Here is a 57671-nt window from a genome sequence, read left to right as displayed (position 1 = left end):
CTCCGAGTCCCTGCTCTACACCGGCTTCTCCGTGCCCCTGCTGGACTGGCTGTGCAAGTCCGTGGTCCTGGACAAGGGCTTCGGCGTGACCACGGCCACCAACCCGCTGCTGCTCTACTCCATCATGGCCCTGACCAACGGGGTGTACATCTCGAGCCACAACGTGGTCCGGGGGCTGCCCAGGGAGGCGGCCGCAGCCAACTTCTTCCGCAGCGTCCTGTCCATCCCCATCGCCATGCTCTTCAACTGGGGCGTGGAGGGCATGCTCATCCTGGCGGGCTCGACCGATCCCCTGGCCGTGCTGCAGCTCTGGGCGGCGGTCATCTCCAAGCTCGCCTCGGACTGCGTGGCCGGAGTCATTGAGGGGTTCGCCGACCGCAGGCGGAACATCGCCATGCGCCGCTGGGACTACTCCGAGAAGCTGCGCCAGGTCTTCGAGATCTACTCGCGGCTGGAGATCGCCTTCCCCACCAGGGACATGCTCGGCATGCTCAACCGGCCCGCCGAGTTCATCGCCTTCTCACGGGAGTCGAACTTCAACCACGTGCCCGAGGTCATCGCCAACGCCCTGGACCTGCTCTACATCATGGCCTACAAGCCGCGCGCCCGCGAGGCCCTGCGCCGGGCCCTGGAGGCCATGTCCGAGGACGAGCTTGCCGTGTTCCTGGCCTCGCAGCAGATTTTGCGCGAGGAACAGTCCGTGTCCATGCTCTTCGTGGACGGGCTGGTGGGCCGCAACTTCGCCAAGGGGCTGTCCTTCTACCTGACCCGCTACGGGGCCTACCTGGACGAGATCGGCAAGATGACCGCCGAGGCTCTGGGAAAAATGGCGGGGGACGGGTCCGAAGCCCCGTCCCCCGATGGGGTCCCGTCCCGGGAGGAGGACGGTCTTACGCACTCTTGCCGGGGATACGAACGGTGAAGGTCGTGCCTTCGCCCTTGGTGCTGGCCACGGTCAGCTCCCCGCCCAGGGAGTCGATGATGGAATGGCACACGGACAGGCCCAACCCCGTGCCCTGGCCGGGCGCCTTGGTGGTGAAGAAGGGCATGAATATCTTCGACAGACTCTCCTGATTGATGCCGCTGCCGTTGTCGGTCACGGTGATCTCCGCCTGATTGCGGTCGTCGCGGCGGGCAACCACCTCGATGCGGCCGCCCTTGGCCCCGTGCCGGTCCACCACCGCGTGGATGGCGTTGTTCAGCAGGTTGATCATGACCTGCTGCAGCTGGCCGGGGTCGGCCAGGACCGTGGGGATGTCCGGGGCCACCTCGCAGGTCACGTTGATGCCGTTGACCTGGGCCTTGTTGCGGACCATGTCGCCGACCTTGGGCAGGAACTCGGCCAGGTCCATGTCCTGGACCTGGGGGGCGTCCTGCCGCCCGAAACGAAGTATCTCGCGGGTGATGGCCGCGCACCGGCCGATCTGGATCTGGAACTGCTCGGCGATTTCCTTGAGCTCGGCGCACGCCTCGCGGTTGGAGCACTCGTCGGTCACGTCCTTGAGGGTCAGTTCCAGCAGGGCCAGGTCGGTCTTCATGATCTGGAGCGGGTTGTTGATTTCGTGGGCGAAGCCCGCGGCCATCTCGCCCAGTTCGGCCAGGCGGGCGGCCTGAAGCAGCTGGCCTTCCAGCTTGCTGACCGCCTCGGCCTGGCCGTGCAGGGTCTCGGACAACCGACGACTGACGAAGAGTGCGAGGACCACGATGACCGCCCCGCCGCAGAGCAGCACGAAGATGACCGTGTAGCCCGCCATGACGACGGCATGAAAGGCCTCCTCCTCCTTCTGGCGGACAATGAGCCGCCAATTGCCGTCGTTGAGACGGGCCGAGGCGAACAGGTAGTCCTCGCCGCCATCCGAGCCTGTGAAGGAAACAAGATTCTCGTCCTGGGCCGGGTAGGCGTAGTCGTCGTGTTCGAGCAGGTCGCCGCCGGACCGGCGTCCGGTCTGGAACAGCCCCTCGCGGTTGAGGATATACGCCTCGCCGGTGTCCCCGATGCCCGGCGCGTTGACCATGTTGCCGAAGACCGTGGGATTGACCGTGGCCCGGAGTATCCAGACCTGGCCGTTTATGCGTCTGGCCACGGCCACGATGAAGTGGGGCACCTTGCGGTAGCCGAGAAACACGTCGCTGATGAAATAGCCGCTCTCCCGCGTCTCCTTGTACCAGTCCGTGTCGCTGTAGTCCTTGTCGGCCAGGCCGAAGGGCCCGGCATAGGCCGCGTGCCGCCCCTGCGGATCGATCAGGCCCATGTCCTGGAAGACCTGCCCGCCGGTGCGCAGCCAGGCGGCCACCTCCGCCTGCGCCTTGGGCCCGCTCAGGGCGTCCTCGGTCAGCAGGGCGAGGTACGACTCCAGGTCGCTGCGCCGCTCGTGGAGGAACTCGTCGATGAGCTGGGTCCGGTCCACGGCGGCCTGACGGATGGAGGAGACGGCGAAGCGTTTGGACTCCCCGGCAAAGGAATAAAATCCTATGGCGACCGAGAGGAGTAGGGGGATCGCCGGAATGACGATCATGGAAATGAGCAGCAATCTGTGTATCCCGCAAGAGGAGCTTTGCTTGGCCATGGTGTGTCTGCCTGATGTTTTTTGCAAGATGTTTGTTAAAATAATATTTATTCCAACTAGTTAAAAAATTGCGCAAATTTTACGCCTTGCATGATGACGCCGGGGAGTATTTAGCAACCATCGTGCCGAAAAGAGTTTGACAAAGGGGGCGCGGGCGGCATAACGGCAAAAATGTATGAGGCGGGGGACAGTTTTTTCGGGCCGCCGCAACCGCGCGAAGGAGGAGTTTCATGGCGTCTACACCCACTTCAGGTTCCCGCATGTCGGACTGGATGCGCCGGCATCTGCCCGGCCTGGTACGCAGGCTCGGGTTGCGGGGCAAACTGCTCCTGGCCCTGATGCCGTCCATCGTGGGCATCCTCCTGTTCACGGGCTGGGCCTCCTACCGGGTCTCGGACGAGTTCATCGACATCGCCCTGGGCCGCACCGTGCGCCAGAACACCATGGCCGTGGCCCACGAGATGGAGCAGTACCTGGACGGCTGTCGGACGGACCTGCTTTTCTTCGCCGGTGGGCCCACCGGCGGGGCTTCCCTGCGCGACGAGTTCGCCCGGCTCATCAAGGCGGGCGGCAAGCCGTACCTCGAACTCTGCTATCTCCCTGCCTCGGGCGGGGAGCCCGTGGTCCTGGTCCGGCAGGGCGACGACGTCCGGGCCGTCGCCCCGGACGCCCTGGACCGGGTCCGGCCCAATCCCTTTGCCGAACTGGACCGCCTTGGCTCCCTCACTCCGGGCCGGGTGATCGTCTCGGACGTCCTCGACGTGTCCTATCCCATGCCCAGCGAGGGCAGCGCCAACCGTTTCAAGACCGCCAACGTGGTCCGCTTCTATACCGCCTGTCCGGGCAACGGCGAGGAGCCTCCGGGCCTGCTCTTCCTGTCCGTGGAGGCGACCACCCTGCGCAATATCCTCTCCTGGTACAACTCGCGCAAGTCCCCCCTGTGGGCCTATCCCCGGAGCGACGAACTGCGCTTCAGCTATTTCCTGAATCATGACGGGTGGATACTCTTTCAGTCCGAGGACTACGACAAGCAGGACGGCGAGCTGACCACCTTCCTGGCCCGGGAGGGCTTCGACGGCTCCCTGGGCAAACCCGGCAACGCGGCCGCCTTCCGGCCCAACGAGCGGCACACCCTGTACTGGGAGGCCGTGGCCGCCATGGACAAGGGCGAGAACGGTCTGGCCCGCGTGTCCGAGCCCCATCCCCAGGAGTCCGGCGTGGACTTCCACTATTTCAGCTACGCCCCGGTCTACTTCAAGGCCGATCCGGCCGGGCCGCCCACCATTTACGGCGGCGTGGTCTTCGTGGACCGCAGCCAGCTGCCGATCATCGCGGGCTACAAGAACATGGACGTCATGTTCTTCGTGACCATCGGCGGCATCGTGGTCATCTCAGTCCTCATCTTCCTCTTCGGGCGCATCCTGACCAAGCCCATACGTGAGTTGGCGGCGCGAATGAACACCTTGAATTCGTTGGAGGAAATGGAGGAGATTCACCTTCCCTACAGCGGCTACGACATCACCGTGTTCCAGGATTCCATCAACAACATCATCCGTCGGGTCAAACAGCAGGTGCTCGAGATCCAGGCCAAGGACGAGGCCATCCTCAACGTGAACAAGCGCGAGCGAGCCACCCTGGACCGCGAGCGCGAGCTGCTGGTGGAGAACGAACTGAGCCGCATCCCCGAGATCGTCGGCGTGGGTTCGGCCACGGCCAACCTCAAGGTCAACATCCTCAAGGCCGCCCAGGTGGATGTGGACGTGCTCATCGCGGGCGAGACCGGCACCGGCAAGCAGCTGGTGGCCGAGGCCGTCCATGCCCATTCCAGCCGGGCGGAAAAACCGTTCATCTCCATCAACTGCGGCGCCCTGGACGAGAACCTGCTCCTCGACGCCCTGTTCGGCCACGTCAAGGGGGCCTTCTCCGAGGCCAAGGAAGACCGCAACGGCGCGTTCGTCGAGGCCGACGGCGGCATTCTCTTCCTGGACGAGATCCAGTCCGCCTCGCCCAAGGTCCAGCAGTCACTGCTCCGGGCGCTCGCCTCGCGCAAGATCAAGCCGCTCGGCAGCGACCGCGAGGTCACCGTGGACGTGCGCATCCTGGCCGCCACCAACGTGGACATCCAGTCCCTCATCGAGGACCGGACCTTCCGCGAGGACCTCTACTACCGGCTCAAGGTCATCTCCATCAACACGCCCGCCCTGCGCGAGAACCGTGAGAACATCCCGCTGCTGGCCGTCTACTACCTCAAGCAGGCCGAGGCCCTGGCCGGGCGCGAGCACCTGGACCTGAGCAAGGGAGCCCTGGCCAAGCTCGTGTCCCACGACTGGCCCGGCAACGTCCGCGAACTGGTCAACTGCATCACCCGCGCCGCGGTCATGGCCGAAACCGACGTCATCCAGCCCGAGGAAATCCGCCTGGAAAGCGACTTTTCCGCCTGGCCGACCCAATCCCAGCCCGCCGAGGCCATAACGAACGGCAACCACCACCCGTCCCCGGACGCGCCGTCCGCCGCCCCGGCCCCATCCGCCCCGGCCGAGACCGATACCGGCCTCAACTCGCGCCAGAAAGAGGCCTGGGACGTCATCCGCAGACAGGGCACCATCACCCGCAAACAGTACCAGGACCTGGTCGGCGGCAACCTGCCCACACGCACCGCCATCTACGACCTCCAGGACTTCGTCAAACGCGGCCTCCTGATCAAGAAAGGCAAAGGCCCCTCCACCCGCTACGAACTGACCGGAGACTAGCAACGCCTCCGGCGGCCGGGGGAAGGGGGAGAGGGAACCCTTTGAAAAAAGGGCTTTCCTCTCCCCCTTCCCCCGGACCCCCATCCCCTTCACCTTCCTAAACTTTTTATTGCCGCTTCGCGGTGCGGTTCATAATAAAAAAGTTCTTCGACTCAACATTGAGTCGAAGACTTTTTTCTTCATCTTTTTGGAGGAATTCGGGTGCGGAGCACCCGACAGCGGTTCTTTTAGCGCGCAGGCACAAGGCGTTCGAGAGTGGGTCAGCTGTGCATTTTCCCCGGCCGCGGCAACCGCAGCGTAGCTGTCTACGTGATGATTGGCGCGGCCGGGGAAAATGTGCAGATGGTCCGCTCTCGGAAGCCGCCCCCCTGCGCAAAAAAAGGCGGCCCCCCAGGGGGGCCGCCGCATCTTTACGCCGGACAATGCAGAGCTATTTGGCGGCTTCTCGGGCGGCTTGCAGCCAGCCGTCCCAGGTCGCCTTGTTGTTGGCGATCCACTCCTCCGCATGCTTCTCAATGTCCTTGTCGGACTTCTCGCCTTGATTCATGCGCGTGTTCTGGGCGCTGATGTCGGCTAACGGCAGGGTGAAGAGTTCGAGGAACCTGGCGGCGGCCGGGTTCTTTTCGAGGAACTGCTTGTTGGCCACGGCGCGGATGTCCGAGACCACGAAGCCGGCCTTGAGCGGGTCGGAGACCGCGCCCTCCACGCCGGACACGGTCATGCGGTCGGCGTTGGCGGCCTGGGCCTCGGTGGGCTTGATCTCGGGCACGTTGATCCAGACCACGTCCTTGCCGGGCTTGAACTTGAACACGGTCCAGTTGGGCGTCCAGGTGTAGAAGAAGACCGGCTTGCCGGACTTGTACTCGCCAAGCGCAGCGGCCATGCCCGCCTCGTAGGAGGCCTTGACCGGGTTGATGTAGTCATCGAGGCCGTAGACCTTCATGTGGTGGGCGATGACCTTTTCGCAGCCCCAGCCCGGCGGGCAGGCGGTCAGGTCGGCCTTGCCGTCGCCGTTGGAGTCGAAGGCCTTCATGACCTCGGGCCGCTTGAAGTCGTCCAGGGACTTGATGCCGTACTTGTCGGCGTCGCGCTTGGACACCAGGTAGCCCTGCATGCCTCCCGCCTTGGCCACGAAGCCGATCTTCCGCGCCTTCTGGTCGAAGTTCTTGGGAAGCTGCGCGTCGTGCATGGGGAACCAGCCGTTGGTCCAGTAGTCCACGTCGCCGAGCGTCACGGACTTGTAGAAGATGGGGTTGGACAGGTCGCGCGGTTTCTTGACGGTGTAGCCGAGCGTCTCCAGCCCCTTGCGGACCAGGGCTTCCTGGAAGAAGCCGGTGTTCCAGGTGGCGCGCGCGGGTTGGACGGTGACGCCCTTGCCGGGCTGCATGTCCATGGCGAACGCGCCGGTCGCGATCAGGACCGCGAACAGGGCGGTCAGGGTGAGTTTCATCAGTTTCATGGAACCTCCTCGGATTCGATTGCGGTTATTTCTTTCGGGCCATTGACTGGGTGATGCGGTCCAGGACGATGGCCATGAGCACGATGCCCAGGCCGCCGACCACGGCGCGGCCGATGTCCAGGGTGTTCAGCCCCAGGATGACCGGCGAGCCGAGCCCGCCCGCGCCGATGAGCGCGGCGATGACGACCATGGACAGGGCCATCATGATGGTCTGGTTGAGTCCGGCCAGGATGGTCGGCATGGCCAGGGGAATCTGGACCTTGACGAGGACCTGCCAGCGGGTGGCCCCGAAGGCCTGGGCCGCCTCGACCAGCTCCGGGTGGACCTGGCGGATGCCCAGTCCTGTCAGCCGGATAATGGGGGGCAGGGCGAAGATGATGGTCGCCAGCACGCCGGCCACGTTGCCCACGGAAAAGAGCATGACGATGGGCACGAGGTAGACGAAGGCGGGCGTGGTCTGCATGGCGTCGAGCACCGGCCGCAGCCCGGCCTCGAAGCGTTCGCTGCGCCCGGACATGATCCCGAGCGGGATGCCGATCACGGCGCAGATGACCACGGAGGACAGGACCATGGCCAGGGTGATCATGGTCTCCTCCCACAGGCCGAGGAAGCCGACCAGGAGCATGGAGGCCAGGGAGAAGAGGGCCAGCCGCTTGCCCGAGAACTTCCAGGCCAGGAGGCAGACCACGCCGATGACGACGAGCGGGTGCACGCTGGTCAGGCCGTGCTCGAAGCCGGTCAGCAGCCGGTCCACGGGCCATTTGAGCATCTGGAAAAATTCACGGTAGTTGTCCACCAGCCATTCCACGGCGTCCGAGACCCAGTGGTCCAGGGGGATGATCGCGTTGTCGAACATTATTGGTCACCTCCTTCGGACAGGGCGACTTCGGTTTTGTGCAGGGTCTTGAGAAAACGGTTTTTGGAGACCACGCCGAGGTAGCGGCCCGCGTCGTCCACCACCGGGATGGGCCAGACCGCGTCGGCCACCAGCGGCAGGATGTCCTGCATGGAGTCGTCGCGGTGCACGGCGTGGGCCTCGGTCAGGAAGACCTGGCTGAGGGGCTTTTCCGGCAACCCCGCCTCAAGCGCGTTGCGGATGCCCTCGGTGGAGATCACGCCCAGGAAGCGGTGCTTGGAGTCGAGCACGTATCCGTACTCCAGCTCGCTGCCGCTCAGGATTTCGTGGGCCGCGCGCAGGCCGCCGCCGGTCTTGGTCACGGTGATGGTCGGATGGGTGTCGCGCACGATGTCACCCGCGCTGATGACCCCGGTGGGGTCCACGCCCCGAAAAAAGGCGCGCACGTAGTCGTTGGCCGGGTTTTGCAGGATCTCGTCCGGTGCGCCCACCTGGACCACGTTGCCGCCCTCCATGATGGCGATGCGGTCACCGATGCGCAGGGCTTCGTCCAGGTCGTGGGAGATGAACACGATGGTCCGCTGGTGCTCCTCCTGGAGCTTGAGCAACTCGTCCTGCATCTCGGTGCGGATGAGCGGATCGAGCGCCGAGAAGGCCTCGTCCATGAGCAGGATTTCCGGGTCCACGGCCAGGCCGCGCGCCAGCCCCACGCGTTGCTGCATGCCGCCGGACAACTGCTTGGGGTACTGGTCCTCCCATCCGGTCAGGCCGACCTGGGCCAGCGCCTCGCGGGCGCGTTCGTGCCGCTTGGCCTTGTCCACCCCGGCCAGCTCCAGGCCGAAGGCGGCGTTGTCCAACACGGTCTGGTGCGGCATGAGCGCGAACGACTGGAAGACCATGCTCATGTTGTGCAGCCGGAACTTGACCAGCTCGTCGTCATTCATGGCGGTGACGTCCTCGCCGTTGACCAGGACCCGCCCGGCCGTGGGCTCGATGAGCCGGTTGAGCATGCGCACCATGGTGGACTTGCCCGAGCCGGACAGCCCCATGATGACGAATATCTCGCCGTCTTCGATGGTGAAGGAGGCGTTGTTCACGCCCACGGTCATGCCGGTCTTTTCCAGGACCGACGCCTTGTCGTGCCCCTGCTTGAGCAGCTCAAGCCCCTTCTGGGGTTTGCTTCCAAAAATTTTGTACAGGTTTTCTACGGTGATTTGTCCCATGGTTGCTCCGTTGAAAGTAACGACGCGCTCCCTCGCCGGGGGCGGGGAGTGTCGGAAAAAAAGGCTGTCGAAATGGATCAGGAGAGGGGAACCCGGTCGCGAAGTCCGCACGGGGTGGACGAGCGCAGTCCGGGGCTGGACAGGGTTTTCTGTCCGCTATGGCATTTCGAGGTCTGTGGCATGTACAATTGGCGATTTAGCCGAAGATGATGTTGTTTTGTCGATGATACAGTCACAATCTGCTGTAAGAATTTTTTGTATCAGATTGTGGCAACTGCAACAGTTGATTTATTACTGTATTATCTCTCTATCTTTTTGTTACAGATCAAAAACAACGTTCATTTATCTGCATCGTCTGTAATCATTGACAGAGTCTATCTGAATAAATTCACCGTGTCAAAAAATGATTTATTTTGTATTGTATGACATTGTTTTTGGCATGAGAATTGCCAATAACATCACCGTATAGGCACTTCTCGGAGACGCTATTTTGCCACGTTTTGGAGCGGCATCGGACAAGGGGGTGCGCTGGGGCGGGAGCCCTTGCAGGGCATCCCTTCCGGGCGAGGGTGAGAGCGAGAAAGGGGGACGGCGAAGCATGTCCCAGGGGGGCGGCAGCGACAGGACCAGGGAAGGAACGCCTGACGGATTTGGTGGACGCGCAGCGTCGTCCGGACGAATTGAACCAGGCCCTGTCCGACCGCGCAAAGGGGGGGCGCCGGGGCGGAGCGAACCCCGTCATCCCGAATCGCCGCGTAGCGGCTTCAACTTCTGATTTTTCCCAAACAAGAGGCCCGGCGGGAATCCCGCCGGGCCTTGTTGCGTGTCGGTTGCGATGGGTTGTCAGGCGAACAGGGAGAAGCGGAGTTCACCGGTTTCTCCGGAACGGATGCAGCTGGTCCAGGTCGCCAGCGGCGACCAGGGCCGGGTCCGTTTGCGTAGGCGCTTTTTCATGGCGCACTCCTTAGCGGCCGTCCGTCTCCAGGGAGTCGGGCAGCCCCTGGACAAAGGCCTTGATCTCGTCGCGAACCCGTCGGTACACGTCCAGGATTTCGGCCTCGTCGGTCAGTGTCTTGGCCAGGCTCGGCGGGTCGTCGAAGCCGACGTGGACCACCTTGGTCCTGGCCGGGAAATAGGGGCAGTTCTCGTTGGCGTGGCCGCAGACCGTGACCACGTAGTCGAAGTCCACGTCCGCGGGCAGGTCGGTGGTCAGCTTGGAGGTGTGGCCGGAGATGTCCACGCCCGCCTCGGCCATGACCCGCACGGCCAGGGGGTTCAGGCCGTGGGTCTCCACTCCGGCGGACCAGGCCGTGAAGGTTTCGGGCTTGAGCGCCCTGGCCCAGCCCTCGGCCATCTGGCTGCGGCAGGAATTGCCGGTGCACAGGAAAAGAATGTTCATGGCGTCGCTCCTAGTCTGCGTTGGAGGTTTCGCAGCGGACGTGGCAGACGCCGCCGATGGTTTCCTTGGCGAAGGGGAAGTAGCGGCGCTTGAAGCGCACGGCCACGTTGACCAGAGCGATGAGCACCGGGACCTCCACCAGGGGGCCGATGACCGCGGCGAAGGCCTCGCCCGAGTCGATGCCGAACACGGCGATGGCCACGGCGATGGCCAGTTCGAAGTTGTTGGAGGCTGCGGTGAAGCTCAAGGTGGCCGCCTGCTCGTAAGTGGCGTCGGCCTTCCAGGACAGGTAGAACGAAACCAGGAACATGACCAGGAAGTAGATGGTCAGGGGAATGGCGATGCGGACCACGTCGAGCGGCAGGGCCACCACGCGGTCGCCCTTGAGGGAGAACATGACCAGGATGGTGAAGAGCAGGAAGACCAGGGTCAGGGGGCTGATCTTGGGGATGAACACGGTCTCGTACCACTCCCGACCTTTGACCTTGAGCCCGATGAAGCGCGAGGCCATGCCCGCCAGGAACGGGATGCCCAGGTAGATGAACACGCTTTTGGCGATCTGGCCCATGGACACGTCCACGGCCGCGCCCTCGAGCCCGAACCAGCCGGGCAGGACCGTGATGAAGACAAAGGCGTAGACCGAGAAGAAGAGCACCTGGAACACGGAGTTGAAGGCCACGAGTCCGGCGCAGTACTCGGCGTCGCCCCCGGCCAGGTCGTTCCAGACGATGACCATGGCGATGCACCGGGCCAGGCCGATGAGGATCAGGCCGACCATGTACTCGTGCTGCCCGGACAGGAAGGTCACGGCCAGGCCGAACATGAGCGCCGGGCCTATGACCCAGTTCTGGATCAGGGACAGGGCCAGCACCCGGCCGTTGCGGAAGACCCTGCCGAGTTCCTCGTACTTCACCTTGGCCAGGGGCGGGTACATCATCAATATCAGGCCGATGGCGATGGGGATGTTGGTGGTCCCCACCTGAAAGGCGTCGATGACCCGCTTCATGCCGGGGAGGAAGTATCCGCAGGCCACGCCCGCGAACATGGCCAGGAATATCCACAGGGTCAGATAACGGTCTAGGAAGGAAAGCTTTTTCAATGCGGTTTCGGGCATGGCCGGTTCCTCTGCCTAGTTTGAGCAGGTTTCTTCGGTTTTGTTCGCCAGATGGGTCATGAGCCGTTCGTGATCCCGTCTCGCCTGTTCCAGGTCGGGCAGCCGGTTCCTGAGAATCTCGAGAACCTCGGACTGGATCGCGTCCTGCGGTTCCGCCAGGGTGTAGTAGACCCACTTGCCCTTGCGGCGGCTGCTCACCCAGCCGCCGTTGCGCAGGAAGGACATGTGCCGGGAAACCGTGGACTGCGGCAGGTCGAGCGCCGCCATCAGGTCGCAGACGCACCGTTCGCCGTGGTCGAGCAGCCGGAGTACCCTCAGCCGGGTGGGGTCGCAGAGCCCCTTGAAGCGAAGCGCCAGTTGTTCCATGAGGGAATTAATATCCGCTTATGCGGATATGTCAATGACGGTTGGGTGACGATTTTGCGCGGGTTGCATGAAACCGTCGGTGGAATTTCCGTAAAAATGTCTGTATATGTTGTCAGGTACGGAGGGCGCGCCGGGCGATGCACGTTCGGCGGCGACCCCGGAGCATGTTGCATTGCAGCCCGGCCGTGAGCCGGGATCAACCGACGAGACCGACGGCCCGGCGCACGGGCAGGGAGGAATACGGATGAAGCCTATTTCGCGGGAAGTGTTCAGGACCTATGACATTCGCGGCGTGGTGGACAGGGATTTCGACGAGGAATGGGTCGAGCGGCTGGGCCGTGCCTGCGGGCAGTATTTCCTGGAAAACGGCTCCAAGACCGCCGTGGTCGGCCACGATTGCCGCCACTCCTCGCCCGGCTACGCCGCGGCCCTGACCCGTGGCCTGAACTCCACGGGCGTCAACGTCATCACCATCGGCCAGGTCTCGACCCCGGCCTTCTACTGGGCTGTGACCAAACTCGAGACCCACGCGGGCGTGATGATCACCGCCAGCCACAACCCATCGGAATATAACGGGTTCAAGGTCTGGCAGGGGATCAGCACCATCCACTCCGAGGAGATTCAGGACGTCTACGAACTCATGGAGAAGGGCGCCTTCCCCTCGGGTTCGGGCACGGTCCGGCACGAGGACGTGCTCGACAAGTACGTGGCCGAACTGGCCGGGGACGTGACCCTGGCGCGGCCCGTGAAGGTGGTCGTGGACGGCGGCAACGGCACGGGCGGGCTGCTCACGGCCGACGCCCTGCGCAAGGCCGGGGCCGAGGTGGTCTGCCTGTTCTGCGAGCCCGACGGCGATTTCCCCAACCACCATCCCGACCCGGTGGTGGAGAAGAACATGGCCGCCCTGCAACAGGCCGTGCTCAAGGAAAAGGCGGACATCGGCATCGGCCTGGACGGCGACTGCGACCGCGTCGGCGTGGTCACGGAAAAGGGCGAACTGCTCTTCGGCGACCAACTGGTGGCCATCTACGCCCGCGACATCCTCAAGACCTTTCCCGGCGCGTCCATCATCGGCGAGGTCAAGTGCTCGCACCTCATGTACGACGACATCAAGGCCCACGGCGGCAACGCGGTCATGTGGAAGACCGGCCATTCGCTCATCAAGGCGCGCATGCGCGAGATCGGTGCCAAGTTCGCGGGCGAGATGTCCGGCCACATGTTCTTCGCCGACCGCTACTACGGCTTCGACGACGCCACCTACGCGGCCCTGCGCATGGTCGAGATCCTCTCCCGGTCCGACAAGCCCATGTCCGAACAGCTCAACTGGCCAAAGACCTGGTCCACCCCGGAAATCCGCGTGGACTGCCCCGAGGCCCTCAAGGAGCGCGTGGTCGACAAGGCCGTCAAATACTTCAGCTCCAAGTTCGAGGCCATCGACATCGACGGCGTGCGCGCCGTCTTCCCCGACGGCTGGGGCCTCATCCGCGCCTCCAACACCCAGCCCGTCCTGGTCCTCCGCTTCGAAGCCGAAACCCCGGAGCGCCTCGACGAGATCAAGACCATGTTCGAAACCAAGCTCAAAGGCTGGATCGCCGAAGGCTAGGTACGACGACGTACATCAATAAAAAGGCGCGGACCGTTCGGTCCGCGCCTTTTTTCGTCTTTCACGCTACGGGCGCGGACTGCAGTGTTCGCCCCGAGTTTTGTGAGGAATAAGATCGGCGTGTTTTGGCGTGGATTGACCGCGGCTGGTCAATGCCGAAATGCCCACTTTTCAATCTAGAAGCGGTAGTAGATTTCCAGCCCGCCGATATTGGTGTTGGTGGGCCACCACGCGCGCTCCTTGTAGTTTTCGTGTTCGTACCTGTAGTAGGGGCGAAATCCCATGGAAGTGCCTTTGGGTTCGAAGAAAAGGCCGATTTCAAGATTGCCGTTGCCGCCAAAGGACTGCGTCGTGCACGTTTGGTTTGCGTCCGTTGTGTGCCGTTCGCGATAAACCACATATTCATATTGGATGTCGCTGCCGATCAGGCCATAGTCCGTTTCCTTTTCAAAGGAAACGCCTACCGGCAGGATGTAGTCCGTGAAAAATTCGTCATTGCTGTCTCGGATGTCTCGATCCGTGTAGTTGACCCCAACCCCGACAAACGGTTTGATGTCGACCCCGTAGTGAAAGGACGTCCCGATCTTGGCCGTTGTGCGGACATCGGTGTTGCGCCAAGGGCTTATGCCGGTGGTCGTAGTGCGTGGGCCGTGGACGATCTTCCCGTCGATTTTAAACCAGAGATCGTCTGAAATCGTATTCTCGTAGCCCAGCAGAAGTCCGAAATCGGTCCCATAGGCATTGCGGTGGGTCCCGCCTTTTCCATAGTGCGTGTTTGCATATTCGCCGACAAGGCCTACACGGAAGTGGTTTTCTTCCGCGGACGCGGTCAGGGGGAGCAGGGTGAGGGTCAGAAAACAACCAATGAGGAAGAGGAATAGGCGGCGCATGAAATCTCCAGTTGGAATACTCGATGGCGGTCATGGGAGGCATGCCTGAATGAGCAATGCCTCATGTCAGTTGGGAGTGACGAAAAGCTAGTCCTTCACGGGCCGAGATACAAGTGAAAATTTGTAATTTTTTTACATGATTATCTGTAGAGCTAGACGCGAGCGATTACCATTTGGATGGCCTGAAGAAGAGTGCGGACGGCCCGCTCTCGGAAGCCGCCCGCCGTCAAACGCCTCTCCAAACCGATAAAAAAAGGAGGGCCGACAGCATCCGCTGTCGGCCCTTGTCTTATTCGGTTTGGAGAGGCGTTACGCCTTACTTACAGAGACAAAGTGTTCCTGCATGGCTACGGCTCCGCCCCCATGATCCCACTTCTTGATGCCCTTGGGCATGAGCAGGTTGTCGGCGACGCCCCGGCCCTTGGCCCGGGACTCGCACGGCAGGTCGTGGCCGAAGCCGTGGATCATGAAGACCGCCTCGGGGTGGATGAAGTCCGTGACGAACGCCTTGATCCGGCCGTTGTAGCCGTTGCTGGACACGGTCACGTACTCGCCCTGGGCGATGCCGAGTTCCTCGGCCCGCTTGGTGTTGATCCACAGGACGTTCTCGGGCATCTGCTCGAAGAGCAGGGAGTTGTTCACGGTGTGGCCCTGGGTGTGCAGGGCGCAGCGGCCGAAGGTGATGCGGAACTTGCCCGCCGGGGGCCGTTCGGGCGCTTCATAGGGTTTGAGGGACGGCATGCCGTCGCCTTCCAGCTTGGCGTCGATGATCTGGATCTTGCCGGACGGGGTCTTGAAGGAGCCCTCCTTGACCGGCTTGTACAGGGGATCGGAGGCCAGGGAGACGATGCCGGTCTTCTCGAAGTCCTCGATGGTCACGCCGGTGCCCTCGAGCTGGAACTTCCAGATGTCCTCGATGTTGGTGTAGTCGAGTTCCTTGAGACCCATGCGCTTGGCCAGGCCCGCGTAGATTTCCCACACGGCCTTGGTGTCGTAGACCGGCTGAATGGCCCGTTTGCGCACCTGGAAGGCGGGCTTGGGGCCGTTCTTGGTCATCAGAATCTCGTCCCGCTCGAGGTACGGGGAGATGGGCAGGACCACGTCCGCGTTCCAGGCGGTGTCGGACCAGGAGAAGGTCACGGAGACCAGCAGCTCGATGTCGTCCCACATGGCCTTGACGTCGTTCTTGTCCGGGAAGGCCATGAGCGGGTCGTGGCGCTGCACGATGTACGCCTTGATGGGGTAGGGCTTCTTCTCCACCGCGGCGTCGTAGGCCAGGTGGACCAGGCCGGGGCCCTGGTCGAAGTGCTTGCGGCCATCCATCCAGCCCACGCCGTCGGCGCGCTTGCCCTCGGGCTTGGGATAGAGCTCCATGAAGCTCTTCAGCCCCTTGGCACCCACGTCGCCCGGCTTGTTCATGAACGGCAGGCCGCCCTTGGCGCCGATGGCCCCGAGCAGCGAGTTGATGATGTAGATGGTCCGGGTCATGTAGAAGGAGTCGGTGTAGCGCGCGGTCATCCAGCCGGGATGCCACAGGACGCTCGGGGCGGCCTCGGCCAGCTGGTTGCAGAAGTCGATCAGCCGGGCGGCGGGCACGCCGGTCTCGGCCTCGGCCCACTCCGGGGTGTAGGGCTTGACGAACTCCACAAGCTTGTCGAAGTCCTCGACCCAGTCGGCCACGAACTGCTTGTCGTACAGCTCGTTATTTATAAGGACATGAATGACGGCCAGGTTGAAGGCGTAGTCCGTGCCGGGCCGGACCATGAAGAAATTGTCCGCCTTGGTGGCCGGGACGTTGGCGCGGATGTCGATGACCGACAGCTTGGCGCCGTTCTCCATGCCGGTGAACAGGTTGTTCACCTCGGCCACGTTGATGGCCTCCATGATGTTGCGCTGCTGGAGCACCACGTGCTTGGCGTTCTTCAGGTCGTAGGACACGCCCTTGCGGCCGAAGCCGAACACGGACAGGGCCGCGTTCTGGACGTTGCGCGCGCAGGCCGAGTCGTGGTTGTTGTAGTTGGCCGTGCCGATGCCGCGCAGGAAGGCGCGGTAAAAATCGCGGAACGGGCCGCCGCGGTCCGAAAACAGGACCGAGTTCTTGCCGTAGGTCTCCTGGATACGGGTCAGCTCGTCGGCCACGTAGTCCAGGGCTTCGTCCCAGGACACCCGTTTCCACTTGCCTTCGCCGCGCTTGCCCGTGCGCACCATGGGGTACTGCGGGCGGTCCTCGTCGTAGGTCAGGGCCGTACCGGCAGCGCCGCGCGGACACAGGGAGCCCATGATGCCCGCGGCATCGGGATTGCCCTGAATATACTCCGCCTTGCCATCGACCACTTCGACCTCAATGGGACATCGTACCGAGCACATGCCGCAAATGCTCTTTACATATTCCTTACCCATACACTCCTCCTGTACAGACAGTGATGATTCTGCGCGCTATTTGAATTAGGTTGGACCATAGGCATGGCGGTCAACCCCGGGCAATATATACCCGGCATGTGAAATCTATAACATGATTTTTCTTTCCACCGGAAAAAAAATCGGGTTATGATCGCTTTTGGTTGAGAAATATCTCACAAGCGGGGTGGCTGTTGACCAACACAGGATTTTTCTTCAATTCGTGGACTACAAACAAGACTGCGCGCCCAAATCCAAGTCTTCAGAGGTGGAACAATGGCTGGTTACAGGATTAAATTCGACAAGAAGCGGTGCATTGCGTGCAATGCGTGCCTGGTTCACTGCAAGGTGAAGAACAAGGTGCCCGCCGGGCTTTCCCTCAACCGCCTCGATGCGGAGGGGCCCATCGCCGACAAGGACGGCAAGCCTTCGGCAACGCTGAAGTACACCAACTGTCGGCACTGCAAGAAGCCCGAGTGCGTGGCCGCATGTCCCACCGGGGCCATGTACAAGCGCGAGGACGGACTGGTTCTGGTGGACATGGCCAAGTGCGACGGCTGCAAGGCCTGCATCGAGGCCTGTCCGTGGACCGTGCCGGTGTTCAACGACGCCACCGGCAAGATCATGAAGTGTGATTTCTGCGTGGACAGGGTCGATGCCGGCGGCACCCCTGCCTGCGTTGTCGGCTGCACGGCGAACGCCCTGACCTTCGTGCGGCCGGAATAGTCTCTGGTATCAACTCCGCGGCCTTGGGGGACGCGGGGCGACATTTTGGGGTCCTTTTAACTTCGGGATTTTAAAACATTCTGTTGTTTTTCAGCGATTAGGTGTCGTAGCCAATGATTTTCACGACGATCTTGCTGATACCGCTGGTCAGCCAAGCCCCGCCCTTGTACCAGCTCTTCGAACGCAAGTTTCCGCTGACACTGGATGTCTCACGCATTCCGCTTGCATCCCACTGTCTTTCCTTGGTTCTGCCGTCGGCATAATGTTCTTGGATGACGGCACCCTGCTTGAGAAGAAGGCGCTTGAATTCCTTGGTGTCGCCCGGCACATATTCGATGGGTAGGGTCTGCCCGGTTTTGCGTGGGGCAGATTGCGCTGGAGCGGCAGTGGCCTTTGCGGGACGCGGAACACGGTCTTCAAACAGCCCCACGAGCTGGGCCGCTCGCAGATATAGTTCGCTTGTGTCGGCCACCTGCTTTTGGAGCGGGGTCACATCGTCGAGTACGATGTTTTTGAAGCCTTGGTTGATAATGGTCTGGAACCGGAAGCCGTCCCGGCGTCCACGGAAGAAGGATTCCATCATCCGGGCAGCTTCCTTCACGCCCTGGATAGTAGCGTTGTTGACCTTTGGGGACAGGAAAAGGATCTCGGCGGGCACGCCGGGGAAATGGATGTCGATGGTCAGAGCCGTCCGAAACAGCTTCTTGACGATCCGGGCGGCGGTCTCGGCTTTAGGGCCGTATTGCAGCCCGTTCGTGTGAAAGGCAATGTCGGCGGCGATGACTTTCCTTGCCATCCCTTGCACGAACTGCACGCCGAGTACGTCGATTTCGGCCTGGCCGAGGAACTGGGAAAGGCTGGATGTCTTTTTCAAGACTTTTCCCGAGAACTCGGCGGCGCCTTCCCTGTACCACTGTTCGTGTTCGGCAGTGATCTCCCCAGGCCATATGGGGGACGGCTTCCAGTTCAGTTCGGCCAGTTGGCACCCCCTGCAATGGCGTACCCACGTCCTTACCAGCGATTCGCCTATTTCGACCTTCATATCCGCTCCTGATGAGTTTTCACCTCATACGACAATGGCGCATGGCGGTCCACCCCGGAGCGAAACATTTTGGCCGGTTACGGCTCCTGGCCGACCTTGAATGCCCGGAAGTCCCTGACGGGCGCATAGGCGGTCTTGCGGCAAGCCTGACGGTAGAATTCCTCCAGCCTGCTCTTGGATTCCAGCTTGGTCACGATCCGCAACAGGTTGAACCACGCCATGTAGTGGTCGAGGAACTTCGAGGCCACGCCGCAGAACCGGCGCATCCATTCCTTGAGACCCGCGTGGTAGTTGTTGACGTGCTGGATGTGGTGGACACCCTGGGTGTACACGCCCTGACGGCTGTTCAAGCGGACATGCCGGATGCCCTCGCGCTTGGCGTAGGTGGCGAAGCCGGACATGGAGTCCGTGACAAGCGTGCTGTCCGGCATGATGTTGCCGCCGATGGCCCGCGCGACCTGATCGGCCGACAAGCGCCCCCGGCCAGCGGCATGGCTTAACACGTCACCATCGCGGCTGAGCCCCACCAACACGGCCACTTGTTCGTTCGAGATACCGCGTTTCCGTGCGACGCCCCGGTGCTTCCTCGGAGGACGGTGCTTCAGGTTGCGGCTTCCCTTGTTGGATTCGACGAAAAAGGTTTCGTCCATCTCGACGATGCCGGACAGGATATCCCGGGCATGCAACGCCTTCAGGCCACACAGGATCTTGTGCCGCCAATAGAAGGCCGTGGGGATGGAAATCTCGAGCCGCTTGGCGGTCCGGGGAAGGCTCAACCCCTCGATCATGCATCGGATGTAGCGGGACCACAGCTCGGGCTTGTGGGTCCCCGCCATCGGCGTCCCCGTCAGTTCGGTAAAGGTGCGTCCGCAATCCTTGCACATGTACCGCTGGCGGGCCATGTAGGCGTTCTTGTCGCTGTACGCGCCCCAACGCTTCACATCGACGCTTCCGCACCTGGGGCAGTGCCTGCCATCAGCGAAACGCGCCTCGACGATGGTATCCCTGAACCCCTTCAACCCCTCGATGTGCTCGTGGAGATAGGCTTCGATGCGGCGGGCGCAGGCTTCCTGCTGGTCTTTATTCAACGATCTGAACTGGTTGATAACGGCCTGAATAGACATTGCGCTTTGCCTCCTTTTAGTCCATACTAAATAGTTAGACTTTTTTCGGCAAAAGCAACATTATTTTTTAAAATGCCGTTTAACTTTATTCCCGAGGAGGAGGTAACTGTGTTACGTTCCAAGAAAACTCTCCTGATGCTGGCCCTGGTTGCGGCTGTCTGCCTCATGGCCGAGCCCGCTCTGGCCAGCCGTCTGGCCGACGCCATCGCCGAAGCCAAACCCACCGGCGAGCCCGGCTATCTGGGCATTCCCGGCGGTCCGCAGCTGAACATCATCATCGGTCTCCTGTGGGCGATCTGGGTAGGCTGGATCTTCTCCACCGTCGGCGCGTTCGGCGGCATCATGGCCGGTGTCGGTCACATCACCATCTACGGTCTGGGCGACTACGCCAGCTCCTTCGGCAAGGGCGCCAAGCTGAACAAGGTCGTCACCGACTCCATCCGCGTGTCCAACCAGTGGCTGGTCGGCTGCTCCGCGGCCCTGTCCTCCTTCAACTACTGGAAGGCCGGCCGTCTGGTGCTGCCGCTGGGCATCGCCCTGGCCATCGGCTCCGTGTCCGGCTCCTGGCTGGTGCCCTGGCTGACCGCCGGCAAAATCAGCCTGAAGGCCTACATCGGCTACTTCGGTCTGTTCGTCCTCTTCCTGGGCTGCTACCTCTTCTATGAAACCACCCCGGCCGGCCAGGCGAAGAAAAAGTCCGCCAAGAAGGCCGCCGAGGCCTTCCAGAAGTCCGTCAAGGAACAGCAGGCCGGCGGTACCGTCGACATGGCCGAGATGGGCGTGAAGGTCCAGAAGTTCACCCCGACCTCCTGCGAATTCACCTTCTTCGGCGTCGAGTTCTCCTTCAACCCCCTGATCCCGGTCATCGGCGGCTTCTTCATCTCCGCCCTGGCCTCCTTCCTGGGCGTCGGCGGCGGCTTCCTGCTGGTGCCGTTCCTGACCTCCGTGGCGGGCCTGCCCATGTACCTGGTGGCCGGAACCTCGGCCATGGCCGTCTTCGTCGGCATGGTCAACTCCATCGCCTCCTACATGATCCTGCGCTCCACTCCGGTCGAGTGGTCCCTGATCGGCGCCGAGCTCGTCGGCATCGTCATCGGCTCCATCATCGGCCCCAAGACCTCCAAGTACATCCCGGATATCTGGCTGAAGCGCATCTTCATCGTGCTGGCCGTGTACGTTGGTCTGAAGTACACCCTGAAGGGCTTCTTCGGGATCGCCCTGCCCATCTAACGGCGCACAAAGACGAAACAACGGCGGCCGCCCCCGAGGGCGGCCGCCACAACCAACGGATTTTCCATGACCGGTACCACCGTCTATCAGTTCCTCGATCCCTGGCTCATCTGGGCCTTCCGCACCAGCGACAACCCCTACGTGGGGTTTGCGGTGGGGCTGTTCTGGGTCTGCCTGGCGGCCACGGTCATCGGCGAGTTGTGCATGGCCGGGGTCTATTTCCTGAACAAGCGTCATTTCGCGACCATGAACCGCGAGATGATCGACCAGCACAACATGTCGGTCCACGCCCTGGGCGCCAAGGACAAGACCTCCTGGAAGGCCTGCAACTCGCTGGCCAACGACGCCTTCGGCAAGAATTTCTTCGCCCGCATGGCCCTGTTCGCCTCGTCCCTGTGGGTGGTTCCCTTCGCCATCGGCTGGCTCTTCTACCGCTTCGCAGAGGTGGACTTCACCGTGCCCTTCATGGGGTCGGTGGGCCCGGCCTTCATCTTCATTCCGGCCTACATCCTGGTCCGCTACCTCTTCAGCCTTTCCAAGCCCTGGCTGCCGGTCTTCAGGACCATCAAGCAGCGGGTCAAGGAGAACGAGGCCGGGGACGAGATGCTGACCTTCACGGATCTGCTCAGCGAGGAGGACAAGCTGCGCTACGCCCAGTCCCGGAAGAGGCACGGCAAGGACAAGCCGGCGCTCGTCGAGAGCAAGCCGGTCCCCGAAGGGTCCTAGCGATTTCGAAAATGGAAAAGCCGCCCCTCGGGGCGGCTTTGTTCTTTGATATGACAGGCCGGGCGGTCTAGGGGGCGACCTTTTCCACGGCCGCCGTGAAGCCGGACAGGTCGGCCGGTCCGATGAGGTAGAACCGCTCCCCGGTCCGGATGCAGAGCACGTCGTTGCGGTTGGCCACGATGACCGCCTCGCGGCCGTCCTTGACCTCGACCACGCCGGACTTGTAGCCGCCGAAGGACATGTACTTGCGGGTCTTGGTGATCTGGAAGGATTCGTCGCGCTTGAGATCGGCGGGGAAGACCTTCTCCACCGAGGCCCAGGGGATGACCGCCGAGGCGAACGGCGGCGCGGCCAGGAGGATGCCCTCGTCGGACACGGTCACCGAGGCCCGCCTGGGCGTGATGTAGAGCATGTACCAGTAGAACAGGCCCAGCGGCCCGGCCACGGCGATCAGGCAGATGGCCGTCCAGGTCAGGCCGGAATTGAAGCTCCAGGCCACCACGGCCGCCACGCTGGCCATGACCGCGAGAAAGGCGGCCAGCACGGCCCGGCTCATGGGGATGGTGTATATGGATGCCATGGGGTGTCTCCTTGGTTTGAGGCGTCAGGGTGGTTCGGCACTGTACATACTGTCTTGAAGAGATGTTGCCAAGGGATAAGAACTGTTGGAATGCGGCCGGAATTTTTGTACTGTTTCAGGGAACGTCCGTAACGCGGCGCCCCGGGCGCCCAGACAACCGACCCGACGACGATGACCATGAAAAAAACCCGAATGACCACCTGGGCCGTCCTGCTCGCGCTCCTTCTTCCGCTGGTCCTGGCCTCCGGCTGCTCGGACGAGAAGCCGGTCAAGGTGGACCTGTCCAAGCGCGAGGACCTGGTGGCCCCGCGCATGGTGGACGCCATCACCTACGCCTACCTGCCGCAGTATTCCCACACCATCTCCTACCAGCGCCACCGGCAGCTGCTCGAATACCTGCGCAAGACCACCGGCCTGCCCCTGAGGCAGATATTCCCCGACACCTTCGAGGAGCACGTCAAGATGGTCGAGCGCGGGGAGATCGACATCTCCTATTCCAACCCGTTCGTCTACGTGCGTCTGGCCAAGGCCGGGGCCCAGGCCTTTGCCCGGGTCATCGAGCCCTCGGGCGAGCCGAACTTCCGGGGGCAGATCATCGCCCGCACGGACAACGCGGCCATCAACTCCATCGCCGACTGCCGGGGCAAGCGCTGGATCGCCGTGGACCCGAACTCCGCGGGCGGCTATCTCTTCCCCCTGGGGTTGTTCATCGACCACCATATCCATCTGCACGACTTCGAGACCGTGGACTTCGCGCCCGGCCCGGGCGGCAAGCAGGAGAAGGTCGTCCTGGCCGTGCACGCGGGCGTGTACGACATCGGGACCATCCGCAAGGGCACCCTGGACGTGGTCAGGAACAAGATCGACCTCGGCTCCATCCGCATCCTGGCCGAGACCCGCTCCTATCCCGGCTGGGTCTACGCGGCCCGCAAGGGCCTCGATCCGGCCATCGTGGACGCCGTGGCCAAGGCCATGTTCGCCCTGGACACGAAGACCCCGGAACACCAGGCCATCCTGAGCGTCGCGGGCATGCAGGGGATCATCCCGGCGGAGGACGCCGACTACGATCCGGTCAGGGAACTGGCCGAGAAACTCGAGTTGGACCGGTAGGCGGGCATGCGCTTCTTTCCCCGCCTCAGATTCCGCACCAAGCTCAACCTGGGCATGTCCGCCATCCTGGTGGGCATGGCCGTGCTGCTCCTGCCGCTCGTCGGCAGCATGAGCGCCAGTTCCCTGGTGGAGGAGAGCAAGAAGCGCGGCTCGGCCCTGGCCGAGGGGCTGTCCGTGCGCGCCGTGGACCCCATGCTCGCCCGCGACTTCCTGCGGCTCAAGAACATGGTCGACGAGCAGTCCACGGTGGAGGACGTCATCTACGCCTTTGTCCAGGACAAGAGCGGCTACGTCATGGTCCACACCTTCCAGAAGGGGTTCCCGGTGGACCTCATCGACGCCAACAAGGTGGCCACGGGCAAGTCCCTGAACATCCAGCTCCTGGCCGACGGCTCGCGGCGCATCTACGACTTCGCGGCCCCGGTCCTGGTCTCGGACGGGCGGCTCGGGACCGTGCGCATCGGCCTGTCCCAGTCGCGCATCCAGATGGCCGTGCAGCGCCAGCTGACCCTCATGGCCGGACTGTTCGCCGGGGCCCTGTTCCTGGCCACGTCGCTCGGCACGGTCTTCGCCCGGCGCGTGACCGCCCGGCTGGCCCTGCTGCGCTCCCACGCCGAGGACATGCTGACCGGCAACCTGGACACCATTTCCGGCCCCACCTGGGGCGTCCACTGCTGGGAGAAGCAGCAGTGCAACACCCCCCAGTGCCCGGCCTACGGCGAGACCCGGCGGCGCTGCTGGTACATTGCCGGGACCATGTGCCCGGACTGCAACAACGAGGGCAACTTCCAGTGCCGCCTGCAGTCCTGCCGCCATTGCCCGGTCTACCGCGAGAACGCGGGCGACGAGATTCAGGACCTGGCCGAGACCTTCGACGTCATGGCCATGACCCTCAAGAGCCACATCGGGGAGCTGCGCGACGCCGAGCGCAATCTGCGCGACCAGCAGCGGCTGACCCGGACCATCCTGGACGTCTCCCCGGACCGCGTCTCCCTGGTGGACGCGACCATGCGCTACCGGGGGTGCAACAAGAGCTTCGCCGAGTCCGTGGGCATGTCCCTGGCCGAGATCGAGGGCAAGACCGACTTCGACCTCTTTCCCGAGGCCGAGGCCGAAAAGCGCCACATGGCGGCCCGCGACATCCTCCAGTCCGGGCGGCGGCTGGACACCCAGCTCATGGTCGAGACCGGCGGCGGCGAGCACTGGTTCCACGTGGTCTGCGTGCCGGTCTTCAACGACGAGGGGCGCATCGACGGCCTGTTGCGGACCGACCGCGACATCTCGGACATCAAGCGCTACGAGAACCAGCTCATCCAGGCCCAGAAGATGGAGTCACTGGGGCTGCTCGCGGGCGGCGTGGCCCACGAGATCAACACCCCGCTCGGCATCATCCTGGGATACGCCCAGCTGTTGCAGGAGGACGTGGAGGCGGGCAGCCAGATCCACCAGGACCTGGCCATCATCGAGAAGCAGACCCAGGTCTGCAAGAAGATCGTGGCCGACCTGCTCGGCTTCTCCCGCCAGACCCAGTCCGCCAAGCGCGAGATGTGCTTCAACAACTCGGTCATGGAGGCGGTCTCCCTGGTGCGCCACACCCTGGAGCTCGACAAGGTGGAGATCGTCACCCAGCTCGACGACCGCTACCCGATCATCTACGGCGACCCCGAGAAGCTCAAGCAGGTCTGGATCAACCTGCTGACCAACTCGCGCGACGCCATGGGCGGCCAGGGCGGGACCATCCTCATCCGCACCCGGCTGGACACGCCGGGCGGCATCGTCTCCCTGTGGGTGGCCGACAACGGCTCGGGCATCGCCGAGGAGGCGCTCAAGAAGATTTTCGACCCGTTCTTCAGCACCAAGGCGGTGGACAAGGGTACCGGTCTGGGGCTGTCCGTCTCCTTCGGGATCATCGAGGACCACGGCGGCGATATCCACGCCGCCAGCCCTGTCCCCGAGGACTTCGGCTTCCCCCCCCAGGCGCGGGGCGGGGCCGAGGGCGGCGGAACGGTTTTTGAAGTGAACCTCCCGCTGGACCACGAGGGTCCGGACAGCGGGGAGACCGAAAAGGAGTAGGTCATGGCGAATATATTGGTACTGGACGATATCTCCGACGCCGGGATGCTGGTCAAGCGCATCCTGGAGCGCAAGGGCCACAAGGTCTGGAACTTCACCGAGGAGGAGGACGCCCTGAAGCACGCGGCGTCCACGGCCATCGACTTGGCCATCCTCGACATCAAGCTCAAGAAGATGACCGGGGTGGAGGCCCTGGAGGAACTCAAGAAGGTCAACCCGGACATGAAGGCCATCATGCTGACCGGCTATCCCACCCTGGAGACCGCCCGCGAGTCCCTGCGGCTCGGGGCCCAGGAATACTGCGTCAAGCCCATCAACAAGGAGGAGCTGGAGGCCAAGGTGGCCGAGGTCCTCGGAGACGGGGAATAGCGGCGCGAATCACACCGTACAGCCAAGGACGATCCATGTATCTCAAACAGCTCTTCAGGCACTGGACCTACCAGGTATTCGCTCCGGGCACCCTGCTCCGGCGCAAGTACGAGGCCTTCAAGTCCCTGCTTGCCCACGACGCCGTGGCCCTGGAACTGATCGCCGACCTGGAGGAGATGTTCTACGGCAAGCGGCTGGCCGATCGCCAGCGCGCGGTCTGGATGACCAACCGCTTGTCCGCGGCCGTGGCCACCATGGCCGGACAGCTGGTGGAGATGAACCCGACCCGGTACATGGACCTGCCCGAGTACTTCCGCAAGATCGACTTCTACGTGCGCATGGCGCTCGAGCTGGAGCAGCCCGAGGTGGGCCCGCCGTACATCCTCTCCCTGGAGGAGGCCGGCGCCCTGCCCAGGCTTGCGGGCGGCAAGGCCTCCAACCTGGGGCGGGCCAAGAGCCTGGAGGGCATCCCGGTGCCGCCCGGCTTCGTGGTCACGGCCAACGCCTTCAACTACTTCATCGACTTCAACGGCCTGGGCGAGGAGATCGAAAAGCGGCTGCGGCAGATGGTCGTGGGCGACCGCGACCTGCTGGCCCGGCTGACCGCCGAGATGCAGGAGCTCATCCTGGCCGCCGAGGTCCCGGAGGAGATCGCCCGGGGCATCCGCTTCGGGGTCTCGGAGATCATCGACGGCGACGACCTCATCGCGGTCCGTTCCAGCGCCCTGGCCGAGGACGGCGAGATATCCTTCGCCGGGCAGTACGCCTCGGAGCTGAACGTCCAGCCCAACGACGTGCTCGAAGCCTACAAACGCGTCCTGGCGGGCAAGTACTGCCCCCGCGCCGTGGCCTACCGCATCTCCAACGGGCTGACCGACAGCGAGACGGCCATGGCCGTGCTGGTCATCCCCATGGTCGATGCGGACACCGCGGGAGTGCTCTACTCCCGCGACCCGGACTGCCGGGGGGGCGAGGCCATGGGCGTTTACGGCGTGCACGGCCTGGGCCACGGCCTGGTGGACGGGTCCACCTCGCCGGACAAGGCCGTGCTGACCCGCCACGAGACCCCGCGCCTGGACACGAGCTGCACCCCGGACGCGGGCGGCCTGCCCTCGGAGGCGTCCCTGGTCCGCCTGGGCCGGCTGGCCATGCGGTTGGAGGAGGCCTTCGGGCGGCCCCAGGACATCGAGTGGGCCGAGGACGTCACCGGCGAGCTGTACATCCTCCAGACCCGCCCGCTCCAGGAGGAGCGCGAGGAGGCCCAGGCCGGGCACGCCCCCCTGCCCGTGTCCACGCGTCCCATCGCCGAGGGGTTGGAGCGCGCCTCCACGGGCGCGGGCTGCGGCACCGTGTATTTCGCCTCCACGGGCGAGCGCATCGCCCAGATTCCCGAGGGGGCCGTGGTCGTCACCCCGAGCCTCAAGCCGTCGCTGCTGACCTTCATCGGCCGGATGAACGGGGTCATCTCGGCCACGGGCAGCCGGGCCAGCCATTTCGCCTCGGTGGCCCGCGAATCGGGCGTGCCCGTGGTGGTCGGCGACATCAAGGCCCGGCTCGAGCCCGGCCAGCTGGTCACCGTGGACGGCACGGGCGGGGCCGTCTACGACGGCTGCGTGGAAGCGATCATGACCCGCGCGCGGGAGGGCCGCCAGGTCTCGGAGCGGGTTATCGCCCAGTACGCCAAGGTCGCGCCCCTGACCGTGCGTCTGAACCTGACAGATCCTCAGGACGAGGACTTCACCCCCATGGGCTGCAAGTCCCTGCACGACGTGGTCCGCTTCTGCCACGAGAAGTCGGTCAACGAGATGTTCGCCGTCATGGACAAGAAGGGGCGGGGCATGCACTCGGCCAAGCGGCTGGAGACCAGCCTGCCCCTGGTCATGTACGTCCTGGACCTGGGCGGCGGCTTCTTCGCCAACGCGGGCGAGGGCAAGACCGTCTCGCCCCAGGACATCAAGTGCGGTCCCATGTGGGCCCTTTGGTACGGGCTGTCCGACGAGCGCGTCCAGTGGCCCTCGCGGCTGACGGCCATGGACTGGGAGGAGTTCGACAAGGTCTCGGGCGGCATCTTCAGCTTCGATTCCAAGCTGCTGGCCAGCTACGGGCTGATCTCCACGGACTACCTGCATCTGATGGTCCGCTTCGGCTACCATTTCTCGGTGGTGGATGCCATCTGCGGGCCGGAACAGGGGGCCAACTACATCAATTTCCGCTTCAAGGGGGGCGGCGCGGGCTTCGACCAGCGCCTCCTGCGGCTGGAGTTCATCCGCCGGGTCCTGGACCGCTACGGGTTCGAGACGGCCACGCGGGGCGACATGATCGACGCCAAGTGCGCCCGGCTGCCCGAGAACGACATCCGGCGACTGCTCATGCGGCTGGGCTACCTCATGGCCGTGACCCGGCTCATGGACATGCGCCTGGACAGCGAGGAACAGGTGGACGCCGAGGTCGAGCGGTTCATCGGGGACGCGGAGTCGCGCGATGGCTGATACCGATCTCGCCTACAAGGTCACTTGGGTCACGGACCAGCTCGGCGTGGGCAGCGCGCCCATGAGCTATCCCCAACTGGAGGCCATCCGCGCCCAGGGCGTGGACGCCATCCTCAACCTGTGCGGCGAGTTCTGCGACCTGCACGACATCGAGAAGGGCGCGGGCTTCGAGGTCCGCTACCTGCCGCTGGAGGACGAGGAGGCGCCGGGCCTGATCGAGCTGGAAAAGACCCTGGAGTGGCTCGACGAGGCCATCTACCTGGGCAAGAAGGTGCTCATCCACTGCCGCCACGGCATCGGCCGGACCGGCACGGTGCTTAACGCCTATCTCCTGCGGCGCGGCCTGGGCCACAAGCTCGCGGGGAAGGCCCTCAAGAAGCTCAAGAGCAAGCCCGCCAACTTCGTCCAGTGGCGGACCATCCGCAAGTACGGCAAGCAGTCCGGCCAGCTGACCGTGCGCGAGCCGTCCCTGGAATTCAAGCGGCTGGTGGACCTGTCGCCCTTCTTCAACGATTACATGGAGCTGGTCCAGCGGGTGGATGAGAGCGGCCAGGCGGTCAACGGCCTGGCCTGCGGCCTGGATCACAGCCAGTGCTGCACCACCCCGGTCTCCCTGACCCTGGCCGAGGCCGTGTACATCTCCCACCGCATCAACCAGAAGCTGTCCGGCGAGGAGCGCCTCAAGGTCATTGAGCGGGCCGTGGCCGCAGCCCAGGCCGAGCGCAGGGCGGTCCGCGACCTGGGCGACGGGGAGGACGGGGAGTACTGCCTGTCCGAGTCCGGCTCGGTCTGCCCCCTGCTCGACGACGGCAAGTGCCGGCTTTTCGAGCACCGGCCCATCCAGTGCCGCGCCTTCGGCCTGGACCAGAGCGACGCGGGAGGGCTGTGGGGCACGCTGATCACCCCCGCCCTGGGCAAGATCTCGGCGGAAATCTGGTTCGCCTACACCGGGGCCATGGTGACCGGCGACATGCCGCACTTCGCCCTGGCGGACGTGGTCTCCGGCAAGTTCGTGGAGACCGTGTTCCGGTTCATGATGCAGCAGGGCCTGGAATAGCCGCCTAGATGGAGCAGTGCAGCTCCACGAAGGGATTGGCCAGCTGCGGCAGGTAGGGCTCGGCGAAGAAGACGTGTCCCTCCACGGGCAGGACCAGGGGCGCATTGTCCGGGTTGGTCCGGATGCGCACCGTCTCGCTGTCGAACTCCACGCACATGGGCACCACCTCCTGTTCGGCCTCGCTGCACAGGCTCTCCCGGTGTTCCGGGACGTGGCACACGGTGTGCCCGTCCGGGTGGACCACGGTCAACTTGGTCAGGGTGGTGATCACCCGGCAGACCTTCCCCTCATCGTCGAAGACCAGGGAATTGACGTCTCCGTTCACGCCCACGGCGTCGGGATCGAAGGCGGTCATCTCGCCCGCCCGGGTGGGCACGACGGTGGGTTTGGCCGGTTCCAGGGATCGTACCCGGCCGTCCCGGGTGAAGCTCACACCGACGCGCGCCTCCATGGGTCCGGCCGGGGTGGGCACGGACAGGGTCTCGCCCGGCCACAGGGTCAGGCTGCGCAGGCTGCGGTCGTCGTAGAACCCCACGCTCATGATCCGGGTGCGGATCGGGCCGAAGGGCGTGGCCAGGGTCACGGGCCTGGACAGCCCGGCCTCGTCGTCCTGGCTCCAGTAGCCCGAGAGCTTGCCGTTCAGCGGAAAGACGCGGTTCAGGGTGCCGTTCTCGTGGAAGGAGACCAGCTCGGCGGGGATGTCGCCGATCGGGGTGACGATGACGGTCTGCTCCTCCAGGGGCACGGACTTGACCACTCCCGAGGCGTGGTACTCCACAGGCAGGATGTCCCGTTTGCGTAAGTCGTCGGAGGTGTGTTGGGGGATCAGTTCACCGTACTGCGTGGATATGGTCTGCATGGAAACCTCTCTGGGTATCTTGAAAGGCGCGGCGGCGGGACCGGACGTCCGCCGGGGTCCTTGCGGGTGCGGGGCGTCCGGCCAGGCCGTGGCGTCCGATGAAAAGCAGGGTCGCGTAGCTCACGACCAGCAGGGCCAGGGAGAGCATGCCCGCCTGGCCGTATTCCAGGGACTCGGTGTGTTCGAAGATGGCGATGGAGGCCACCTTGGTCCGGCCGGGGATGGACCCGCCGAGCATCAGGGCCACGCCGAACTCGCCCACGGTGTGCGCGAAGATGAGCGCGGCCGAGGCTGTGACCCCGCCCATGGCGTTGGGCAGGATGACGTGGCGGAAGGCCTGGACGTGGGTCATGCCCGAGCAGCGGGCCGCCTCCACGATGCCGGGATCGATCTTCTCGAAGGCGGCGCGCATGGGCAGAACCCCGAAGGGCAGGCTGTAGGCCAGGGAACCGAGAACCAGCCCGGAAAAGGAAAAGGGCAGGGGAGAGCCGAACAGGGCTTCCCAGGCCGCGCCGAAGGGGGACGCCGGGCTCATGACCATGAGCAGACCGAAGCCGAGCACCGTGGGCGGCAGGACCATGGGCAGGTTGCAGGCCGCCTCGACGAAGCGTTTGCCCGGCGCGCGCGACATGGCCAGCCAGTAGGCCAGGGGCATGCACAGGGCGAGCAGCAGGGGCGTGACCGCCAGGGCCAGCTTGCCGGTGATCAGGAGCGCGGTGAAGTCCATGCCGGGTCTACGGGGTGAGGGTGGCCCGGACGGGCGCCGTCGCGAAGGAGGCCGGGGCCTGACTCACGGCCGGCGAAGAGGCCGTGGACGCGGTGCCGGACAGGATGCAGAGCCACAGACAGACGTAGATGAGCTTCTTGAACATGCAACCTCCTAGTTCTTGACCAGCTTGGTCAGTTCCTTGTCGGTCAGGGGGCGTTCCAGCTCCCAGGCCAGCTTCCTTACTTCGTCCACAAGGGCCGGGAGTCCCTGCTCGGGGAGCTCGAGCCCACGGTCCGCAAGGGCGTGGGCGACCGCCGCTCGCCCACTCTTGCCGCCAACCGCGACCATCCGGTCCGCGCCGATGCGGCCGGGATCGAAGGGCTCGAAAAGCTCAGGCGACTTGCTGAGGGCGTGCGCGTGAAGGCCGGACTCGCAAGCGAAAATGTCCTTGCCCGCGATCGCCTTGGTTCGGGGAATCGGCACCCCGGCAGCTTGAGAAACGAAATGGCAGAGGCCGCGAAGGTCTTCAACCTTGTATGCATGACTTTCCTCCTTGAGCGTCAGGTAGGTGGCCAGCTCCTCGGTGGCCGCGATGCCGGACCGTTCGCCGATGCCGAGCACGCTGCCGTCGGCGTAGTCCGCGCCGCTGGACAGGGCGGTGACCGCGTTGGCCGTGGCCATGCCGAAGTCGTCGTGGCAGTGCACGGCCAGGTCGATGTCCAGTTTCCGCTGGAAGGCGGCGACCAGTTCAGCGGTCTTCATCGGGGTGAGCAGCCCCAGGGAGTCGGACAGGCGCACGCGGGCCGCGCCCACGTCCTGGGCCAGTCCGGCCGCCTTCAGGGCGAAGTCCGTGTCGGCCCTGGAGAGGTCCTCCAGGCCGACGGACACGTAATCCATCCCCAAGAGCCGGGCCGCGAGCACGGTGCGGGCCAGGCGTTCCAGAAGCCCCTCGCGGTCGGTCCGGAGTCGGTTTTCGATGTGCAGGTCGGAAACGGGCACGCCGATGTTGATGCGGTCCACCTTCAGGCCCGAGGCCTTGCGGATGTCCGCCTCGCGGCAGGGCGACCAGACGGACAGGGCGGTCCGGCCGCGCCGTTTCCCTATTCTATGGATGAGTTCGTCCAGGCCCTCCTGGCCGACCCAGCCCAGCTCGATCTCGTCCACGCCGATGGACAGCAAGCCGGACACGATCCGTTCCCGGGCCTCCATGGAGAAGTAGGCCCCGAAGAGCTGCGCTCCTTCCCTGAGTGTGGTGTCGATCAACATGTGCTTTGTCCTCTTGTATGGTTGTCGATGATCCTGCCTTCCCTTGAGCATGAAGGATGCCAACGCGGACTTTTCATCTATCATATTGAAATAAAATAAGTAATTTCTTGACTGAAATGAGAGGATTTTACCTACGTTTTTGTAGGCTACAACACTTGTGTCTGGAGCCGAGGTCTCAACCTACACTTTTCGTAGGAAACAACAGTGCTGTAGACAATCTGATTTCTCCTTTAAAAACAGCATGATGACATGTTATTTTGCGTTTGGCACGTCCTTTGCCATAGGGGACCCATCGACGCAAACAAACCCATGGAGGAGAAATCATGAGGAAAGTAGCGATTTACGGAAAGGGCGGCATCGGCAAGTCCACCACCACTCAGAACACGGTTGCCGGCCTGGCTGAAATGGGCCGCAAGGTCATGGTCGTCGGTTGCGACCCCAAGGCCGACTCCACCCGCCTGCTGCTCGGCGGCCTGGCCCAGAAGTCCGTGCTCGACACCCTTCGCGAAGAAGGCGAGGACGTGGAACTCGAAGACATCCGCAAGCCCGGTTACGGCGGGACCTGGTGTGTTGAGTCCGGCGGCCCGGAGCCCGGTGTCGGCTGTGCCGGTCGCGGCATCATCACTTCCATCAACATGCTCGAGTCCCTGGGCGCCTACGAGGAGTCCGAGGGTCTGGACTACGCCTTCTACGACGTCCTCGGCGACGTTGTCTGCGGCGGCTTCGCCATGCCCATCCGCGACGGCAAGGCCCAGGAAATCTACATCGTCTGCTCCGGCGAGATGATGGCCATGTACGCGGCCAACAACATCTGCAAGGGCATCATGAAGTACGCGGAATCCGGCGGCGTCCGTCTGGGCGGCCTGATCTGCAACTCCCGCAACACCGACCGCGAGGCCGAATTGATCACCGAGCTGGCCTCCAAGCTGGGCACCCAGATGATCTACTTCGTGCCCCGCGACAACGACGTCCAGCGCGCCGAAATCAACCGCAAGACGGTCATCGAGTGGGACGGCACCGTGCCCCAGGCCAACGAGTATCGCGGCCTGGCCAAGGCCATCGACGAGAACCAGATGTTCACCATCCCCAAGCCGCTGCAGATCGAAGACCTCGAGCAGCTGCTCATGGACTACGGCATCATGGAAGCCTAGTTCCCGTCACTAACGCTGAAATTAATCAAAAGCCAAAGATAGCAAGAAAATAGGAGATCCCACAAATGATGATCATGATTCGAGCAATTGTTCGGCCCGAGAAAGCGGACGACGTGTTGGCCGCCCTTATGGACAACGGCTTTCCCGCCGTCACCAAGTACTCCGTGGCCGGTCGCGGCAAGCAGCGCGGCATCAAGATCGGCGAGGTCACCTATGACGAGATCCCCAAAACCATGCTCATGAGCGTCGTCAACGCCGAGGACAAGGAATTCGTCATCAACACCATCATGGACGCCGCCCGCTCCGGCACCAAGGGCGCCTTCGGCGACGGCAAGATCTTCGTCACCGAAGTGGAAGGTGTCTACACCATCAGCTCCGGCGTCAACGAGACCGCCGCAGCCAGCGAGGGGGCCGCGTAATGAAGGAAGTCATCGCAGTGGTGCGCATGAACATGATGAACAAGACCAAGTCCGCCCTCACCGAAGCCGGTGTGGATGCCTTCTTCGCCCACGAGGCGCAGGGCCGCGGCAAGGGGTTCGTCAATGCGGCCATCGTCTCCGGAGTGGAGCAGGGCTACGAGGAAGCGGCCGAAGTGCTGGGCGAGAAGGGCAAGCTCTACGCCAAGCGCATGGTGACCGTGGTCGTGCCCGACGACATGGTGGAGGACGTGGTTCAGGCCATCATGGCCGCCAACCGGACCGGCAAGCCCGGCGACGGCAAGATCTTCGTCCTGCCCGTCGGTGACGCCGTGCGCGTCAGAACCCATGAAACCGGTGAAAAGGCGATCGCTTAGCGCCTATTGAAGGAGAAAGTATACATGGCCAAGACGAAAAAGCTCGTGCAGCTCACGCCCACCGACGTGAAGGAAGATATCCTTTCCAAGTATCCTCCGAAGGTGGCCCGCAAGCGCGCCAAGCAGATCATGATCAACGAAGCCACGGGGAGCGACTCGCCGCCGGAGATTCTGGCCAACGTCCGCACCATCCCTGGCATCATCACCATGCGGGGCTGCACCTACGCAGGCTGCAAGGGCGTCATCATGGGCCCGACCCGCGACATCGTGAACATCACCCACGGCCCCATCGGCTGCGGATTCTACTCCTGGCTGACCCGCCGCAACCAGACCGACCCCGGTCCGGACGGCGCCAACTACATGCCCTACTGCTTCTCCACGGACATGCAGGACCAGGACATCATCTTCGGCGGCGAGAAGAAGCTCGCGGCCGCCATCCAGGAGGCCTACGACCTGCTCCATCCCAAGGGCATCTGCGTCTTCGCCACCTGCCCGGTGGGCCTGATCGGCGACGACATCCATGCCGTGTCCAGGAAGATGAAGGAGAAGTTCGGGGACTGCAACGTGTTCGCCTTCTCCTGCGAGGGCTACAAGGGCGTTTCCCAGTCCGCCGGCCACCACATCGCCAACAACCAGGTCTTCACCCACCTGGTGGGCGAGGAGCAGAAGGAACAGGACGGCGAGTTCAAGATCAACCTGCTCGGCGAGTACAACATCGGCGGCGACGGCTTCGAGATCGACCGCATCTTCAAGAAGTGCGGCATCACCTGCCTGTCCACCTTCTCCGGCAACTCGTCCTACGACCAGTTCGCCCGGGCCCACCACGCCGATCTGAACCTGGTCATGTGCCACCGGTCCATCAACTACGTGGCCGACATGATGGAGACCAAGTACGGCATCCCGTGGTTCAAGGTGAACTTCATCAGCGCCAAGTCCGCGGCCAAGTCCCTGCGCAAGATCGGCGAGTACTTCGGCAACCAGAAGCTCATCGACCGCATCGAAGAGGTCATCGCCGAGGAGATGAAGGACGTCGAGGCCGCCCTGGCCGCGCACAAGCCGCACACCCAGGGCAAGACCGCCATGCTGTTCGTCGGCGGTTCCCGCGCCCATCACTACCAGGACCTGTTCACCGAGCTGGGCATGAAGACCCTGTCCGCAGGGTATGAGTTCGCCCACCGCGACGACTATGAAGGCCGCCGGGTCATCCCGGAACTGGTCCCGGACGCCGACTCCCGCAACATCGAGGAGATCGAGGTCTCGGCCGATCCGGAACTCTACAACCCGCGCAAGTCCCCCGAGCAGATCAAGGCCATGGAGGATTCCGGCTTCGAGTTCAAGGACTACGACGGCATGAACGAGCAGATGGGCAACGGCACCATCGTCATCGACGACCTCAACCAGTACGAGGCCGAAAAGCTGGTGGAGCTCTACAAGCCGGACATCTTCTGCGCCGGCATCAAGGAGAAGTACTCCATCCAGAAGAACGGTGTGCCCATGCTCCAGCTGCACAGCTACGACTACGGCGGACCCTTCGCGGGCTTCAAGGGCGCGATCAACTTCTACAAGACGGTCGATCGCCTCGTGAGCAGCAAGGTCTGGTCCTACACGGAGGCCCCCTGGCAGAAGTCTCCCGAACTCACCGGCACCTTTGTGTGGGAATAAGGAAGGAAGAGAACCATGGCATTACTCAGACATACCCCCGTTGAAGTGATGGAGCGCAAGTCGCTGACCATCAATCCGGCCAAGACGTGCCAGCCCATCGGCGCCATGTACGCCGCGCTCGGCATCCACGGCTGCCTGCCGCACTCCCACGGCTCCCAGGGCTGCTGCGCCTACCACCGCTCGGCCCTGACCCGGCACTATAAGGAGCCCGTGTCCGCGTCCACCAGCTCGTTCACGGAAGGCGCGTCCGTCTTCGGCGGCCACGCCAACCTGCTCCAGGCGATCAACAACATCTTCACGGTCTACGACCCGGAAGTGATCGCCGTGCACACCACCTGCCTGTCCGAGACCATCGGCGACGATCTGAACCAGATCTTCGACAAGGCTCAGAAGGAAGGCAAGGTCCCGGCCGGCAAGACCCTGGTCGGCGCCTCCACCCCGAGCTACGTGGGCTCCCACGTGACCGGCTTCTCCAACATGGTCAAGTCCATGGCCATGCTGGCCGAGCCCTCGGGCCACAAGAGCCACAAGGTCAACGTCATCCCCGGCTGGGTCGAACCCTCCGACATGGGCGAGATCAAGCGGCTGTGCGCCATGGTCGGCGTGGACATCACCCTGTTCCCGGACACCGACGGCGTGCTCAACGCCCCCCTGACCGGCGAATACAAGATGTTCCCCGACGGCGGCGTGACCATCGAGGAACTCAAGAAGACCGGCGACGCGCTCGGCACCCTGGCCCTCGGCGAATGGTGTTCGGCAGACGCCGCCCGCTGGCTCGACGCCAAGTGCAAGGTCCCGTGCACCGTGCTGGACATGCCCTTCGGCCTGGCCGCCACCGACCGCTTCATCGACGTCCTGCGCACCGTGGCCGGCGTGTCCGTGCCCGAGTCCGTGAACCTCGAGCGCGGCCAGCTGGTGGACATGATCTCCGACATGCACCAGTACTTCTACGGCAAGCGCGTGGCCATCTGGGGCGATCCGGACCAGCTCATCTCCATGTGCGAGTTCCTGGTCTCCCTGGACATGCAGCCCGTCTACGTGGTCACCGGCACCCCGGGCAAGGCCTTCGAGCGCCGCATCAAGGAGATCTGCGAAGGCCAGCCCTTCGAGGTCAAGGTCAAGGCCAAGGGCGACATGTTCCTGATGCACCAGTGGATCAAGAACGAGCCGGTCGACCTGCTCATCGGCAACACCTACGGCAAGTACATCGCCCGGGACGAAGACATCCCGCTGCTGCGCTGGGGCTTCCCCATCCTGGACCGCCAGGGCCACCAGTACTTCCCGACAGTCGGCTACAAGGGCGGACTCAGGCTTCTCGAGAAGATCCTGGATCTGCTGCTGGATCGTAAGGACCGCGACGATCCGGAGACGAAATTCGAACTCGTCCTGTAGCGTTCATACCCGGTCCGGGGCGGAGTCCTTCCCCCTCCGCCCCGGACCAAACAACCCTGTTTCCCCCTAACCAAGAAGGCCGTCATGTCCAAGACCACCGCTGAAGGCTACGCATCCCATCCCTGCTTCGGCATGACCTCACGCAAGACCGTGGGCCGCCTGCACCTGCCCGTGGCCCCGCGCGCCAACGCCCGCATCCGTTTTTCCGGGAGCAACGGCTCCAAGCCCGCCATGATGCCCGAAGAGGCCCTGAACTGGCTCGACCACGTGGTGGAGCAGGGCAAGCCCATCGGCATCGTCGGCATCACCGGTCCCGGCGATCCCCTGACCGCCCCCGACCTGACCCTGCGCACCCTGCGCCTGGTTCGGGACAAGTACCCCGATCTTTCCCTCTGCCTGACCACGCTCGGCATGAACGGCGCCGAGTACGCCGAGGAACTGGCCGACCTCGGCGTGGCTCACGTGACCGTGCTCGTGGACGCCGTGGACCCCGAGGTGGCGGAGAAGCTCTACGCCTGGGTCAGGCCCGCGCGGCACACCCTGCCCCTCAAGGAGGCCGTGGAGCTGCTCATCACGGACCAGGCCCGGGCCGTGACCGCCTTCAAGCGCGCCGGTCTGACCGTCAAGATCAACACCACCGTGTACCCCGGCTACAACGCCGGGCACGTGGAGAAGATCGCCTCAACCATGGCCGGGCTCGGCGCGGACATCATGGCCGTGGTCCCCTACCACCCCGAGGAGGGCGTGGAGGACGCGCCCGCGGCCACGGACATGGAGCTGCTGGCCGAGATCCGCGACCGCGCGGCCCGGCACATCGACATCATGCCCGGCTTCGACGAGTGCGGCCAGGACCTGGTCGGCCTGGAAACGCCGGGCAAGACCGACGCCAAGGTCTCGATCCTGCCCAAGCCCACCAGGGAACGGCCCAACGTGGCCGTGGTCAGCTCCAACGGCATGGAGGTGGACCTGCACCTGGGCCACGCCATCAAGGCCATGATCTACGGCCCGCGCGGCGACGGCCTGGCCTGCCTGCTGGGCATGCGCGACCTGCCTGAGCCCGGTACCGGGGCCCAGCGCTGGGAGGACCTGTCCGAGACCCTGCACGACTGTTTCGTCCTGCTGGCCGCCTCGGCCGGGGAGAGCCCGCGACAAATTTTGAGCCGCAAGGGTCTGTCCGTCCTGATCACGGACGGCGAGATCGAGGGAACCGTGGATGTGCTCTACGGGGGCGGTAAGAAAGGCAAGAAGAACAAGAAGTAACCAGAAGGAGAATTGAGGAAATGGCTATCCCCCAGAGAATGATCATCTGTTGTCAGTCCTTCCGTGCGGCCGGTGAGCCCAAGGGCATCTGCCACAAGCAGACCGACGGTTTCCTGCAGTATATCGAGGAAGAAATTTTGGATCGCGGTTTGGACGCCCTGGTTGTCGGTTCCACCTGCCTGAAGCAGTGCGAATCAGGGCCCATGATGGTCATCCAGCCCGAGAACTGGTGGTTCAAGGGCGTGGATTCCGAAGCAGCGATCGACGCAATTCTGGACGGTCTGGAAGACGGCGAGCCCGCCGCCGACTACCTGGCGTCCTAAGGAATCGAGAGTCCCATGCCTGAAGCCGTCGTCATCCGCCCCGCAACCCGCGCGGACCTTTCCGGTCTCGTGACCCTGGCCGGTTCGGCCTCCTCGCCCGTCGAGGACCGCGCCTCCGGGGACGGGCGGCGGAGCGATCTGGAACTGATGCTGAAAAACGGTCGGGGACGCATCCTGATCGCGAACGTCGCCGACGGGACTGTGGTCGGCATGTGTTCGGGACGGCTGACGATCCTTGAGGCTGAAGGCGGCCCCGCCGTCCTCATCGAAGATGTGGTTGTCCGTGAGGATTGGCGGGGCCAGGGCCTCGGCGAACTGCTGATCAACCGGCTCACCGAGTGGGCCAGGGCCGACAGCGCGGGTAGACTGATGCTCCTCGCGGACCCGGACGCGGCCCCGGTCCCCGGTCTCGGCCGCAACATCCATCGTCCGGGCAACGACTTGTAATTATTTGATATAGGGGAAGTAAAATGCGTACGACCAGTTCGACCATCCTCGAGGAAAGACGGGACCAGATCCACCGCACCGGCGAAGGCGCCATCGACATCGCCTGCAACCGCGAATCCCTGGCGGGCGCCGTCAGCCAGCGCGCCTGCGTGTTCTGCGGTTCCCGCGTGGTCCTCTATCCCATCGCCGACGCCCTGCACCTGGTGCACGGGCCCATCGGCTGCGCGGTCTACACCTGGGACATCCGCGGCTCGCTGTCCAGCGGCCCGGAACTCCACCGGCTGTCCTTTTCCACGGATCTCCAGGAGACGGACGTCATCTTCGGCGGCGAGAAAAAGCTCGAAGCCGCCCTGGACGAACTCATCGACAGGCACTCCCCCAAGGCCGCCTTTGTCTACTCCACCTGCATCGTGGGGCTCATCGGCGACGACCTGGAGGCGGTCTGCCGCAAGATGAGCGAGAAGAAGGGCATCCCGGTGCTGCCGGTCATGTCCGAGGGGTTCAAGGGCAACAAGCGCGCCGGGTACCTGGCCGCGTGCAAGGCCATGTTCCGGCTCATCGGCAAGGGCGACACCTCCGACATTTCTCCGGTTTCCATCAATATTCTCGGCGACTTCAACCTGGCCGGCGAGATCTGGATCATTCGCGAGTACTTCGAGCGCATGGGCGTGCAGGTGGTGGCCAACATCACCGGCGACGGCCGCGTGGCCGACATCGCCCGCTGCCACGGCGCGGCCCTGAACCTAGTCCAGTGCTCCGGAGCCACCCTGGACCTGGCCAAGATGATGCAGGAGGAGTTCGGCACCCCGTTCAAGCGCGTCTCCTACCTCGGCATCGAGGATATGGCCGACTCCCTGTACCAAGTGGCCGACTTCTTCAAGGACAAGGACCCCGGCATCGTGGAGCGGACCCAGGCCCTGGTCCGCGAGGAGCTGCAGAAGCTCATGCCCGAGCTGGCCCGCTACCGCAAGGATCTGGAGGGCAAGAAGGTCGCCATGTACGTGGGCGGCTCCTTCAAGGCCTTCTCCCTGGTCAAGGCCTTCCGCCACCTGGGCATGAAGGTCGTGGTCGTCGGCTCCCAGACCGGCACCAAGGAGGACTACGCCGAACTGGCCGAGATCACCGATCCCGGCACGGTCATCATCGACGACGCCAACCCCCTGGAACTCTCCCACTTCATCAAGGAGAAGGACGTGGACGTGTTTGTGGGCGGGGTCAAGGAACGGCCCATCGCCTACAAGCTGGGCGTGGGCTTCTGCGACCACAACCACGAGCGCAAGGAAGCCCTGGAAGGGTTCCGCGGCATGCTCAACTTCGCCCGCGAGATCCACTCCTCGGTCATGTCCCCCGTCTGGCAGTTCGCCCCGAGGCGCGCCAACCGCGTCAAGGCAGCCCGCAAGGAGGCCGTCAATGAGTAAGGTCAAGACCGTGAAGCCGAACTTCGTCTCCACCACCAATGCCTGCAAGCTGTGCACGCCGCTCGGGGCCTCCCTGGCCTTCCGGGGCGTGGAGGGGGCCATTCCCTTCCTGCACGGCTCCCAGGGCTGCGCCACCTACATGCGCCGGTACATCATCTCCCACTTTCGCGAGCCCGTGGACATCGCCTCCTCGGCGCTGGGCGAGAAGAACGCCATCTATGGCGGCGGCCCGAACCTGAAGAAGGGCATCCTCAACGTCATGAAGAAGTACGAGCCGCAGCTCATCGGCGTGGCGACCACCTGCCTGACCGAGACCATCGGCGACGACGTGCCCATGTACTTCGGCGAGTTTTACAAGGAATTCGGTGATCTCGACCTGCCAGAGCTGGTCCGGGTCTCGACCCCCAGCTACAACGGCACGCACATGGACGGCTGGCACGGCGCGGTCCGCTCCATGGTCGAGCAGCTCTGCCTGGAGGAGACCCCGCCCACCGGCCGGGTGAACATCCTGCCCAGCCTGGTCTCCTGCGAGGACGTCCGCCACCTGCGCGACATCTGCGACCATTTCGGCATCGAGGCGACCATCCTCCCGGACATCTCCGAGACCCTGGATGGCCCGGCGCTGGAGGACTACGTCAAGATTCCCGAGGGCGGCACGCCCATCCGGGACATCAAGACCATGAGCGGCTCCAGCGCGACCATCGAGTTCGGCCGCTGCCTGCCCGCCAAGACCGGCGGCACCAGCCTGGAGGAGCGCTTCGGCGTGCCCAACCACCGCCTCGGCCTGCCCATGGGGTTGCGCGAGTCCGACCGTTTCTTCGAGGCCCTGGAGGACATCTCCGGCAAGCCCATGCCGCGCCGCTACGAGCTGGAGCGCGGCCGTCTGGTGGACGCCTACGTGGACGGCCACAAGTACATCTTCGGCAAGCGCGCCGTGGTCTACGGCGAGGAGGACCTGGTCGTCGGCCTGTGCGCCTTCCTGGCCGAGATCGGCGTGGACGTGGTCCTGGCCGGCACCGGCGCGCGCAACAAGGGGCTGGAGGAGGCCATCGCCAAGGTCACCGACGGCGTGGCCCGCATCGCCCCGCAGGTGCGCGAGGCCGTGGACTTCCACGACATCGCGGCCGAGGCCGAGGAACTGGCCCCGGACCTGCTGGTGGGCCACTCCAAGGGCTATCGCTACGCCAAGGCGTGGAACGTGCCCCTGGTCCGCGTGGGCTTCCCCATCCACGACCGCTTCGGCGGCCAGCGCACCCTGACCCTCGGCTACAAGGGCACCCAGGCCCTGTTCGACCGGGTGGTCAACGCGATCATCGAGAAGAAGCAGGCCGATTCGCCCATCGGCTACGGATATATCTAAACGGAACGCAGCACTGTCGCGGCGGGCGGGCGCCCAGAGCCCGGCCGCCGGAGCGACCACAGGAGAACGACATGTCCAAGGATACCACCAAGCACCCCTGTTTCAACAAGAAGAGCGCCGGAAGCTGCGGCCGCGTGCACCTGCCCGTGGCGCCCAAGTGCAACATCCAGTGCAACTACTGCAACCGCAAGTACGACTGCGTGAACGAGTCCCGCCCCGGCGTGACCTCCGGCGTGCTCAAGCCGTTCCAGGCCGCCGAATACATGGAAAAGGTCCTGGAAAAGGAACCGCGCATCACCGTGGCGGGCATCGCCGGACCCGGCGATCCCTTCGCCAACCCGGCCGAGACCCTGGAGACCATGCGCCTGCTGAACGCGAAGCACCCCGAGCTGATCTTCTGCCTGTCCACCAACGGCATGGGCATCCTGCCGTACCTGGACGACATCGCCGAGCTCGGCGTGTCCCACGTGACCATCACCATCTCGGCCGTGGACCCGGCCATCGGGGCCCAGATCTACGCCTGGGTCAAGGACGGCAACGTGGTCTACCACGGCGAGAAGGGCGCGGAGATTCTCCTGGACCGCCAGCTCAAGGCCATCAAGGGCCTCAAGGAGCGCGGTATCACGGTCAAGATCAACTCCATCGTCATCCCCGGCATCAACGACCACCATCTCGTCGAGGTGGCCAAGGTCTGCGCCTCGCTCGGGGCCGACATCCAGAACATGATTCCGCTCAAGCCCACGGCCGACACCCCGTTCGCCGGGATTCCCGAGCCGGGCCGCGAGACCGTCCTGCCCCTGCGCAAGGAGGCCGGACCCTTCATCGAGCAGATGACCCACTGCAAGCGCTGCCGCGCCGACGCGGTCGGTCTGCTCGACAACGACCAGTCCTCGGCCCTGTGCGGCACGCTCCAGGCCTGCTCCAAGCTCAAGCCCCTGGAAGTGACCATGGCCCGCCCGTTCGTGGCCGTGGCCTCCCGCGAGGGGCTGCTCGTCAACCAGCACCTGGGCGAGGCCAAGTCCTTCCAGATCTGGGGCGAGTCCGAGTCCGGCGGCTACCGGCTCATCGAGGAGCGTCCCGCCCCGCAGGCGGGCTGCGGCCCCCAGCGCTGGGCCGACCTGGCCGCCCTGCTCAAGGATTGCCGGGCGGTGCTCTGCGCCGCCGTGGGCGAGACCCCGCGCCTGGTTCTCGAGGAACACGACATCAAGGCCCACACCGTGGACGGCTTCATCGAGGACGCCCTGCGCTTCGTCTTCGAGGGCGGCGACATCAACGCCCTGAAGGTCCGCCGCTCGGGCATCGGCTCGGGTTGCGCGGGCGGCGGGGCCGGGTGTGGCTAGATCGGGGCCGCTACGGTCCGGTCTCCCGTTCCGGCGGGGCATCGGACCGCATTGACCTTGGGTGCGGCACGGCCGCACCGGCCCGGCGCGACCTTTGACAGTCTTTCCCGGGCCGGGCTTTCCGGCCCGCGGCAACCTGGAACCCGAATGGAGGAAAACTCATGAACAAGGCGACATTGGAAAAGGTTTTCGAATACGCGTCCAAACCCGTGCAGGGGACCATGTCCCGCAAGCTGCGCAAGGACGTCAAGATCCAGGTCAACGAGGGCGAGGTCTACGAGGGAGCGACCCTGTTCCTGGGCGAGGAATTCGTCCGCGTGACCTGCGTCAAGGACGGCCTGAACATCAACACCTACTACGACTGGGAAAAGATCGCCTCGGTGCGCACCCTCGGCGTTCTCGAATAGCCGATTCGTTCCGACCTCAACGACAAGGCCCCGCCGGTGACGGCGGGGCCTCAGGTTGCCGAGAAAGGCCCGATTGCGTCGTTGCTTCAAAAAAGTCAAACCCTCGCGTACAGGAAGTACGCGTCGGCCTTGCCTTTTTTTGCGCCTGGCACTCGAACCTTTCTCGACAACCTGCCGGAATGAACTTTGATAACACGACAAGGCCCCGCCGGTGACGGCGGGGCCTTTTTCATGGCGTTCGGGCGGGCGTCTAGTAGAAACGCCAGCTTCCGGGCGCTTCGCGGTAGTACTCGTCCATGTCCTCGCTGATGCCGATGCGGACCTCGTCGCCCACTTCGGCGCGGATGACGTTCCTGGACGGGTCCAGGCCGACGTCCAGCGCGATCTCCTCGAGATGGCGCTGCACGCCCTCCGCCTTTTCGCGGAGCGCTTCATCGTTTTTCAGGCGGTTCCTGTCGAACCGTGCGGCGGTAACATAGGTCTTGGCAACCTCCTTTCCGGCCATGGGGCCGGATCGTTCCGTCTCCCCAAAAGATAAGTCCTCCGGGCCCGCAGGCAAGCGCGCAGCCCCGAAAACCCGATGCCCCCCGCCGGACCGTCCGGCGAGGGGCATCTTGAATGGGGTGGAGGTAGGTATGCCGAAAATTTACGCCTGGCCGTCCTTCAGCCGCCGGATTCGGGCCCGGCCCTCGGCGATCATGGACTCCAGGCCGTACTTCTTGACCCGGTAGCCCATCTGGCGGGCGGACAGCCCCAGGGCCTCGGCGGCCTTGTACTGGACCCAGCCGTTGCGCTCCAGGGCGGCCATGACCTCGTTGCGCTCGAACTCCTTGAGGGAGGTGTGGCGCGGGGCGTCCTCGGAGATGGGCAGGGCCTCCTGGACCGCGGCCGACTGGCCGGGCGCCAGGTAGGACTTGACGAATTCCAGGCTGATGCGGTCCTCCTCGGACATGATCACCAGCCGCTCGATGAGGTTCTGCATCTCGCGGACGTTGCCGGGCCAGTCGTAGCGGATGAGCGCGTCCAGGGCCGTGGAGGTCAGGTGGATGTTGCGCCCGTAGTCCTCGGCCATCTTGCGCAGGAAATGGTTGAGCAGGCCGGTGATGTCCTCCTTGCGCTCGCGCAGGGGGGGCACGCGGATGGGAAAGACGTTCAGCCGGTAGTAGAGGTCCAGGCGGAACCGGCCGCGCTCCACCAGGTGGCCCAGGTCGCGGTTGGTGGCGGCCAGGATGCGCACGTCGATGGTCCGGGTCCGGTTGGAGCCGAGCCGCTCCAGTTCCTTGTCCTGGAGCACGCGCAGGAGCTTGGCCTGCAACCCCATGGGCAGTTCGCCGATCTCGTCCAGGAAGATGGTCCCGGTGTCCGCCTCCTCGAAGCGGCCGGGCCGGGTGCCCGTGGCCCCGGTGAAGGCTCCCTTCTCGTGGCCGAACAGCTCGGATTCCAGCAGGTTGCCGGGGATGGACGCGCAGTTGACCTTGATGAACGGGTTGCCCTTGCGCTCGGACAGCTCGTGGATGATCTTGGCGATGAGCGTCTTGCCCACGCCGGATTCGCCGAGCAGCAGGACCGTGGCCCGGGTGGGCGAGACCTTCTCCATCTGGCGCTGCACCTCGACCATGGCCGAGCTCTGGCCCACGATGTACGGGCCCTTGGAATTTTTGGAAATCTGGTACTTGAGGGAGGTGTTCTCGCGCTTCAGGGCGGCCTCCCTGGCCATGATCTTCTCGTTCAGGCTGAGGAACTGGCCGATGAGCGTGGCCACCACCTTGAGGAAGTCGATGTCCTCCTCGAAGCTGATCTCGTCCTCGAACAGGCGGTCCACGTTGAGCACGCCGATGGGGTCGCCGTGGAGGATGATGGGCACGCCGATGAACGAGATCATGCCGCGCTTGACCCGGCGCGACCCGGTCTTGTCCAGGAAGAGCGGTTCCTTGTCGATGTCCGGCACGTAGTAGGGTTCACCGGTCTGGAAGATGCGCCCGGTGACGCCCTCGTCCAGCCGGTACACGCCGCGCCGCTTCTCCTCCACGGTCAGGCCGTAGGAGGCGTTGATGGACAGCTGGCCCGTCTCGGGGTCGAAGAGGGTCACCGTGGCCCGCTGCATGGCCAGCTGTTCCGAAAGTATCTTCAGAACGCCGTCCAGTGCCGATTGCAGGTCCATGGCCTGGTCGATGACCTGGCAGATGGACTGCAGGGCCGACAGTTTCAATCCGGGGACATTCGCATGCATGGCTGATGAATAGCAAACACGATGCCATGCGCGAAATATGGCGCGGGGCTTGGCTTTCCGGGCGGTCCCGCATACGAAAAGGGAAGAAAAATATTACAAATATGTTATTCAGGCGTCGGGGATATACATATCTGCAATATTGCGGACCCCGCCGGTGTCGTTTCGGTGTCCGTGCCGGGTCATTTCCGGGGGTGCTTCCGGCTCCGGCCCCGTCCCCGGTCCCGGTGCGGCGCGTTGCCCGGCGGCCGTCCGGTATCGGGCATGAGGATGGCGTGCTGGCGCAGCCGTTCCGCGTCGGTCTTGGCCACGTGGATGGGGTTGCCCTGCATGTCGCACTCGGCGTGGAACATGGCCGCGGCGGCCGTGCCGGGCAGGGGGATGAAGCACTGGACCTGCTCGGGCTTCCAGCCGCGCGCATCGAGCCAGTGGCGCAGGCTGCGCATGTCCTCCTCGGTGCAGCCGGGGAAGGCGGACATGAGGTAGGGGATGACGTACTGCTTCTTGCCCGCCTTTTTCGATTCCTTGTCGAACAGGTCCAGGAAGGTCTCGAAGGTCTCGAAGCCGGGCTTGCGCATGAGCTTGAGGACGTGGTCCACCTGGTGCTCGGGCGCGACCTTGGCCTGGCCGCCCACAAATTCGCGGATCATGGTCGTCAGGGCCTGCATGTCGGTCACGGCCAGGTCGATGCGCCAGCCCGAGGCCACGCGCACGTGCTCCACGGAGTTCACGTCGGCCACGGACCGGAGCAGGGAGACGAAGTCCCGCTGGGCCACGCGGTAGTGCTTGCAGATGCGCGGGGTCAGGCAACTGGCCCGCTCGCAGGCGGACTGGTCCGAGGCGCAGTGTGCACCCCACATGTTCGCGCTGGGGCCGCCCACGTCCGAGATGGACCCGGTCCATCCTTTGACCTCGGTGATGGCCCGGACCTCCTTCAGGATGGACGCCTTGCTCCGCGAGCGGATGGTCCGCCCCTGGTGCAGGGCCAGGGTGCAGAAGGAGCAGCCGCCCGAGCAGCCCCGGTGGGTGGTCACGCTCGTCCGGATCATTTCCGCCGCCGGGATGCGCTGGCGGTAGGACGGGTGGGGCAGCCGGGTGAAGGGCAGCCCGGCCAGTTCGTCCAGGCCTGCCGTGTCGAGCAGGGGGCCGGGCGGGGAGACCAGGACCAGCCGTCCGTCGGTCTCCTGCACGGCCATGGCCTTGTTCTGGTGGACCTGCTTCTCCATGAGCCGGGTGGCCTCGATGAGCGCCTTGGGGTCTGCCAGGATCGCCTCGTGAGAGGGCAGCTCCAGGACCTCGGCGTCCTCCGGGATGTCGTCGCGGGTCCCGGCCACGGCCAGGCCCGGCAGCCCGACCAGCTGGGGCCTGAGGGCGCGCAGGTCCACCTCGCCGACCTCGTCCAGGATGGTCGCGATGGTCTTCGCCACAATGGCGATGGAGTCTTCGGCCATGCCGTAGGCGATAGCCGTGGCCTTGGAATCGAGCAGCACGGACTTGCGCACCGAGTCGGACCAGAAATCGTAGTGGGACACGCGCCGGAGCGAGGCCTCGATGCCGCCCAGGATCACGGGCAGGCCGGGGAAGGCCCGCTGCACCGCGTTGGTGTAGGCGATGCACGCCCGGTTGGGCCGCGCGCCCGCCTGGCCGCCGGGGGTGTAGGCGTCGTCGGACCGCTTCTTGCGGAAGGCCGTGTAGTGGGCCAGCATGGAGTCCAGGGACCCGGCGGTGACGCCCGCGAAGAGCCTCGGGCGGCCCATGCGCAGGAGGTCGTCGGGCCGGTCCCAGGCGGGCTGGGCGCAGATGCCCGTGCGGAAGCCGTGGCGGACCAGCCAGCGCCCGAGCAGGGGGGCGCCGAAGGAGGGGTGGTCCACGTAGGCGTCGCCCGAGACCAGGAGAATGTCCAGTTCCTCCCAGCCCAGGGCGTCCATCTCCTCGCGGGACATGGGCAGGACCGGGGGCTGGCGGAGGGTTTGTGCGTGTTGTGTGCGTGCCATCCGGAGATGATGACCCAGGCGCGCGCGTTGGTCCACTCCTTTTCGCGCGGGTTGCCGCCTCGCCTCCCCTGTACAGCCCGCCGCGATGCGGGTAGGATGGAAAAAGTGGAGGAAGCATCCATGAAAGCCATGCTGATTGAAGAATACGGCAGGGAATACGCCTTTGCCGAGTCCGACATAGCCGTGCCCGAACCCGGTCCGGGCCAGGTCCTGGTCCGGGTGGCCGGGTCGAGCCTCAACCCCATCGACAACAAGATCGCCACCATGGGCTCGGCCCTGGCCTTCTCGCCCGACCTGCCCGCCGTGCTGGGCATGGACGTGTCCGGCACCGTGGAGGGTGTGGGGCCCGGCGTGACCCGTCTGGCCCTGGGCGACCGCGTGTTCGGCTGCCCCGGCGGTGTCCGGGGATTGCCCGGCGCTCTGGCCGAGTTCATGGTCGGGGACGAGCGCCTGCTGGCCCGCGCACCCCGGTGCATGGACCTGACCGACGCCGGGGCCATGCCCCTGGTGGCCGTGACCGCCTGGCTGGCCCTGTTCGACAAGGCCGGGCTCAAGACGGGCGAACGGCTCCTGGTCCAGGGCGGGGCCGGGGGCGTGGGGCACCTGGCCGTGCAGCTCGGGGTCCACGCCGGGGCCGAGGTCTTCGCCACGGTCTCCTCACCGGACAAGGCCTCCGTGGTCGAGGCCCTGGGCGGCACGCCCATCGACTACACGACCGCGAGCGTGGACGACTACGTGGACGAACACACGGCGGGCCGGGGGTTCGACGCGGTCTTCGACACCGTGGGCGGCCCCGTCCTGGACGCCTCCTTCAAGGCGGCCCGCATGGGCGGCCGGGTGGTCTCCACCAACACCCGCTCCTCCCACGATCTCGGCCCGCTGCACGCCAAGAGCCTGTCCCTGCACGTGGTCTTCATGCTCCTGCCGCTGATCACCGGCAGGGGGCGCGAACGGATCGGCGAGATCCTCGACCAGGTGGCCGCGCTCACCGACGCGGACGAGCTGGCCGTGCTTCTGGACGAGCGCCGCTTCGACTTCCGCGACATCGCCTCGGCCCACCGCTACTGGGAGTCGGGCCGTGCCCTGGGCAAGATCGGGGTTTCGGTCTCCGCCTGAGGACGCGGACACCGACCGGTATTTCCCCCGCACGCATTGATGAACCGTGCGGGATCGCTAAGGAATGATCTATTTGAGGCTTGACAAAACAGGCCTCACGGGAAAGATTGTGACACTACTACTGTAAGTATTGGACGGCGGACCCGTTTTCGCGGTCCGCGCACAGGCAATCCTCAGCCAAGTGAACCGTATGCCACCCGAGAAGAAAGCGTCACCAGCAGCCCCGAAGCCCGCCCCGGACCGCAGGACCGGGTCCGAAGCCTCGCCCGATCAGACCGGGCCCAGGCCCGCCCCCGGCGCGTCCCGTCCCGTCCCCGTCAGGGGCGACGACGGCAAGCCCGTTGCCGGGACCACGCGCATGGACACCGGCCCCATGCCGGGCGGCACGGCCAAACCGGCCGGACCCGCGCCTCAGTCGGCGTCTCAGGCCGTACCTGGGGCCGCACCCCAGTCGGCCGCCGCGTCCGCGACCCAGGCCGCACCGGCGTCCGCGCCCGTCCCGGAAGGGGATGCCGCGTCCGGCAAGGCGCAACCGGGCGCTCCGCAGGCTGGTCGGCCGCAGCCGGGCCAGCCGGTCAAGGGGCAGATGCCGCCGGGCATGCCGCCGTTGCCGGGCATGGAGCGGCCCGCCCGGGTGGAGACCGACGAGCGGTTGACCCCCAAGGACATCGATTTTCAGCCGCCCCTGGTCATCTGCCTGTCCATCATCAGCCGTCTGCTCGGCAAGCCGGTCTCCTCGGCCACCCTCAAGGCGGGCATCCCCCAGCAGGAGGGGGTCATCACCGCCGCGGCCATCGTCCGTTCGGCCGAGCGCATCGGCATCACCGCCAAGACCGTGTACCGCGAGAAGCTGCGGTCCATCACCCGGCTGGTCATGCCGTGCATCCTGCTCCTGCGCGGGGGCAACGCCTGCGTGCTTCTGGACACCACCGGCAGCACGGCCCGGGTCATCGTGCCGGGCCACGGCATGGACGAGACCGAGATGCCGCTGTCCAAGCTCGAGGAGGAGTACACCGGGTACGCCATCTTCTGTCACCGCAAGTCCAAGCTGGACAAGCGGGCCAGCGAGCTCCGGCTGCTCAAGACCAAGCGCTGGTTCTGGGGCGTCATCGCCAAGTTCTGGCCCATCTACAAGCACGTCATCGGCGCCTCGATCATGACCAACATCATCATCATCGCCTCGCCGCTTTTCGTCATGAACGTGTACGACCGGGTCATCCCCAACAACGCCACCGACACCCTCTGGGCCCTGGCCATCGGCATCGCCATCGCCTACCTGTTCGACTTCCTGCTCAAGAACCTGCGCTCCTATTTCGTGGACGTGGCCGGGCGCAACGCCGACGTGCTCATCGGCTCCAAGATCATGAACCACCTCATGTCCGCCCGGCTCGACTACATGCCGGAGTCGGCGGGCGCGGTGGCCAACAACATCCGCGAGTTCGAGTCCCTGCGCGAGTTCTTCGGTTCGTCCTCCCTGGTGGCGCTCATCGACCTGCCGTTCCTGGTCCTGTTCATCTGCGTCATCTACTTCATCGGCGGACCCATCGCCTATCCCATATTCGTGGCCGTGCCCCTGGTCATCCTGGTGGGCGTGTTCATGCAGATTCCCTTCCAGCGGATCATCGAGAACCACTACAAGGAATCCACCCAGAAGTACGCGCTCCTGTTCGAGATCGTCCAGGGGCTCGAGACCATCAAGACCTCCATGGCCGAGGGCCGCATCCAGGCCCGCTGGGAGAACGTGGTCGGCCTGTCCGCCCACTCCAACAGCCACGCCAAGACCATGGCCAACGTGTCCATCACCTTCTCGGTCTTCGTCACCCAGATGGTCTCCGTGGCCGTGGTCATCACCGGCGTGTACCTCATCTCCAAGGGCGAACTGACCGTGGGCGGGCTCATCGCCTGCAACATCCTGTCCGGCCGGTCCATGGCCCCGCTGTCCGCCGTGGCCGGGCTGCTCTCCCGTTTCCAGCAGTCCCGCATGGCCCTGAACGCCCTGGACATGCTCATGGAGATGCCGTCCGAGCGGCCCGACGACAAGGAGGCCTTCCACTACGGCGTCATCGAGCCGTCCGTGACCCTGACCGACGTGTCCTTCAGCTATCCCGGCACGGACAAGGCCGTGCTCCACGACATCAACCTCAAGCTCAAGCCGGGCGAGAAGGTCGGCATCGTGGGCCGCACCGGCGCGGGCAAGACCACGCTGGGCAAGCTCTGCGTGGGCCTCTACCAGCCCGTGAAGGGCTCGGTCCAGGTGGGCGACATCGACCTGCGCCAGATGGACGTGGCCGACCTGCGCCGCAAGGTGGGCTACATCTCCCAGGACAGCCTGCTCTTCTACGGCACCCTCAAGGACAACATCGCCTTCGGCCTGCCCGAGGCGGACGACCAGTCCATCAACGCGGCCGCCGAGATCGCCGGGGTCAACGACTTCGTTCGCGACCACCCGGCGGGCTTCGGCCTGATGGTCGGCGAGCGCGGCACCTCCCTGTCCGGCGGCCAGCGCCAGGCCGTGACCATCGCCCGCGCCATCCTGCCCGACCCGGAAATCCTGATCATGGACGAGCCGTCGAGCAACATGGACAACCAGTCGGAATTCCGCCTCAAGGAGCGGCTGCGGAAATATATCGAGGACAAGACGCTCATCGTCATCACCCACCGCCATTCCATGCTCGATCTCGTGGACCGGCTGGTCATCATGGACCGGGGCAGGATAGTTGTGGACGGGCCCAAGAAGGCCGTGCTCGACGGCCTCAGGACCGGTCAAATCAAGGTTTCCCTGTGAGGTCGCGATGAGCAAGAAATTCGATAGAGAAACGCTCCTGTTCATGAGCGAGGTGGACCAGGCCATGTACGGCAAGGGCCACCGGCTTGCCTACCTCATGTCCACGGCCATCCTGCTGATGATCGTCATCTTCATCGTCTGGGCCAAGCTGGCCATGCTCGACGAGCGCACGCGTGGCTTCGGTCGGGTCATCCCGTCCCAGCGCATTCAGGAAATCCAGAACCTGGAGGGCGGCATCATGAACGAGCTGTTCGTCCAGGAGGGCCAGACCGTGGAGAAGGGCGACATTCTCTGCCGCCTGTCCAACGAACAGGCCGCCAGTTACTACCGCGACGCCCAGAGCAAGGCCCTGGAGCACCAGGCGGCCATCGCCCGGCTCCAGGCCGAGGCGGACGGCGCGGCCGAACCGGACTTCCCGCCCGACGTGGTCAAGAAGGCGCCCCAGCTGGTCGAGGACCAGCGGCGCATCTTCGTGGCCCAGCGCAACAAGCTGAACATCGACATCGGCCTGCTCGAGGACCAGTACCAGCAGCGCCAGCAGGAGGTCAGCGAGATGGTCGCCCGCCGCAACCAGCTCCGCCAGAGCCTGGACGTGGCCGAGAAGCAGCGCAACATCGCCAAGCCGTTGGTGGAGAAGCACATCCACTCCGAACTCGACTACCTGCGCCTGGAGCAGACCGTGGTTCAGCTGCGCGGCGACATGCAGGCCCTGACCCTGGGCATCCCCCGCGTGCAGCGGGCCGCCAAGGAGGCCAAGGGGCGCATCGACCAGGCCCGGGCCGAGTACCGGGCCGACGCGCTGGAGGAGATCAACTCCCGCAGGCAGGAACTCAACTCCATCCAGGAGAACCTGAGTTCCGGCGGCGACCGCGTGACCCGCACCGACGTGCGCTCGCCCGTGCGCGGCGTGGTCAAGCACATCATGGTCAACACCATCGGCGGCGTCATCCGGCCCGGCGAATCCATCATGGAGGTCGTGCCCCTGGACGACACCCTGCTGGTCGAGGCCGAGGTCAAACCCTCGGACATCGCCTTCCTGCACCCCGGCCAGAAGGCCAAGGTCAAGATCACGGCCTACGACTTCTCCATCTACGGCGGCCTGGACGGCATCGTCGAGAACATCTCGGCCGACACCATCGAGGACGAGAAGGGCGAGAGCCACTATCTGGTCAAGGTGCGCACCAAGGAAAACGCCATCACCTACCGGGGACAGCAACTGCCCATCATTCCGGGCATGACCGCGAGCGTGGACATCCTGACCGGCCGCAAGTCGGTCCTGGACTACCTGCTCAAGCCCCTGCTCAAGGCAAAACAGAACGCGCTCAGGGAACGATGAGGCGTGGATGAGGCCGATGCGGGGGACATACTCGGCGGCAATGGTTGCGCTCTGCGCGGCCTGTCTGGCCGTGGTCCTGGTCCTGTCCCCGAGAGCCGTTGCGGCCCAGGCGACGCCGGACCCGGCCACGGCCCGGCCCGAAGCGGTCCGGCCCGCGACCGCCGTGCCCTCGGCGGTCCAACCCGCGCCGGCCAATCACACGACGGGTAAGTCCGACAAGCGCCAGCTGTTCGGGACCCTGGAGTTCAAGGGCAAGATCCAGAAACTGCCCAAGTGGACGCGCGTGCTCGACAAGATGAAGGCCTGGAAGGGGTACTTCAAGGACGACCGGACCAACGACCATCCCTCCAAGAAGGCCTGGAACACCCTCAAGGCACAGGTCGGCGACAAGTCCGAGATGGACCGCCTCCGGGCCGTGACCAGGTTCTTCAACAAGTGGCCGTACCGTTTGGACATGGCCAATTGGGGCGTCAGCGACTACTGGGAGACGCCCTGGGAATTTCTCAAGAAGTCGGGGGACTGCGAGGACTATTCCATCGCCAAGTTCTACGCCCTTCAGGAACTTGGCTTCACCGACGACCAGCTGCGCATCGTGGCCGTCAAGGACGCCATCCGGGGCATCGGCCACGCCGTGCTGGCGGTTTACGCCACGGACGACATCTACATTCTCGACAATCAGACCGACATGGTCCTGTCCCATACGAAGTACAAGCATTACATCCCGCAGTACTCGATCAACGAGAAGTACCGCTGGATGCACGTGGCCCCGCAGAAGCGGACCACCTACGAAAAGGCGAAGCAATAAGGCCCGCCGTCAAGGGCGTGGCCACAAACCAGATGGAGAAGCGACATGGCTGAACATCTTACCAAGACCGCAGCGGTCCCCAAGTCAATCGGCGGGGCCGGGCAGGGCGTCAAGATCGGCGTGGTCCTGGCCTTCGTGCTGGTCATCTCGGCGGGCATTGTCCTGCTCGCCGCCAGGACGGTGCGGGACAAGGAGGCCGCGGTGCTGGAGAACCAGCAGAAGCGGTTCCAGCTCCTGACCCAGGGGCGCACCGAGGTCATCGGCTCCTGGCTCGAGAACCTGTCCCACCAGGGCGACCGGCTGATCAAGTCCGACCTCTTCCGGCTTTACGCCTCGGAGGTGGACTCCTTTGCCGGCGACCTGTCCAACCTCTTCGGGCGGCTGCATGCCGACGGCGCGGCCGGAGGCGAGGAGGGGACGACCTTGGCCGAACAGCTGCCCATGATGGAGAACATGCTCCGCGAGTTCTCCACCTACGCGGGTTTCCTCAACGCCCGCATCCTCAGCCGCAAGGGCGAGGCCTACATCGCCACGGACGGGTACCTGCCGCCCATGAATCAGGAGCAGACCGGCCTGGCCATGGCCGCCATCCGGGACAACGGGCCGCAGTATTCCACCCTGCGCAAGACCGCCCAGGGGCTGGAGATGGACATCTTCGTGCCCGTCTTCCCGCCCGACGCCGTGGGCGGCACCGACGAGACCCCCGGCCAGAAGGCCGTTGGCGTGCTCATGATGACCCGCCAGATTTCCGGCAAGATCACCGAACTGCTGTCCAACTCGCCCCTGGCCGCCAAGGGCGAGAAGACCCGGCTCATGCAGAAGAGCGGGGCGGGCTACCGTGAGGTCGCGCCCTGGACCGCCGACGGCTTCCTGGACGTGCCCTTCCCCATCGAGATCGGCGAGAACGGGCACATCCCCTTCGGCCTGCGTCCGAGCATCGAGGACGGCGACGCCCGGGTCTATTCCCTGGGCGTGCGCATTCCGGGCCCGGCCTGGTGGCTGGTCCAGGAGATCGACTACGACCAAGCCATGCGGCCCGTGGTCGAGTTCCGGCGCACGGTCTACACCGTGGCCGGGCTGGGCATCCTGACAGCCCTGCTCATCGCCGGGCTGGCCTGGTGGATTCTGACCGGGGTGCAGAGCCAGCGCATCGCCGAGCAGTTCCGCGCCCTGGCCACGCGGATCGAGGAGCAGAAGCTGTTCATCGACTCCATCAACGCCAACATCGACGAATTCATCGTGCTCAAGGACCCGCTCGGCAAGTTCACCTACGTCAACGACGCCTTTGCCGAGGCCGCAGGACGGCCCAGGGAGGAACTCCTCGGCATGGACACCGCCGCCGTGTTCGGTTTCGACACGGCCAAGCGGCTGGAGTCCATCGACGAGGTGGTGGTCCGCGAGAACCGCAAGATGACCATCAGCGAGCCCATCTACATCCGCTCCCGCCGCCACCAGTTCCAGGTTTCCAAGTCCCCGTACTGCGGCACGGACGGCGTCTGTCAGGGCATCGTCGAGGTCTATCGCGACGTGACCGAGTTCGTGGCCGCCCAGGAGAAGAACAAGCGGCTGATCAAGAACGCCATGGAGGCCCTCGGCTCGACCATCGAGGCCGCCGACCCGTACCTGGGCGGCCATACCAAGCTCCTGGCCGGGCTGTCCGTGGAGGTGGCCAAGGTCATGCACCTGTCCGAAATGGACATCGCCGAGATCGAGACCGCCGCCAACCTGTCCCAGATCGGCAAGATGTTCGTGCCCAACGAGATCCTGACCAAGCCGGGCAAGCTCACCCCCGAGGAGATGGCCGTCATGGAAGGGCACGTGGAATACGCCTACCGCATCCTCAAGGACATCGACATCGCCGAGGGCGTGCTGACCGCCATCTACCAGATGAACGAGCGCCTGGACGGCTCGGGCTATCCCAAGAAGCTCAAGGGCGGCGACATCATCCTCCTGGCCCGCATCCTCTCGGTCCTGAACGTGTTCTGCGCCATGATCCGGCCGCGCTCCTACCGCAGCGCCCAGCGGCCGGAGCAGGCCCTGGAAATCCTGTCCGGCGAGACCGGTCGCTTCGATCCCGCCGTGGTAGAAGCCCTTTCTGATGTCATCAATACTCCGACAGGAGAAAGATTATTGGGTGATAAGGATTAAGTGACACCCTCTCTCCATCCATCTGGTTGTTGCAAAGCCCCGGCGTCCACGCCGGGGCTTGTTTTTGGGGACGGTAAGCGGCTTCCGATAGCGGGCCATCTGCACAATTTTTCCGGCCGCGCCAATCCTCACGTAGACGGCTATCGCTGCTGTCGTCATCTCTAAGACCGAGCAAGCTCGGCCTAAGAGCTGATGCACGCTGCGGTTGCCCCGGCCGGAAGAAAATGCACAGCTGACCCACTCTCGACAAATCCGCAGGACAGCGGATTTGGACGTTGCGGTCTTTCCGCAACGCCCCGAAGGGGTGAGCCCCAGGACGGGGCGAATCAAAGCCTAGTGCGAGCGCGGGGGAGAGAGCCGCTGTCGGGTGCTGCGCACCCGAGGCGCTGCTAGGTTTTTGTGGTGCGTCCTAATAAAGCAAGGGCCTCGTCCGACGTTGTGTCGGACGAGGCCCTTGCTTTTTTCCCTTCTTTGGAGCGCCTTCGGGGCGCAGCCCCGAACAGCGGCTCTCCGCGCTAAGGATAGGCTCGGTAGAGTGGGTCAGCTGTGCATTTTTCGGGGGCCCGGCTGACCGCAGCGTAGTCTTCCTACGTGAGGATCAGACGGGTCCCCGAAAAATGTGCAGATGGCCCGCTCTACCGAGCCGCTGCTGTTCATGCGCCTTAATGGGGAAAAAAAGAGGGACGCGGCCTTGTGGCCGCGTCCCTGGGAAGTCGATTGTGTGCGCCGTTTACTTGGCGGCGGTCTCGGTGGGCATCTGCTCGTAGGTGGAGGGGGCGATCTCGAGGGTCTTCATGAGAGAGCCTTCGAGGGCCAGGAACTTGTAGACCGTGAAGTCGCGGTTCATGGTCGCGGTCTCGAGCTGCACGCGGTTGGAGAAGACCTCGTTGGTGGCGTCCAGAAGGTCCAGCAGGGAGCGCTGGCCCACGTTGAACTGCATCAGGTACATGTCCAGGGATTCGATGCTGTATTGCAGGGCTTCCTGGTACTTCTCGATCTGGTTCAGGCTGGACTGGTAGTCGGCCCAGGTGGCGGCCACCTGGCGGATGATGTCGTCGGTGGTGTCCTGCAGGTTGTCCTGCGCCTCGCGGATGCGAGCCGCGGCGGTCTGGATGTCGTAGTAGTCGCTGGTGCCGTTGAAGATGTTCCAGCGGGCGCGCAGCATGGCCTTGTTGTCCTGAATCCAGTAGTCCACGCCATCGAGATTGTCGGTGTGGCGGCTGGACAGGTAGGCGTCCACGGTCGGGTACATGGTCGATTCGAGCTGGCCCTTGGTCTGTTCGGCCACGGTGATCTCGGCCTTGTACACGGCGATCTTGGGGTTGTTGTCCAGGGCGAGTTCCAGGATGTTGTCGGCCTTGCCGGGAATGTAGTCGGGCAGGTACTGGGGATCGGCCAGGGAGACCGGGGCCGTGCCCACGGTGCGGATGTATTCGGCCTCGGCGGCGCGCAGCTCGCCGGTGTAGGTCACCAGGGTGGTCTCGGCCCGGGCCACGCGGCCCTTGGCCTGCATCTCGTCGGCGCGGTTGCCCGCTCCGCCTTCGACGCGTTCGGAAATGGAATCCAGCAGGTGCTGGTGGGCGGCGATGTTGTCTTCGGCCAGGGAGACCAGCTTGCGCAGGCGGACCACGTCCACGTGGGCGCGGACCGCATCCAGGCCCACGGTCTCGACGTTGTCCACCAGGCGGCCTTCGGCCGAGGTCAGACGGGCGCCTTCACGCTT

48 protein-coding genes (2 of these 48 only partly in view) are annotated in these 57671 nt (G+C 64.5%); 28 read left to right on the top strand and 20 right to left on the bottom strand.

Going from position 1 to position 57671, the window contains the following annotated elements; genetic code table 11:
- A protein-coding gene (locus DND132_RS06730) for a hypothetical protein (RefSeq protein ID WP_014321962.1) crosses the window boundary here: on the top strand, positions 1–922 show its end. The gene continues 2174 nt to the left of window position 1, outside the view; the window shows 922 of its 3096 coding nt (coding positions 2175–3096); its start codon lies beyond the left edge, outside the window; its stop codon occupies positions 920–922.
- Here DND132_RS06730 and DND132_RS06725 read toward each other — a convergent pair.
- Positions 891–2531: a sensor histidine kinase gene (locus DND132_RS06725; RefSeq protein WP_050813951.1), complete on the bottom strand. Its 1641-nt coding sequence runs from the start codon at positions 2529–2531 to the stop codon at positions 891–893. The two genes, DND132_RS06730 and DND132_RS06725, sit on opposite strands and share 32 nt — an antisense overlap.
- A gap of 266 nt (positions 2532–2797) precedes the next feature.
- Between DND132_RS06725 and DND132_RS06720 the strand changes: the two genes are divergently transcribed.
- Positions 2798–5317: a sigma 54-interacting transcriptional regulator gene (locus tag DND132_RS06720; RefSeq protein ID WP_014321960.1), complete on the top strand. Its 2520-nt coding sequence runs from the start codon at positions 2798–2800 to the stop codon at positions 5315–5317.
- A gap of 430 nt (positions 5318–5747) precedes the next feature.
- Here the strand turns inward: DND132_RS06720 and proX are convergent, their stop codons facing one another.
- The 6 genes from proX to DND132_RS06690 form a co-directional block, all read right to left on the bottom strand.
- Complete coding sequence (gene proX, locus DND132_RS06715) at positions 5748–6776, bottom strand: glycine betaine/L-proline ABC transporter substrate-binding protein ProX (protein ID WP_014321959.1); 1029 nt, start codon at positions 6774–6776, stop codon at positions 5748–5750.
- A gap of 25 nt (positions 6777–6801) precedes the next feature.
- Positions 6802–7632 carry an ABC transporter permease gene (locus tag DND132_RS06710; RefSeq protein ID WP_014321958.1) on the bottom strand — a complete coding sequence of 277 codons (831 nt, stop codon included), beginning with the start codon at positions 7630–7632 and terminating at the stop codon, positions 6802–6804.
- Entirely contained in the window at positions 7632–8855 is a 1224-nt protein-coding gene (gene proV / locus DND132_RS06705; protein WP_014321957.1) for a glycine betaine/L-proline ABC transporter ATP-binding protein ProV, read from the bottom strand. The genes DND132_RS06710 and proV overlap by 1 nt, the downstream gene beginning before the upstream one ends.
- 964 nt (positions 8856–9819) lie before the next feature.
- The gene (locus DND132_RS06700) at positions 9820–10254 is read right to left on the bottom strand and encodes an arsenate reductase ArsC (protein ID WP_014321956.1); all 435 of its coding nucleotides are present in this window, start codon (positions 10252–10254) and stop codon (positions 9820–9822) included.
- Between the two features lie 10 nt (positions 10255–10264).
- Positions 10265–11368, bottom strand: a complete 1104-nt coding sequence (gene arsB, locus DND132_RS06695) for an ACR3 family arsenite efflux transporter (RefSeq protein WP_014321955.1) — start codon at positions 11366–11368, stop codon at positions 10265–10267.
- Positions 11369–11383: 15 nt separating this feature from the next.
- Positions 11384–11734 carry an ArsR/SmtB family transcription factor gene (locus DND132_RS06690; RefSeq protein ID WP_014321954.1) on the bottom strand — a complete coding sequence of 117 codons (351 nt, stop codon included), beginning with the start codon at positions 11732–11734 and terminating at the stop codon, positions 11384–11386.
- Positions 11735–11978: 244 nt separating this feature from the next.
- Here DND132_RS06690 and DND132_RS06685 point away from each other — a divergent pair, with 244 nt between their 5' ends.
- Positions 11979–13337 carry a phosphomannomutase/phosphoglucomutase gene (locus DND132_RS06685; protein ID WP_014321953.1) on the top strand — a complete coding sequence of 453 codons (1359 nt, stop codon included), beginning with the start codon at positions 11979–11981 and terminating at the stop codon, positions 13335–13337.
- 176 nt (positions 13338–13513) lie between these two features.
- Here the strand turns inward: DND132_RS06685 and DND132_RS06680 are convergent, their stop codons facing one another.
- Entirely contained in the window at positions 13514–14227 is a 714-nt protein-coding gene (locus DND132_RS06680) for an outer membrane beta-barrel protein (protein ID WP_014321952.1), read from the bottom strand.
- Between the two features lie 309 nt (positions 14228–14536).
- Positions 14537–16627, bottom strand: coding sequence for a molybdopterin-containing oxidoreductase family protein (locus DND132_RS06675; protein ID WP_014321951.1), 2091 nt, complete (start codon positions 16625–16627; stop codon positions 14537–14539).
- A gap of 273 nt (positions 16628–16900) precedes the next feature.
- Between DND132_RS06675 and DND132_RS06670 the strand changes: the two genes are divergently transcribed.
- The gene (locus tag DND132_RS06670) at positions 16901–17350 is read left to right on the top strand and encodes a 4Fe-4S dicluster domain-containing protein (protein ID WP_014321950.1); all 450 of its coding nucleotides are present in this window, start codon (positions 16901–16903) and stop codon (positions 17348–17350) included.
- A 97-nt stretch (positions 17351–17447) separates the two neighbouring features.
- On the opposite strand, the gene DND132_RS17560 is transcribed toward DND132_RS06670, so the two are convergent.
- Together DND132_RS17560 and DND132_RS06660 are read right to left on the bottom strand one after the other, a co-directional pair.
- Complete coding sequence (locus tag DND132_RS17560; protein WP_014321949.1) at positions 17448–18392, bottom strand: hypothetical protein; 945 nt, start codon at positions 18390–18392, stop codon at positions 17448–17450.
- A 77-nt stretch (positions 18393–18469) separates the two neighbouring features.
- Entirely contained in the window at positions 18470–19516 is a 1047-nt protein-coding gene (locus tag DND132_RS06660; protein WP_014321948.1) for an IS1595 family transposase, read from the bottom strand.
- Positions 19517–19624: 108 nt separating this feature from the next.
- On the opposite strand from DND132_RS06660, the gene DND132_RS06655 reads away from it, so the two are divergent.
- Together DND132_RS06655 and DND132_RS06650 are read left to right on the top strand one after the other, a co-directional pair.
- The gene (locus tag DND132_RS06655; protein ID WP_041915725.1) at positions 19625–20746 is read left to right on the top strand and encodes a sulfite exporter TauE/SafE family protein; all 1122 of its coding nucleotides are present in this window, start codon (positions 19625–19627) and stop codon (positions 20744–20746) included.
- A 66-nt stretch (positions 20747–20812) separates the two neighbouring features.
- Positions 20813–21472 (top strand): hypothetical protein, encoded by a 660-nt coding sequence (locus DND132_RS06650; RefSeq protein WP_014321946.1) that lies wholly within the window; start codon positions 20813–20815, stop codon positions 21470–21472.
- A 67-nt stretch (positions 21473–21539) separates the two neighbouring features.
- On the opposite strand, the gene DND132_RS06645 is transcribed toward DND132_RS06650, so the two are convergent.
- Complete coding sequence (locus DND132_RS06645; RefSeq protein ID WP_014321945.1) at positions 21540–22052, bottom strand: PH domain-containing protein; 513 nt, start codon at positions 22050–22052, stop codon at positions 21540–21542.
- 171 nt (positions 22053–22223) lie between these two features.
- Between DND132_RS06645 and DND132_RS06640 the strand changes: the two genes are divergently transcribed.
- The 5 genes from DND132_RS06640 to DND132_RS06620 are packed head-to-tail and all read left to right on the top strand — an operon-like array spanning position 22224 to position 29150.
- Positions 22224–23162 (top strand): phosphate/phosphite/phosphonate ABC transporter substrate-binding protein, encoded by a 939-nt coding sequence (locus DND132_RS06640; protein ID WP_014321944.1) that lies wholly within the window; start codon positions 22224–22226, stop codon positions 23160–23162.
- A 6-nt stretch (positions 23163–23168) separates the two neighbouring features.
- Complete coding sequence (locus DND132_RS06635; RefSeq protein ID WP_014321943.1) at positions 23169–25235, top strand: ATP-binding protein; 2067 nt, start codon at positions 23169–23171, stop codon at positions 25233–25235.
- A 3-nt stretch (positions 25236–25238) separates the two neighbouring features.
- The gene (locus DND132_RS06630) at positions 25239–25604 is read left to right on the top strand and encodes a response regulator (protein WP_014321942.1); all 366 of its coding nucleotides are present in this window, start codon (positions 25239–25241) and stop codon (positions 25602–25604) included.
- Between the two features lie 35 nt (positions 25605–25639).
- A complete protein-coding gene (locus DND132_RS06625) occupies positions 25640–28093 on the top strand; it encodes a PEP/pyruvate-binding domain-containing protein (protein ID WP_014321941.1) in 2454 nt (817 codons plus the stop codon).
- Complete coding sequence (locus tag DND132_RS06620) at positions 28086–29150, top strand: phosphatase domain-containing putative toxin (protein ID WP_014321940.1); 1065 nt, start codon at positions 28086–28088, stop codon at positions 29148–29150. The genes DND132_RS06625 and DND132_RS06620 overlap by 8 nt, the downstream gene beginning before the upstream one ends.
- Positions 29151–29154: 4 nt before the next feature.
- Here DND132_RS06620 and DND132_RS06615 read toward each other — a convergent pair whose 3' ends face one another.
- The 4 genes from DND132_RS06615 to DND132_RS06605 are packed head-to-tail and all read right to left on the bottom strand — an operon-like array spanning position 29155 to position 31984.
- Positions 29155–30009, bottom strand: a complete 855-nt coding sequence (locus DND132_RS06615; RefSeq protein ID WP_014321939.1) for a hypothetical protein — start codon at positions 30007–30009, stop codon at positions 29155–29157.
- Positions 29981–30736, bottom strand: coding sequence for a molybdate ABC transporter permease subunit (modB, locus tag DND132_RS06610; protein ID WP_014321938.1), 756 nt, complete (start codon positions 30734–30736; stop codon positions 29981–29983). Before modB ends, DND132_RS06615 begins: the two co-directional genes overlap by 29 nt.
- 7 nt (positions 30737–30743) lie before the next feature.
- Positions 30744–30881: a hypothetical protein gene (locus DND132_RS18450; RefSeq protein WP_014321937.1), complete on the bottom strand. Its 138-nt coding sequence runs from the start codon at positions 30879–30881 to the stop codon at positions 30744–30746.
- A gap of 8 nt (positions 30882–30889) precedes the next feature.
- Positions 30890–31984 (bottom strand): LeuA family protein, encoded by a 1095-nt coding sequence (locus DND132_RS06605; RefSeq protein ID WP_014321936.1) that lies wholly within the window; start codon positions 31982–31984, stop codon positions 30890–30892.
- Positions 31985–32307: 323 nt separating this feature from the next.
- On the opposite strand from DND132_RS06605, the gene nifH reads away from it, so the two are divergent.
- The 12 genes from nifH (at position 32308) to DND132_RS06545 (ending at position 43537) form a co-directional block, all read left to right on the top strand.
- Positions 32308–33135 (top strand): nitrogenase iron protein, encoded by an 828-nt coding sequence (gene nifH / locus DND132_RS06600; protein WP_014321935.1) that lies wholly within the window; start codon positions 32308–32310, stop codon positions 33133–33135.
- A 65-nt stretch (positions 33136–33200) separates the two neighbouring features.
- On the top strand, positions 33201–33554 hold the full coding sequence (locus tag DND132_RS06595) for a P-II family nitrogen regulator (RefSeq protein ID WP_014321934.1): 354 nt from the start codon (positions 33201–33203) through the stop codon (positions 33552–33554).
- Positions 33554–33928 carry a P-II family nitrogen regulator gene (locus DND132_RS06590; RefSeq protein WP_014321933.1) on the top strand — a complete coding sequence of 125 codons (375 nt, stop codon included), beginning with the start codon at positions 33554–33556 and terminating at the stop codon, positions 33926–33928. Before DND132_RS06595 ends, DND132_RS06590 begins: the two co-directional genes overlap by 1 nt.
- A 24-nt stretch (positions 33929–33952) precedes the next feature.
- Positions 33953–35590 carry a nitrogenase molybdenum-iron protein alpha chain gene (gene nifD / locus DND132_RS06585; protein WP_014321932.1) on the top strand — a complete coding sequence of 546 codons (1638 nt, stop codon included), beginning with the start codon at positions 33953–33955 and terminating at the stop codon, positions 35588–35590.
- 15 nt (positions 35591–35605) lie between these two features.
- A complete protein-coding gene (gene nifK, locus DND132_RS06580) occupies positions 35606–36982 on the top strand; it encodes a nitrogenase molybdenum-iron protein subunit beta (protein ID WP_014321931.1) in 1377 nt (458 codons plus the stop codon).
- Between the two features lie 84 nt (positions 36983–37066).
- Positions 37067–38242 (top strand): radical SAM protein, encoded by a 1176-nt coding sequence (locus tag DND132_RS06575; RefSeq protein WP_014321930.1) that lies wholly within the window; start codon positions 37067–37069, stop codon positions 38240–38242.
- A 20-nt stretch (positions 38243–38262) separates the two neighbouring features.
- Positions 38263–38565, top strand: a complete 303-nt coding sequence (locus DND132_RS06570; protein ID WP_014321929.1) for a (2Fe-2S) ferredoxin domain-containing protein — start codon at positions 38263–38265, stop codon at positions 38563–38565.
- 15 nt (positions 38566–38580) lie between these two features.
- On the top strand, positions 38581–39012 hold the full coding sequence (locus DND132_RS06565; protein ID WP_014321928.1) for a GNAT family N-acetyltransferase: 432 nt from the start codon (positions 38581–38583) through the stop codon (positions 39010–39012).
- A 23-nt stretch (positions 39013–39035) separates the two neighbouring features.
- Positions 39036–40430 (top strand): nitrogenase iron-molybdenum cofactor biosynthesis protein NifE, encoded by a 1395-nt coding sequence (nifE, locus tag DND132_RS06560; protein ID WP_014321927.1) that lies wholly within the window; start codon positions 39036–39038, stop codon positions 40428–40430.
- Positions 40423–41790 carry a nitrogenase component 1 gene (locus tag DND132_RS06555; RefSeq protein ID WP_014321926.1) on the top strand — a complete coding sequence of 456 codons (1368 nt, stop codon included), beginning with the start codon at positions 40423–40425 and terminating at the stop codon, positions 41788–41790. The genes nifE and DND132_RS06555 overlap by 8 nt, the downstream gene beginning before the upstream one ends.
- A gap of 71 nt (positions 41791–41861) precedes the next feature.
- On the top strand, positions 41862–43130 hold the full coding sequence (locus tag DND132_RS06550) for a radical SAM protein (RefSeq protein ID WP_014321925.1): 1269 nt from the start codon (positions 41862–41864) through the stop codon (positions 43128–43130).
- A gap of 161 nt (positions 43131–43291) precedes the next feature.
- Positions 43292–43537, top strand: a complete 246-nt coding sequence (locus tag DND132_RS06545; protein ID WP_014321924.1) for a hypothetical protein — start codon at positions 43292–43294, stop codon at positions 43535–43537.
- 250 nt (positions 43538–43787) lie between these two features.
- On the opposite strand, the gene DND132_RS06540 is transcribed toward DND132_RS06545, so the two are convergent.
- From DND132_RS06540 to DND132_RS06530, 3 genes are all read right to left on the bottom strand, one after another.
- Positions 43788–44042, bottom strand: a complete 255-nt coding sequence (locus DND132_RS06540) for a hypothetical protein (RefSeq protein WP_014321923.1) — start codon at positions 44040–44042, stop codon at positions 43788–43790.
- A 141-nt stretch (positions 44043–44183) separates the two neighbouring features.
- Complete coding sequence (locus tag DND132_RS06535; protein ID WP_014321922.1) at positions 44184–45767, bottom strand: sigma-54-dependent Fis family transcriptional regulator; 1584 nt, start codon at positions 45765–45767, stop codon at positions 44184–44186.
- Positions 45768–45946: 179 nt separating this feature from the next.
- The gene (locus DND132_RS06530; RefSeq protein WP_014321921.1) at positions 45947–47758 is read right to left on the bottom strand and encodes a YgiQ family radical SAM protein; all 1812 of its coding nucleotides are present in this window, start codon (positions 47756–47758) and stop codon (positions 45947–45949) included.
- A 120-nt stretch (positions 47759–47878) separates the two neighbouring features.
- On the opposite strand from DND132_RS06530, the gene DND132_RS06525 reads away from it, so the two are divergent.
- The 5 genes from DND132_RS06525 (at position 47879) to DND132_RS06505 (ending at position 55948) form a co-directional block, all read left to right on the top strand.
- A complete protein-coding gene (locus DND132_RS06525) occupies positions 47879–48874 on the top strand; it encodes a zinc-dependent alcohol dehydrogenase family protein (RefSeq protein WP_014321920.1) in 996 nt (331 codons plus the stop codon).
- A 586-nt stretch (positions 48875–49460) separates the two neighbouring features.
- The gene (locus DND132_RS06520; protein WP_014321919.1) at positions 49461–51659 is read left to right on the top strand and encodes a type I secretion system permease/ATPase; all 2199 of its coding nucleotides are present in this window, start codon (positions 49461–49463) and stop codon (positions 51657–51659) included.
- 7 nt (positions 51660–51666) lie between these two features.
- A complete protein-coding gene (locus tag DND132_RS06515; protein ID WP_014321918.1) occupies positions 51667–52995 on the top strand; it encodes an HlyD family type I secretion periplasmic adaptor subunit in 1329 nt (442 codons plus the stop codon).
- 40 nt (positions 52996–53035) lie between these two features.
- A complete protein-coding gene (locus DND132_RS06510; RefSeq protein ID WP_148266956.1) occupies positions 53036–53800 on the top strand; it encodes a transglutaminase-like cysteine peptidase in 765 nt (254 codons plus the stop codon).
- A gap of 45 nt (positions 53801–53845) precedes the next feature.
- Positions 53846–55948 (top strand): HD domain-containing phosphohydrolase, encoded by a 2103-nt coding sequence (locus tag DND132_RS06505; RefSeq protein ID WP_014321916.1) that lies wholly within the window; start codon positions 53846–53848, stop codon positions 55946–55948.
- 730 nt (positions 55949–56678) lie between these two features.
- On the opposite strand, the gene DND132_RS06500 is transcribed toward DND132_RS06505, so the two are convergent.
- Positions 56679–57671, bottom strand: the 3' portion of a protein-coding gene (locus tag DND132_RS06500) for a TolC family outer membrane protein (protein WP_238528360.1). Its footprint extends 273 nt past the window's final position; only the last 993 of its 1266 coding nucleotides appear in the window; the start codon falls outside the window, past its right edge — the gene reads right to left on this strand; the stop codon is at positions 56679–56681.

Source organism: Pseudodesulfovibrio mercurii, assembly GCF_000189295.2.
GTDB classification, from domain to species: domain Bacteria; phylum Desulfobacterota; class Desulfovibrionia; order Desulfovibrionales; family Desulfovibrionaceae; genus Pseudodesulfovibrio; species Pseudodesulfovibrio mercurii.
Note: the sequence above shows the minus strand (reverse complement) of the source record. Positions and strands in the feature narration are given on the sequence as shown.

Coding starts and splice junctions, on each gene's coding strand:
- DND132_RS06720 (WP_014321960.1), top strand. CDS start 2,798: ATGGCGTCTACACCCACTTCAGGTTCCCGCATGTCGGACTGGATGCGC.
- proX (WP_014321959.1), bottom strand. CDS start 6,776: ATGAAACTGATGAAACTCACCCTGACCGCCCTGTTCGCGGTCCTGATC.
- DND132_RS06710 (WP_014321958.1), bottom strand. CDS start 7,632: ATGTTCGACAACGCGATCATCCCCCTGGACCACTGGGTCTCGGACGCC.
- proV (WP_014321957.1), bottom strand. CDS start 8,855: ATGGGACAAATCACCGTAGAAAACCTGTACAAAATTTTTGGAAGCAAA.
- DND132_RS06700 (WP_014321956.1), bottom strand. CDS start 10,254: ATGAACATTCTTTTCCTGTGCACCGGCAATTCCTGCCGCAGCCAGATG.
- arsB (WP_014321955.1), bottom strand. CDS start 11,368: ATGCCCGAAACCGCATTGAAAAAGCTTTCCTTCCTAGACCGTTATCTG.
- DND132_RS06690 (WP_014321954.1), bottom strand. CDS start 11,734: ATGGAACAACTGGCGCTTCGCTTCAAGGGGCTCTGCGACCCCACCCGG.
- DND132_RS06685 (WP_014321953.1), top strand. CDS start 11,979: ATGAAGCCTATTTCGCGGGAAGTGTTCAGGACCTATGACATTCGCGGC.
- DND132_RS06680 (WP_014321952.1), bottom strand. CDS start 14,227: ATGCGCCGCCTATTCCTCTTCCTCATTGGTTGTTTTCTGACCCTCACC.
- DND132_RS06675 (WP_014321951.1), bottom strand. CDS start 16,627: ATGGGTAAGGAATATGTAAAGAGCATTTGCGGCATGTGCTCGGTACGA.
- DND132_RS06670 (WP_014321950.1), top strand. CDS start 16,901: ATGGCTGGTTACAGGATTAAATTCGACAAGAAGCGGTGCATTGCGTGC.
- DND132_RS17560 (WP_014321949.1), bottom strand. CDS start 18,392: ATGAAGGTCGAAATAGGCGAATCGCTGGTAAGGACGTGGGTACGCCAT.
- DND132_RS06660 (WP_014321948.1), bottom strand. CDS start 19,516: ATGTCTATTCAGGCCGTTATCAACCAGTTCAGATCGTTGAATAAAGAC.
- DND132_RS06650 (WP_014321946.1), top strand. CDS start 20,813: ATGACCGGTACCACCGTCTATCAGTTCCTCGATCCCTGGCTCATCTGG.
- DND132_RS06645 (WP_014321945.1), bottom strand. CDS start 22,052: ATGGCATCCATATACACCATCCCCATGAGCCGGGCCGTGCTGGCCGCC.
- DND132_RS06640 (WP_014321944.1), top strand. CDS start 22,224: ATGACCATGAAAAAAACCCGAATGACCACCTGGGCCGTCCTGCTCGCG.
- DND132_RS06635 (WP_014321943.1), top strand. CDS start 23,169: ATGCGCTTCTTTCCCCGCCTCAGATTCCGCACCAAGCTCAACCTGGGC.
- DND132_RS06630 (WP_014321942.1), top strand. CDS start 25,239: ATGGCGAATATATTGGTACTGGACGATATCTCCGACGCCGGGATGCTG.
- DND132_RS06625 (WP_014321941.1), top strand. CDS start 25,640: ATGTATCTCAAACAGCTCTTCAGGCACTGGACCTACCAGGTATTCGCT.
- DND132_RS06620 (WP_014321940.1), top strand. CDS start 28,086: ATGGCTGATACCGATCTCGCCTACAAGGTCACTTGGGTCACGGACCAG.
- DND132_RS06615 (WP_014321939.1), bottom strand. CDS start 30,009: ATGCAGACCATATCCACGCAGTACGGTGAACTGATCCCCCAACACACC.
- modB (WP_014321938.1), bottom strand. CDS start 30,736: ATGGACTTCACCGCGCTCCTGATCACCGGCAAGCTGGCCCTGGCGGTC.
- DND132_RS18450 (WP_014321937.1), bottom strand. CDS start 30,881: ATGTTCAAGAAGCTCATCTACGTCTGTCTGTGGCTCTGCATCCTGTCC.
- DND132_RS06605 (WP_014321936.1), bottom strand. CDS start 31,984: ATGTTGATCGACACCACACTCAGGGAAGGAGCGCAGCTCTTCGGGGCC.
- nifH (WP_014321935.1), top strand. CDS start 32,308: ATGAGGAAAGTAGCGATTTACGGAAAGGGCGGCATCGGCAAGTCCACC.
- DND132_RS06595 (WP_014321934.1), top strand. CDS start 33,201: ATGATGATCATGATTCGAGCAATTGTTCGGCCCGAGAAAGCGGACGAC.
- DND132_RS06590 (WP_014321933.1), top strand. CDS start 33,554: ATGAAGGAAGTCATCGCAGTGGTGCGCATGAACATGATGAACAAGACC.
- nifD (WP_014321932.1), top strand. CDS start 33,953: ATGGCCAAGACGAAAAAGCTCGTGCAGCTCACGCCCACCGACGTGAAG.
- nifK (WP_014321931.1), top strand. CDS start 35,606: ATGGCATTACTCAGACATACCCCCGTTGAAGTGATGGAGCGCAAGTCG.
- DND132_RS06575 (WP_014321930.1), top strand. CDS start 37,067: ATGTCCAAGACCACCGCTGAAGGCTACGCATCCCATCCCTGCTTCGGC.
- DND132_RS06570 (WP_014321929.1), top strand. CDS start 38,263: ATGGCTATCCCCCAGAGAATGATCATCTGTTGTCAGTCCTTCCGTGCG.
- DND132_RS06565 (WP_014321928.1), top strand. CDS start 38,581: ATGCCTGAAGCCGTCGTCATCCGCCCCGCAACCCGCGCGGACCTTTCC.
- nifE (WP_014321927.1), top strand. CDS start 39,036: ATGCGTACGACCAGTTCGACCATCCTCGAGGAAAGACGGGACCAGATC.
- DND132_RS06555 (WP_014321926.1), top strand. CDS start 40,423: ATGAGTAAGGTCAAGACCGTGAAGCCGAACTTCGTCTCCACCACCAAT.
- DND132_RS06550 (WP_014321925.1), top strand. CDS start 41,862: ATGTCCAAGGATACCACCAAGCACCCCTGTTTCAACAAGAAGAGCGCC.
- DND132_RS06545 (WP_014321924.1), top strand. CDS start 43,292: ATGAACAAGGCGACATTGGAAAAGGTTTTCGAATACGCGTCCAAACCC.
- DND132_RS06540 (WP_014321923.1), bottom strand. CDS start 44,042: ATGGCCGGAAAGGAGGTTGCCAAGACCTATGTTACCGCCGCACGGTTC.
- DND132_RS06535 (WP_014321922.1), bottom strand. CDS start 45,767: ATGCATGCGAATGTCCCCGGATTGAAACTGTCGGCCCTGCAGTCCATC.
- DND132_RS06530 (WP_014321921.1), bottom strand. CDS start 47,758: ATGGCACGCACACAACACGCACAAACCCTCCGCCAGCCCCCGGTCCTG.
- DND132_RS06525 (WP_014321920.1), top strand. CDS start 47,879: ATGAAAGCCATGCTGATTGAAGAATACGGCAGGGAATACGCCTTTGCC.
- DND132_RS06520 (WP_014321919.1), top strand. CDS start 49,461: ATGCCGCCGGGCATGCCGCCGTTGCCGGGCATGGAGCGGCCCGCCCGG.
- DND132_RS06515 (WP_014321918.1), top strand. CDS start 51,667: ATGAGCAAGAAATTCGATAGAGAAACGCTCCTGTTCATGAGCGAGGTG.
- DND132_RS06510 (WP_148266956.1), top strand. CDS start 53,036: ATGGTTGCGCTCTGCGCGGCCTGTCTGGCCGTGGTCCTGGTCCTGTCC.
- DND132_RS06505 (WP_014321916.1), top strand. CDS start 53,846: ATGGCTGAACATCTTACCAAGACCGCAGCGGTCCCCAAGTCAATCGGC.